At 74.3% G+C, this 57671-nt stretch carries 47 protein-coding genes (2 of these 47 running past the window's edge); 27 read left to right on the top strand and 20 right to left on the bottom strand.

Features of this window, described 5'->3' with window-relative positions:
- Window positions 1-329, top strand: the 3' portion of a protein-coding gene (locus AC3CHW_RS04900) for a hypothetical protein (protein ID WP_488469673.1). Its footprint begins 55 nt before the window's first position; the window shows 329 of its 384 coding nt (coding positions 56-384); the start codon falls outside the window, past its left edge; its stop codon occupies window positions 327-329.
- Window positions 330-333: 4 nt separating this feature from the next.
- Window positions 334-999, top strand: coding sequence for a contact-dependent growth inhibition system immunity protein (locus AC3CHW_RS04895; RefSeq protein WP_488469672.1), 666 nt, complete (start codon window positions 334-336; stop codon window positions 997-999).
- Here the strand turns inward: AC3CHW_RS04895 and AC3CHW_RS04890 are convergent.
- The 3 genes from AC3CHW_RS04890 to AC3CHW_RS04880 form a co-directional block, all read right to left on the bottom strand.
- On the bottom strand, window positions 996-1724 hold the full coding sequence (locus AC3CHW_RS04890; protein ID WP_488469671.1) for a gamma-glutamyl-gamma-aminobutyrate hydrolase family protein: 729 nt from the start codon (window positions 1722-1724) through the stop codon (window positions 996-998). The two genes, AC3CHW_RS04895 and AC3CHW_RS04890, sit on opposite strands and share 4 nt — an antisense overlap.
- 13 nt (window positions 1725-1737) lie before the next feature.
- On the bottom strand, window positions 1738-3291 hold the full coding sequence (gene eat, locus AC3CHW_RS04885) for an ethanolamine permease (protein ID WP_398610969.1): 1554 nt from the start codon (window positions 3289-3291) through the stop codon (window positions 1738-1740).
- Between the two features lie 236 nt (window positions 3292-3527).
- Window positions 3528-4292, bottom strand: a complete 765-nt coding sequence (locus AC3CHW_RS04880; protein ID WP_488469670.1) for a FadR/GntR family transcriptional regulator — start codon at window positions 4290-4292, stop codon at window positions 3528-3530.
- Window positions 4293-4382: 90 nt separating this feature from the next.
- Between AC3CHW_RS04880 and AC3CHW_RS04875 the strand changes: the two genes are divergently transcribed.
- The 4 genes from AC3CHW_RS04875 to AC3CHW_RS04860 all read left to right on the top strand — a co-directional run bounded on the left by AC3CHW_RS04875 (window position 4383) and on the right by AC3CHW_RS04860 (window position 9143).
- Window positions 4383-5750, top strand: coding sequence for a glutamine synthetase family protein (locus AC3CHW_RS04875; protein WP_488469669.1), 1368 nt, complete (start codon window positions 4383-4385; stop codon window positions 5748-5750).
- Window positions 5751-5761: 11 nt separating this feature from the next.
- The gene (locus AC3CHW_RS04870) at window positions 5762-7144 is read left to right on the top strand and encodes an aldehyde dehydrogenase family protein (protein WP_488469668.1); all 1383 of its coding nucleotides are present in this window, start codon (window positions 5762-5764) and stop codon (window positions 7142-7144) included.
- Between the two features lies 1 nt (window position 7145).
- Window positions 7146-7967: a 3-oxoacyl-ACP reductase gene (locus AC3CHW_RS04865; protein ID WP_398610973.1), complete on the top strand. Its 822-nt coding sequence runs from the start codon at window positions 7146-7148 to the stop codon at window positions 7965-7967.
- A gap of 123 nt (window positions 7968-8090) precedes the next feature.
- The gene (locus tag AC3CHW_RS04860; RefSeq protein WP_488469667.1) at window positions 8091-9143 is read left to right on the top strand and encodes a DUF2510 domain-containing protein; all 1053 of its coding nucleotides are present in this window, start codon (window positions 8091-8093) and stop codon (window positions 9141-9143) included.
- A gap of 40 nt (window positions 9144-9183) precedes the next feature.
- Here AC3CHW_RS04860 and AC3CHW_RS04855 read toward each other — a convergent pair whose 3' ends face one another.
- The gene (locus AC3CHW_RS04855) at window positions 9184-10377 is read right to left on the bottom strand and encodes an alanine racemase (protein WP_488469666.1); all 1194 of its coding nucleotides are present in this window, start codon (window positions 10375-10377) and stop codon (window positions 9184-9186) included.
- Between the two features lie 873 nt (window positions 10378-11250).
- Between AC3CHW_RS04855 and AC3CHW_RS04850 the strand changes: the two genes are divergently transcribed.
- The 4 genes from AC3CHW_RS04850 to AC3CHW_RS04835 all read left to right on the top strand — a co-directional run bounded on the left by AC3CHW_RS04850 (window position 11251) and on the right by AC3CHW_RS04835 (window position 15549).
- Entirely contained in the window at window positions 11251-12522 is a 1272-nt protein-coding gene (locus tag AC3CHW_RS04850) for a hypothetical protein (protein ID WP_488469665.1), read from the top strand.
- 107 nt (window positions 12523-12629) lie between these two features.
- Window positions 12630-13799 carry a type VII secretion-associated serine protease mycosin gene (gene mycP, locus AC3CHW_RS04845; protein WP_488470964.1) on the top strand — a complete coding sequence of 390 codons (1170 nt, stop codon included), beginning with the start codon at window positions 12630-12632 and terminating at the stop codon, window positions 13797-13799.
- Between the two features lie 100 nt (window positions 13800-13899).
- On the top strand, window positions 13900-14652 hold the full coding sequence (locus AC3CHW_RS04840; protein WP_398610977.1) for an SseB family protein: 753 nt from the start codon (window positions 13900-13902) through the stop codon (window positions 14650-14652).
- Window positions 14653-14823: 171 nt separating this feature from the next.
- Window positions 14824-15549, top strand: a complete 726-nt coding sequence (locus AC3CHW_RS04835) for an MIP family channel protein (protein WP_398610978.1) — start codon at window positions 14824-14826, stop codon at window positions 15547-15549.
- Between the two features lie 110 nt (window positions 15550-15659).
- Here AC3CHW_RS04835 and AC3CHW_RS04830 read toward each other — a convergent pair whose 3' ends face one another.
- Window positions 15660-16043, bottom strand: coding sequence for a DUF1844 domain-containing protein (locus AC3CHW_RS04830; RefSeq protein WP_398610979.1), 384 nt, complete (start codon window positions 16041-16043; stop codon window positions 15660-15662).
- A 657-nt stretch (window positions 16044-16700) separates the two neighbouring features.
- On the opposite strand from AC3CHW_RS04830, the gene infC reads away from it, so the two are divergent.
- The 10 genes from infC (at window position 16701) to AC3CHW_RS04780 (ending at window position 28101) form a co-directional block, all read left to right on the top strand.
- The gene (gene infC / locus AC3CHW_RS04825; protein ID WP_232544703.1) at window positions 16701-17324 is read left to right on the top strand and encodes a translation initiation factor IF-3; all 624 of its coding nucleotides are present in this window, start codon (window positions 16701-16703) and stop codon (window positions 17322-17324) included.
- 125 nt (window positions 17325-17449) lie between these two features.
- Window positions 17450-17644, top strand: coding sequence for a 50S ribosomal protein L35 (gene rpmI / locus AC3CHW_RS04820; RefSeq protein WP_176164893.1), 195 nt, complete (start codon window positions 17450-17452; stop codon window positions 17642-17644).
- A gap of 98 nt (window positions 17645-17742) precedes the next feature.
- A complete protein-coding gene (rplT, locus tag AC3CHW_RS04815) occupies window positions 17743-18126 on the top strand; it encodes a 50S ribosomal protein L20 (RefSeq protein ID WP_030381833.1) in 384 nt (127 codons plus the stop codon).
- A gap of 154 nt (window positions 18127-18280) precedes the next feature.
- Window positions 18281-19126: a TrmH family RNA methyltransferase gene (locus AC3CHW_RS04810; RefSeq protein ID WP_488469664.1), complete on the top strand. Its 846-nt coding sequence runs from the start codon at window positions 18281-18283 to the stop codon at window positions 19124-19126.
- Between the two features lie 74 nt (window positions 19127-19200).
- Window positions 19201-20379, top strand: a complete 1179-nt coding sequence (locus tag AC3CHW_RS04805; protein ID WP_488469663.1) for a sensor histidine kinase — start codon at window positions 19201-19203, stop codon at window positions 20377-20379.
- 183 nt (window positions 20380-20562) lie between these two features.
- Window positions 20563-21714 (top strand): phenylalanine--tRNA ligase subunit alpha, encoded by a 1152-nt coding sequence (pheS, locus tag AC3CHW_RS04800; protein WP_398610981.1) that lies wholly within the window; start codon window positions 20563-20565, stop codon window positions 21712-21714.
- Complete coding sequence (gene pheT, locus AC3CHW_RS04795; RefSeq protein WP_488469662.1) at window positions 21714-24251, top strand: phenylalanine--tRNA ligase subunit beta; 2538 nt, start codon at window positions 21714-21716, stop codon at window positions 24249-24251. Before pheS ends, pheT begins: the two co-directional genes overlap by 1 nt.
- Before the next feature lie 388 nt (window positions 24252-24639).
- Entirely contained in the window at window positions 24640-25950 is a 1311-nt protein-coding gene (locus tag AC3CHW_RS04790) for a PP2C family protein-serine/threonine phosphatase (RefSeq protein ID WP_488469661.1), read from the top strand.
- Between the two features lie 221 nt (window positions 25951-26171).
- On the top strand, window positions 26172-27509 hold the full coding sequence (locus tag AC3CHW_RS04785) for an NsdA family TPR-like regulatory protein (protein ID WP_187086435.1): 1338 nt from the start codon (window positions 26172-26174) through the stop codon (window positions 27507-27509).
- Between the two features lie 61 nt (window positions 27510-27570).
- Entirely contained in the window at window positions 27571-28101 is a 531-nt protein-coding gene (locus AC3CHW_RS04780) for an NUDIX domain-containing protein (RefSeq protein WP_398610984.1), read from the top strand.
- A gap of 163 nt (window positions 28102-28264) precedes the next feature.
- Here AC3CHW_RS04780 and AC3CHW_RS04775 read toward each other — a convergent pair whose 3' ends face one another.
- On the bottom strand, window positions 28265-28522 hold the full coding sequence (locus AC3CHW_RS04775; RefSeq protein WP_176164901.1) for a hypothetical protein: 258 nt from the start codon (window positions 28520-28522) through the stop codon (window positions 28265-28267).
- A gap of 516 nt (window positions 28523-29038) precedes the next feature.
- Entirely contained in the window at window positions 29039-32116 is a 3078-nt protein-coding gene (locus tag AC3CHW_RS04770) for an AfsR/SARP family transcriptional regulator (RefSeq protein WP_488469660.1), read from the bottom strand.
- A 483-nt stretch (window positions 32117-32599) separates the two neighbouring features.
- On the opposite strand from AC3CHW_RS04770, the gene AC3CHW_RS04765 reads away from it, so the two are divergent.
- The gene (locus AC3CHW_RS04765) at window positions 32600-33430 is read left to right on the top strand and encodes a 4'-phosphopantetheinyl transferase family protein (RefSeq protein ID WP_488469659.1); all 831 of its coding nucleotides are present in this window, start codon (window positions 32600-32602) and stop codon (window positions 33428-33430) included.
- Window positions 33431-33472: 42 nt separating this feature from the next.
- Here AC3CHW_RS04765 and AC3CHW_RS04760 read toward each other — a convergent pair whose 3' ends face one another.
- Window positions 33473-34471, bottom strand: coding sequence for an AfsA-related hotdog domain-containing protein (locus tag AC3CHW_RS04760; RefSeq protein WP_488469658.1), 999 nt, complete (start codon window positions 34469-34471; stop codon window positions 33473-33475).
- Window positions 34472-34618: 147 nt separating this feature from the next.
- Window positions 34619-35650 carry a LuxR C-terminal-related transcriptional regulator gene (locus AC3CHW_RS04755; protein WP_488469657.1) on the bottom strand — a complete coding sequence of 344 codons (1032 nt, stop codon included), beginning with the start codon at window positions 35648-35650 and terminating at the stop codon, window positions 34619-34621.
- A gap of 3078 nt (window positions 35651-38728) precedes the next feature.
- On the opposite strand from AC3CHW_RS04755, the gene AC3CHW_RS04750 reads away from it, so the two are divergent.
- On the top strand, window positions 38729-41518 hold the full coding sequence (locus AC3CHW_RS04750) for a helix-turn-helix transcriptional regulator (protein ID WP_488469656.1): 2790 nt from the start codon (window positions 38729-38731) through the stop codon (window positions 41516-41518).
- A 161-nt stretch (window positions 41519-41679) separates the two neighbouring features.
- Here the strand turns inward: AC3CHW_RS04750 and AC3CHW_RS04745 are convergent, their stop codons facing one another.
- Window positions 41680-42540: a 3-hydroxybutyryl-CoA dehydrogenase gene (locus AC3CHW_RS04745; protein ID WP_176164907.1), complete on the bottom strand. Its 861-nt coding sequence runs from the start codon at window positions 42538-42540 to the stop codon at window positions 41680-41682.
- Between the two features lie 182 nt (window positions 42541-42722).
- Between AC3CHW_RS04745 and AC3CHW_RS04740 the strand changes: the two genes are divergently transcribed.
- The gene (locus AC3CHW_RS04740) at window positions 42723-44033 is read left to right on the top strand and encodes a glycoside hydrolase family 10-like protein (protein ID WP_488469655.1); all 1311 of its coding nucleotides are present in this window, start codon (window positions 42723-42725) and stop codon (window positions 44031-44033) included.
- Window positions 44034-44126: 93 nt separating this feature from the next.
- On the opposite strand, the gene AC3CHW_RS04735 is transcribed toward AC3CHW_RS04740, so the two are convergent.
- The gene (locus AC3CHW_RS04735) at window positions 44127-44324 is read right to left on the bottom strand and encodes a DUF1918 domain-containing protein (protein ID WP_232544375.1); all 198 of its coding nucleotides are present in this window, start codon (window positions 44322-44324) and stop codon (window positions 44127-44129) included.
- Window positions 44325-44705: 381 nt separating this feature from the next.
- Here AC3CHW_RS04735 and AC3CHW_RS04730 point away from each other — a divergent pair, with 381 nt between their 5' ends.
- Window positions 44706-45896 carry an IS110 family RNA-guided transposase gene (locus tag AC3CHW_RS04730; protein ID WP_488469654.1) on the top strand — a complete coding sequence of 397 codons (1191 nt, stop codon included), beginning with the start codon at window positions 44706-44708 and terminating at the stop codon, window positions 45894-45896.
- 5 nt (window positions 45897-45901) lie between these two features.
- Here the strand turns inward: AC3CHW_RS04730 and AC3CHW_RS04725 are convergent, their stop codons facing one another.
- Together AC3CHW_RS04725 and AC3CHW_RS04720 are read right to left on the bottom strand one after the other, a co-directional pair.
- Complete coding sequence (locus AC3CHW_RS04725; protein ID WP_488469653.1) at window positions 45902-46798, bottom strand: IS982 family transposase; 897 nt, start codon at window positions 46796-46798, stop codon at window positions 45902-45904.
- Window positions 46799-46853: 55 nt separating this feature from the next.
- Window positions 46854-47786, bottom strand: a complete 933-nt coding sequence (locus AC3CHW_RS04720; protein WP_488470963.1) for a DMT family transporter — start codon at window positions 47784-47786, stop codon at window positions 46854-46856.
- A gap of 232 nt (window positions 47787-48018) precedes the next feature.
- Between AC3CHW_RS04720 and AC3CHW_RS04715 the strand changes: the two genes are divergently transcribed.
- Complete coding sequence (locus AC3CHW_RS04715) at window positions 48019-49467, top strand: aminotransferase-like domain-containing protein (RefSeq protein ID WP_488469652.1); 1449 nt, start codon at window positions 48019-48021, stop codon at window positions 49465-49467.
- Here the strand turns inward: AC3CHW_RS04715 and AC3CHW_RS04710 are convergent.
- From AC3CHW_RS04710 to AC3CHW_RS04680, 7 genes are all read right to left on the bottom strand, one after another.
- A complete protein-coding gene (locus AC3CHW_RS04710) occupies window positions 49353-49652 on the bottom strand; it encodes a hypothetical protein (protein ID WP_488469651.1) in 300 nt (99 codons plus the stop codon). The genes AC3CHW_RS04715 and AC3CHW_RS04710 overlap by 115 nt on opposite strands.
- Window positions 49653-49753: 101 nt before the next feature.
- On the bottom strand, window positions 49754-50563 hold the full coding sequence (locus AC3CHW_RS04705) for an alpha/beta fold hydrolase (protein ID WP_488469650.1): 810 nt from the start codon (window positions 50561-50563) through the stop codon (window positions 49754-49756).
- 270 nt (window positions 50564-50833) lie between these two features.
- Complete coding sequence (locus tag AC3CHW_RS04700; RefSeq protein WP_488469649.1) at window positions 50834-53053, bottom strand: NADP-dependent isocitrate dehydrogenase; 2220 nt, start codon at window positions 53051-53053, stop codon at window positions 50834-50836.
- Between the two features lie 183 nt (window positions 53054-53236).
- Window positions 53237-53875: a LysE family translocator gene (locus AC3CHW_RS04695; protein WP_488469648.1), complete on the bottom strand. Its 639-nt coding sequence runs from the start codon at window positions 53873-53875 to the stop codon at window positions 53237-53239.
- A gap of 216 nt (window positions 53876-54091) precedes the next feature.
- Complete coding sequence (locus AC3CHW_RS04690; RefSeq protein ID WP_176164913.1) at window positions 54092-54538, bottom strand: PPOX class F420-dependent oxidoreductase; 447 nt, start codon at window positions 54536-54538, stop codon at window positions 54092-54094.
- A gap of 120 nt (window positions 54539-54658) precedes the next feature.
- Entirely contained in the window at window positions 54659-55180 is a 522-nt protein-coding gene (locus AC3CHW_RS04685) for an AAA family ATPase (RefSeq protein WP_398610996.1), read from the bottom strand.
- A 106-nt stretch (window positions 55181-55286) separates the two neighbouring features.
- Window positions 55287-55640: a hypothetical protein gene (locus AC3CHW_RS04680; RefSeq protein WP_488469647.1), complete on the bottom strand. Its 354-nt coding sequence runs from the start codon at window positions 55638-55640 to the stop codon at window positions 55287-55289.
- 226 nt (window positions 55641-55866) lie between these two features.
- Here AC3CHW_RS04680 and AC3CHW_RS04675 point away from each other — a divergent pair, with 226 nt between their 5' ends.
- Window positions 55867-56472: a hypothetical protein gene (locus AC3CHW_RS04675; RefSeq protein WP_488469646.1), complete on the top strand. Its 606-nt coding sequence runs from the start codon at window positions 55867-55869 to the stop codon at window positions 56470-56472.
- 319 nt (window positions 56473-56791) lie between these two features.
- Window positions 56792-57671, top strand: the 5' portion of a protein-coding gene (locus AC3CHW_RS04670) for a recombinase family protein (RefSeq protein WP_488469645.1). 845 nt of this gene lie beyond the right edge of the window; only the first 880 of its 1725 coding nucleotides appear in the window; it begins with the start codon at window positions 56792-56794; its stop codon lies beyond the right edge, outside the window.

Genomic DNA, 57671 nt, shown 5'->3' with positions numbered 1-57671 from the left:
TCGGACTGGTCGAGGGCCGAGTGCGGCGCGATCAGGCGCACGCCTGGGCTGCGCAATGGGTGAAAGCGGAAGAGGCCGATGTCCGTGCCCCACTCGTGCGGTCCGCTCTGCCGCGCCCGCACGGGTCCGACATGATCTACGTGAACGCGCAAGGGCATGTTGTGCGCTACGGAGGTCAGGGGGAGCCCGTTTACTCCATCACCGAAATCGCTTCCGCGCGGGAACAACGGCGCCAGGACCGCGCGGCGTTCGACAGCGATCCGGCAGACGTTCCTGATCGCAGGCGGGAGGCGGCGCGAGCCTGTCGGCGCCGCCAGGCTGAGGTCTGACGCGATGGGCTTTCCCTCCGCGCCAGGCCACCGGTTTCACGAGACGCAGAACCTGCTGCGCGCCTATGGCCAGACAGGAAACTCGTTCACCGACACACCGGACACGCCGGGGCCCGCGTTGCGGGGCTTTCTGCGCGTCGTCACGCGCTTCCCCGCGCGAGGCACGCGCCTTCTGCGGGAACTCGACGACCTGCTGACGGTCGGACTGTTCTCGCCCGAGATCGCCGACGAGGTTGATCTGATGCCGCGCGTACGTCCCACAGAGGGCAGAAGTGTCGAGGAGTCCCTGAGTCTGGTGCGAGATCACGTGCGGGCGGCGCTGCGAAACCCCGAGCGATGGGCTGGATCGGGGCCGGAGGAGCGCTGGGAATGGGGCGAGTTCTTCCCCGCGGTATTTCAGTTGCTCGGCGCCTACTTCCACCAGGATTTCTCGTACGAGTACGTGTCACATCGCGAGGCCATTGAGGACTACCTGGCCGGGAGCACCCGGGAGGAACTCGGGCGGGCCTTCACCGAGCTGTCCGAGGTGCTCGCCGTGGCGGGGTCTGACGAGGAGCTCGACCAGGCGGCCCGGGCCCTGGGCATGGAGGTGAGTCCGCCGGAGGGCGAGACGCTGCGGCAGTGGCTCAACGGTGTGGCCTCGCTCATTCACCGCCACGCACAGGGCTAGGCCGCCGGCACGGGCGCGGTCCCACCCGCCGCCTCCACCAACGCCCGCATCAACCGGTCGTCGTCGCCCGCCTCCGGGTGCCACTGCACCGCCAGTGCGAAGGGGCGCGGCTCGGTGAACTCCAGGGCCTCCACGGTGCCGTCGGCCGTGTGGGCCGAGGGGGTGAGGTCCGGGGCGACGCGGTCCACCGCCTGGTGGTGGTAGGTCGGCACGCTCACGGGGGTGGGCAGCAGGCGGGCGGTGAGGGTGCCCGGGACGGGGGTGACCTCGTGTCGGGCGAACTGTCCGGGTGGGCCGGCGTGGTGCGGGTGGCCCACCACGTCCGGCAGGTGTTGGTGCAGGGTGCCGCCCTGGAGGACGTTGAGCAGTTGCAGGCCCCGGCAGATGCCCAGCAGCGGCAGGCCGCGGTCGAGGGCCGCCGCGATCAGGGCCAGTTCCCAGGCGTCGCGGGCCAGCGCGGGCGGGCCCGTCCTGGGATGCGGCTCGGCCCCGTAGCGGGCGGGGCGCACGTCGGGGCCGCCGGCGATGACCAGGCCGTCGAGCCGGGCGACCGCCTCGTCGGCCGCGCCCGGCGCCCCGTCCGGTGGCAGCAGCGCGGCCAGGCCGCCCGCGCGCTGCACGAGTTGGTGGTACCCGGCCGGCAGCAGCGCGGCGGGCAGGCGCCACACGCCCCACCGCGCGTCGTCCTCCAGGTAGGTGCTGATGCCGATGAGCGGCTTGGCCACCTCGTCCTCCCGGTCAGTCGCGGGCCAGCGCCGCCTCGGCCTCCGCGAGGGCCGCGAACTCCTCCTCGGGTGCCGACGCCACCAGCCGGTGCCTGCTATAGCACGCGAAGTAGACCAGCGCCACGCCGTACACGCCAAGGGCGATCAGCGCCGCCCGCGGGTCGACCAGGAACGTCGCCACCAGCGCCGAGCAGGCCAGGACCAGCGCGACCGAGGAGGTCAGCACGCCGCCCGGGGTGCGGTACGGGCGGCGCAGCCGGGGTTCGCGCCAGCGCAGCACGACGTGGGACAGGGCCATCAGGGCGTACGAGATGGTGGCGCCGAAGACCGCCACGTTCAGCATCCGAGCCCCGTCCCCGCTCGCCGCCGCCAGCGCGAAGCCCAGCGCCCCGGGGACCACGAGGCCGAGGTAGGGGGCCTTGCGGCGGTTGGTCAGGGACAGGACGCGGGGCAGGTAGCCGGCCCGGGACAGGGCGAAGAGCTGGCGCGATCCGGCGTAGATCAGCGAGAAGAAGGAGGCGACCAGGCCGGCGAGCCCCGCGTAGTTGACGATCCGGCTCGCCGTGGTGGGCTCGCCGTGCGGTTGGAGCGCCTGTACCAGCGGGTCGCCGACGTCGGCGATGACGGCCGCGCCGCGCGCACCGGTCGCCGTCACGAAGGTGACGAGCGCGAGCACCAGCAGGATGCCCAGCGACCAGGCCATCGCCCGTGGCAGGGTGCGCGCCGGGTCGCGGGTCTCCTCGGCCGCCAGCGGCACCCCCTCGACGCCGAGGAAGAACCACATGCCGAACGGGAACGCCGCCCAGATGCCCAGGATGCCGAACGGCAGCCAGGAGCCCGCGCCGAAGGCGTCCTGGTCGACGGGGATGTCGTTGAGCGAGCCCGCGGAGAACTCCGTGGCCGCCGCGCACGCGAAGACGACCAGCGCGGCCACGGCGACGGCGGTCACCGCCAGGATGAACCGCAGCGCCTCGCCCACCCCCCACAGGTGGATGCCGACGAACAGGACGAAGCAGGCCAGGTAGACGGGCCAGCCCGACTCCAGGCCGAAGAGGCCGAGCGACTCGACGTACTCGCCGATGAACAGCGCGATGGCGGCGGGGGCCAGCACGTACTCGATGAGGATCGCGGTGCCGGTGAGGAACCCGCCCCAGGTGCCGAGCGCGCGGCGGGCGAAGCCGTAACCGCCGCCCGCGGTGGGGAGCACGGACGCCAACTCGGCCAGCGAGAACACCAGGCAGGTGTACATCAGGCCCATCAGGACGGCGGCGATGGCCAGGCCGCCGAAGCCCCCTTCGGCCAGGCCCGCGTTCCAGCCGGAGAAGTCGCCCGAGACGACGTACGCGACGCCGAGCCCGGTCAGCAGCAGCGGGCCGGCGCTGCCCCGGCGCAGGGAGCGCCGCTCCAGGTACGCCGCGGCGCGCGGGTCCGCGTCCGCGCCCTCGCCCGCCTCCGCCGCGCGGGCAGCGGGCACGGCCGGCGGGAGCGTGGGGCCGTGAGCCCGCCGCGGTCTCTCCGGCTCGTCGCCGCCCGCGGGTGAGGTGGTCAGCTCAGGTTCGTCGGCCATGGGCCGCTCCCGCCTGCCGGAGGAAAGGTGTGACTGCATACCTTTGCGGTCCCGCTCGCGGATGCGCAAGACCCACGCACGGGCTGTGGGCGGGCGCCGGCCGCCCGCCCGCCGAACCCGCGCGCCCCGGCGTACGCGCCGCCCGCCCGCGCCCGCCGCGCCGCCGCCCGATCCCGCGGCCTCCCACAACGGCCGTGCCCCGTACGGCTGTTGAGCGCGGGAAGCCGGCGCGGTGGCTAGGACAGGAATCCGCGCAGCAGCGCCGCCGTGCCCGCGCAGTGCTCGCGCATGATCTCGCGGGCGCCGTCCGCGTCGCCGTCGAGCACCGCATCGGCGAGCGCGGCGTGTTGGGCCTGCGAGTGCTCCACGTTCCGCACCAGCAGCGGAATGCAGTCGAGCAGGTCGTTGAGGCGGGCCCGTACCGCCGCGTACTCGGCGGCGAGCGAGGGGGAGCCGGAGAGGCCCGCGAGGGCGAGGTGGAAGAGCGTGTCCGCCCTGCGGTAGTCCTGCGGGGCCGCGTCGCGCGTGCCGTCCAACGCGGCCCGCACCCGCCGCCGCTGCTCCGGGCCCAGGTCGTGGGCCGCGCACAGACCCGCCGAGCCGACGTCCAGCACCTCGCGGAAGCGCAGCGTGTCCTCCACGTCCACGTCCGCCCCCCGGCGCCGCAACTCCGCCCGCGGGCCGCCCGTCGCCGGCCTGGCCAGCACGAACGTTCCCCCGTACCGGCCGCGTCTGCTCTCCACCAGTCCCTGGTCCTGGAGGACCTTCAACACCTCGCGCAGGGTCACCCGGCTGATCCGCAGGCGCTCGGCCAACTCCCGCTCGGATGGCAGCCGTTCGCCCTCCGGGACCAGGCCGAGCCGCACGACCTGGAGTATCTGTTCCAGCGCCTCCTCGAAGCCGTTGCCGGCGCGCACCGGCCGCAGCACCGGTGCCAGCTGGGTCAGTCGCGCGGGCCCGTGCGGCAGCGCGCTCTCCTGTGCGTTCGTCCCGGTGTCCATCGACCCGCCCTCCCGGCCACGGCTACTTCCCAACCAATGGTCTACGGGCCTACCTTATGACCTTCGGACGCACCGACAGGAGGCACGCCCGTGGCAGTTCGCACGCCCCCGCTCTCGGTCGAGGAGTTGCGCAGGCTCGTGGCAGCCGGCGAGATCGACACCGTGGTCCTCGCCTTCACCGACATGCAGGGCCGGCTCCAAGGCAAGCGGTTCGCGGCCCGGTTCTTCCTCGACCAGGTGCTGGAACACGGCACGGAGGGTTGCACGTACCTGCTCGCCGTCGACGTCGACATGAACACCGTGGACGGCTACGCCATGTCCTCCTGGGACCGTGGCTACGGCGACTTCGCCATGCGGGGCGACCCGGGCACGCTGCGCCGCATCCCCTGGCAGCCGGGCACCGCCATGCTCATCGCCGACCTCGGCTGGCACGACGGCGCCCCGGTGCCCGCCTCGCCCCGCCAGGTGCTGCGCCAGCAGCTCGACCGGCTCGCCGAGCGCGGCTGGAGCGCCTACGTGGGCACCGAGCTGGAGTTCATGATCTTCCAGGACAGCTACGAGGAGGCGTGGGACGCCGCGTACCGTGGCCTGACCCCGGCCAACCAGTACAACGCCGACTACTCCGTGCTCGGCACCGCCCGGGTGGAGCCGCTGCTGCGGCGCATCCGCCTGGAGATGGACGCCGCCGGCATGACCGTGGAGTCCGCGAAGGGCGAGTGCAACCTCGGCCAGCACGAGATCGCCTTCCGCTACGACGAGGCGCTCACCACCTGCGACCAGCACGCCATCTACAAGACCGGCGCCAAGGAGATCGCGGCCCAGGAGGGCAGCGCGCTCACGTTCATGGCCAAGTACGACGAGCGCGAGGGCAACTCCTGCCACATCCACCTCTCGCTGCGGGACGCGGACGGCCGCCCCGTGCTCGCCGACGACAGCGCCCCGTACGGCATGTCCGCCACCATGCGGCACTTCCTGGCCGGCCAACTCGCGGCCATGCGCGAACTGACCCTCCTCTACGCCCCCAACATCAACTCCTACAAGCGCTTCCGGCCCGGCTCCTTCGCGCCCACCGCCGTCGCCTGGGGGCCCGACAACCGCTCCTGCGCGCTGCGCGTCATCGGCCGCGGCCCGGGGCACCGGCTGGAGAACCGGCTCCCCGGCGGCGACGTCAACCCCTACCTCGCCGTCGCCGGCATGATCGCCGCCGGGCTGCACGGCGTCGACCAGGAGCTGGAACTGCCCGAGCCCGTCACGGGCAACGCCTACGCGAGCGACGCCGAGCGCGTGCCCGCGACCCTGCGCGAGGCCACCGACCTGTGGCGCGGCAGCGCCCTCGCGCGCACCGCCTTCGGCGCCGAGGTGGTCGAGCACTACCTGCACATGGCGCACGTCGAACAGGAGGCGTACGACACCGCCGTCACCGACTGGGAGCGCTTCCGCTCCTTCGAACGCATGTGAGGAGACCACCGTTGGCAGACGCGGAGTTCCCGACCGAGCACCAGGTCATCAACCCGACGACCGAAGAGGTCATCGCCACCGTCGCCGCCACCACCCCGCACCAGGTCACGGCCGCCGTGGCGCGGGCCGTGGCCGCCCAGCGCACCTGGGCCGCGCTGGCCCCCGGCGAGCGCGCCCGGGCGCTGCGCGCCTTCGCTCAGACCGTCGACCAGCACATCGAGGAACTCGCCGACATCGAGGTACGCGAGGCCGGCCACCCCGTCGGGAACGCGCGCTGGGAGGCCGGCAACGCCCGCGACCTGCTCGACTACGCGGCCGGGGGAGTGGAGCGGCTGCTGGGCCAGCAGATCCCCGTCCCCGGCGGCCTCGACGTCACCTTCGCCGAACCGCTCGGCGTGGTCGCCGTCATCGCGCCGTGGAACTTCCCGCTGCCGATCGCCGCCTGGGGCCTGGCCCCCGCGCTCGCCGCCGGCAACGCCGTCCTCCTCAAGCCCGCCGAGGCCACCCCGCTCAGCGCGCTGCGGCTGGCCGAACTCGGCCGCGAGGCCGGGCTGCCACCCGACCTGTTCCAGGTGCTGCCCGGCGCGGGACCGGTGGTGGGCACCGCGCTCGTGGACCACCCCGACGTCGCCAAGGTCGTCTTCACCGGCTCCTCCGCCGTCGGCCGACAGCTCATGGCCCGCTGCGCGCCGCGGGTGAAGCGACTCACGCTGGAACTCGGCGGCAAGAGCCCCAACATCGTCTTCGCCGACGCCGACATCGAACGCGCCGCCCGCGCCGCCCCCGCCTCCTTCCTCGACAACAGCGGCCAGGACTGCTGCGCCCGCAGCCGCGTCCTGGTCCAGCGCTCCGTCTACGACCGCTTCCTGGAACTCCTCGAACCGGCCGTCCAGGACTTCCGGGTGGGCGACCCGGCCGACCCCGCGACGGAGATGGGCCCGCTGATCTCCGCGGCCCACCGGGAGCGCGTGCGCTCCTTCGTCACCGAGGACGCCCCCGCCGCCATCCGCGGCCGGGTCCCGGACGGCAAGGGCTTCTGGTACCCGGCCACCGTCCTGGAGGCGGCGCCCGACAGCCGGGTGGCCACCGAGGAGGTCTTCGGGCCGGTCGCGGTGGTGCTCCCGTTCGAGGACGAGGCCGACGCGGTACGGCTGGCCAACGCCACCGACTACGGCCTCGCCGGCTCCGTGTGGACCCGCGACGTGGGCCGCGCCGTCCGGGTGGCCCGCTCCGTCGCGGCAGGCAACCTCTCCGTCAACTCCCACAGCAGCGTGCGCTACTGGACCCCGTTCGGCGGCTTCAAGCACTCGGGGCTCGGCCGCGAACTCGGCCCCGACGCGCTCGCGGCCTTCACCGAGACCAAGAACGTCTTCATCAGCACCGAGGAGAACTGACGTGACCGACACCCCGGCCCCGGCCGCGCGCCCCTCGGCCGCCACGAGCGCTCCCGTCTGCCGCCGCCTGGTGGACCGTACGGCCGTGATCACCGGCGCGGGCAGCGGCATCGGCCTGGCCACCGCCCGCCGGCTGGCCTCCGAGGGCGCGCGCGTGGTCTGCGCCGACATCGACGAACGGGCCGGCGAGGCCGCGGCCGACGAGGTCGGCGGCCTGTTCGTGCGCGTGGACGTCACCGACCAGGACCAGGTGGAGGCCGCGTTCCGGGCCGCGCACGACGCCTTCGGCTCGGTGGACATCGCCTTCAACAACGCCGGCATCTCACCGCCCGACGACGACTCCATCCTCACCACCGACCTGGCCGCCTGGCAGCGCGTCCAACAGACCAACCTCACCTCGGTCTACCTGTGCTGCAAGGCGGCCCTGCCCTACATGCGGGCCCAGGGCAGGGGCTCGATCATCAACACCGCCTCCTTCGTGGCCGTGGTGGGCGCGGCCACCTCGCAGATCAGCTACACCGCCTCCAAGGGCGGCGTCCTCGCGATGTCGCGCGAGCTGGGCGTGCAGTTCGCCCGCGAGGGCATCCGGGTCAACGCGCTGTGCCCGGGCCCGGTGAACACCCCGCTGCTCAAGGAGTTGTTCGCCAAGGACCCCGAGCGCGCGGCCCGCCGCCTGGTGCACGTGCCCGTCGGCCGGTTCGCCGAGCCGGAGGAGATCGCCGCCGCGGTGGCCTTCCTCGCCAGCGACGACGCGTCGTTCGTCAACGCCGCCGAGTTCCTGGTGGACGGCGGCATCGCCGGGGCGTACGTGACCCCGCTCTGACCGAGCCGACCCGAGCCGACCGGGCCCCGGTCGCGACGCGCCAGCCTCCCGCGCCGCGCGCGGAGTTGGCCCGCCGCGCCGCTGTCCCGCGCCCCGGGCTGGCCATAGGGTGCGGGGGTGAGCATGACGACACCTCCCGGCTGGTACCCCGACCCCGACCACCAGGGCCACGGGCCCGCCCCCGAGCGCTGGTGGGACGGGGCCGGGTGGACCGAGGGGCGCCGCACCGCGCCCTCGGTGCACGACGCGCAGACCATGCTGTCGGCGCCGAGCGCGTACGCCTCCGCGCCCCCGTCCCCGGGCACGGCCCCGTACGGCCCGCCGCAGGGCCCGGCGCCCTACGGCCCCCCGCCGGGCTACCCGGGCGGGCCGCCGCCTGTGGGCCCGCCCGCCGGCCGTGGCCGGCGCGGTGCGGTGATCGCGGGCGTGGCCGCCGTCGTGGTCGCCGCCGTCGTCGCGGGCGTCATCGCCCTGCAAGGTGGCGACGACGGCGGCGACAAGGGCGACGAGGCCGGGCCGAGCCCCTCGCTCGGCGCGCCCGCGCCGAGCGAGGGTACGGGCGGCTCGGGCGACGACGGCGACGGCGCCTCCGGATCGCCGAAGGCACCGGGGGGCGACAGCCGGGTGGCCGTCGACCCGGCGAACGGCATCGCCGTGCCGATCCTCGACCAGTGGACCGCGTCCCCGCCGCACGCCGACGGCCTCGGCATCACCACCTCGCCCTACCCGTGCCCGGGCGACGGGGCCTCGCGCTGCGTGCGCGGCGGCGTGTTCACCTTCGGCGCCGCCGGCAAGGGCTACCGGTCCCAGACGCCCGAGGGCATCGCCCGGGAGGACATCGCGCGCAACGCCGAGGAGTCGTACGGCGCCGGCCAGAACGACGGCAAACCGGCCGCGTACGGCGGGCTCGACGGGCACCAGGAGCTCAAGGCGGAGGAGGTCACGGTCGCCGGCCAACGCGGGTACCTGGTGCGGTGGAAGGCGGACACCAAGAAGGGCGACGACGGCTACGTGCAGACCGTCGTCTTCCCCGAGCCCGGCCAGCCGGCGGCCGAGGCGGACCTGGTCGTCGTGCGGCTCGGCTTCGACGTCAGCTCCGCGGCCCCGCCGCTGTCGAGCATGGACGAGATCATCCGTGGCATCGAGCCGGCGACGGGCGACGGCGAGGGCGTGTGAGCCGGGTGGCGGCCCGCGCCGCGCGGGCCGCGCCCACCCCCTACAGGAACGTTTTACCTTCGCCGCGGTAGGTGGGCACCACGTCCACCACCCGCTCGCCGTCGATCAACTGCACCGCGTCGAAGCGCTCGCACAACTCCCCGGCCTTCGCGTGCCGGAACCACACCTTGTCCCCGATCAACAGGTCGTCGGCGGCCGGACCGAGCAACGGCGTCTGCACCTCGCCGGCGCCCTCCAGCGGGTGGTACCGCAGCCCGCGCGGCAGGTACGGCGACGGCAGCCGGTCCGCCCCCACCGCGCCCGAGGCCGGATAGCCGCCGCCGAGTACCGTCACCACGCCGACGCCTGGCCTGCGCACGACCGGCAGCGCGAACAGCGCGGCCGGGTGGCCGCGGAAGGACGTGTAGTGGTCGAAGAGCCGCGGCACGTACAGGCCCGAGCCCGCCGCCAGTTCCGTCACCGCGTCCTCCGCCGCGGTGTGCTGCACGCTGCCCGTGCCGCCCCCGTTCACGAACTCCAGATCCGCGACGCGCCGCACGGCCCGCACCGCCGCCGCCCGCCGCGCGGCCAACTCGCGCCGCGCGGCGCCCTGCAACAGCCGAATCGCCCGGGAACGCACCGGATGCCCGGGCACCGCGTCCCCGACGCCGGCGATGTGCCCCTCGTACGCCATGAGTCCGACCAGTCGAAAACCCGGCCGGTCCACGACCGTACGGGCGAGCGCGACCAGTTGGTCCGGATCGTGCAGCGGCGAGCGCAGCGCCCCCACCCGCAGCGCGCGGCCGAGCCGCAGCGAGGTGTCCAACTCCAGGCAGACCCGCACCTGTTCGGTGCCGCCCCGCGCGGCGTCGATCGCGTCGAGCTGGGCCGGGTCGTCGACGGTCACGGTCACGGCGGCGGCCAGCTCCGGATCGCTGGTGAGCGCGGCGTAGCCGGCCCGGTCCGCCGACGGGTAGGCCAACAGCACGTCCTGGAAACCGGACCTGGCCAGCCACAACGACTCGGCCAGCGTGAAGCTGAGCACGCCCGCGAACCCGTCCTGCCGCAGCGCGCGCTCCAACAGCGCGCGACAGCGCACCGACTTGCTCGCGACACGGATCGGCTTGCCCCTCGCCCGCTGCGCCAGGCTGCGCGCGTTGGCGTCGAACGCCTTGAGGTCGACCACCGCGAGCGGGGCGTCAAGGTGGGCCGTCGCCCGGTCGAGACGGGCCCGGTCGGTGCTCGGATACGACATGGAGGCAGCTTGCCAGAGGTCATTACCGCTGGGTAGTCGAGCGCCCGGTGCGAACGGTGCCCGACGCCCCGTAGAGTGTCGCGCACGCCGTGACCGGCAGGTCAGCGGCGTGCTGTCCACATACGAACCGGCCTGTCCCGAAAGGCGATCGGGTGGTTCGACCACAACGGTGTCGAAGGGTGCGAGGGGGTGCAGGTGGGCGCCGACGCGGAGCACGCACGCGCCTCCCGCCCCGCACCACCCGCCCCGCCACGACCCCAGGCCGCGCCGCGCCCCCCGGACCGCTCCGGCCCGGTGCCCGCGCCCCCGCCGCCCCGCTCGGGCGGCCGTACGAACCCCGGCGCGGCCCCGACGGCGATCAGCGGCCCGCTGGTGGCGCCCCCGCGACCGCCGCTGCCCCCCGGCCGCCCGCCCGCACCGCGCCCACCGCAGACGCGGCCCGCCGGCGGCCCGCCCCCCGCGCCACCGTCCGCCACCCCGACGTCACCGCCCGGGCCGCCCGCCCCCCGCGCGCAACCCCCGACGACCGGCCCCGGCCCCACCCCGCCGGCCCACCCGCCGCGCACGCCCGCGGGCCCCGCCGCCCCGACGGCCGCCCCGGCGCCCGGGCCGGAGGCCCCGCCGCCCGCGCCGGCCGCGCGCGTCGAGTCCCCCGCCGCGCCGCCGGCCCCGCCGCACCCGGCCGACCGCCTGGAATCACCGCTGCTCCCCGCGCCCGTACCCACGCCGTCCGCGCCATCCAGCGCGCCGCCGCCCGCCCCCGCGCCCGGCCGGTCTCCCGCACCCACCGCGTCCGCCGCGCCCCGACCGCCGTCGGCGCCGACCACACCCGTGGCCCCGGCCCCGCCCCGCCCCGCGACGGCGGCCCGTGCGATGCCCGACCCCGGCGGGCCCGAAGCGCCCCGCGCCCCGGAGGCCGCCGGCGAGCCTGATCGCACCCCGGGCCCCCCGGCCACCACGCCGGCCGCAGCCGACCGGCCCTGGCCGGCAACCGGGGCGGCGGCAGCCCCGGCCGCAGCGACCACGCGCCCACCGGGCCGGGCCGACGCCGCCACGGGCCCACCGACACCCGCCCCACCCACCGCGGGCCCGCTCTTCCCGACCCAGCCGTCCACCCCGCCCACCGGGCAGCAGCCGCCGCGTCCGACCGGCCGACCGGACGTCGGCGTTCCGCCGCGCCCGCCCGAGCCGCCGCGACAGCCCGGACCGTACGGCGCCGCGAACCACCCGCCGGCCACGGCGCCCGGGCGGTCCGGCGGCGCACGCGACGCGGGGCCGGCCGGTGCCGCCGGCGCCGGGACGGCCGCCGCGGCCGATCCCGTCGCCGGCCTCGCGGCCGACCTGCTGGCCCACGGGTCCACCGCCACGACCACGCCCCGCACCGTCCGGCCCCGGCGCGGGCTCGCCCGTCTGGTGACCGCCGCGCTGTGCGCGGTGCTCGGCGTCGGGCTGCTCGCCGGCGCGGTGTTGGGGAGCCTGCTGCGCGAGGGCGGCGGCCCGGCGCGCTCGACCGACGCCTTCCAGCACGCCCGTACGCTGTGGCGCGGCGTGCCCGTCGACACGCTGTTCCCGCGCACGCTGACCGGTCGGGGCGCGGGCCCCGGCGGCGCCGACCGCACCTGGACGCGGATCGCGGTCGCCCCCGACGACGGCTGCGCCGGCGCCTTCGACCCGCTGCTGGCCACCGCGCTGTCCCCGGTGGGCTGCACGCGCCTGCTCCGTGCCACGTACGCGGACGCCACCAGCACCAGCGTCACCACGGTCGGCCTGGTCGTCACGCGCGCCGACGCGGCCGGCATGCGGACCCTGCGGAACCGGTTCGCCACCGAGCGGCTCGGCCAGCGCGCCGACCTGCTGCCCAAGCCGTACCCGGCCGACGGCACCGCGGCCGAGGGCTTCGGCGACGCCCAGCGGGCCAGTTGGCGCATCAGCGTGCCGGCGGACCTCCCGGTGATCGTGTACGCGGTGAGTGGCTTCGCCGACGGCCGCGACGTCCAGCGGCCCGAGCCCGCGGACCGGGCCACCGCGCGCGGGGCGACCACCGACCCGGCCGAGGCGGGCCTCGGGCACGACGCGAAGGGCCTCGCGGCCGGCGTGGAGCGAGCCTTCCGCACGACCCTGAACGCCGCGATGGAGGCCAAGTGACGTTTCGCCCACGCCGGGCCCGCGCCCTCCAGGGGCGCCCCCGCACCGCCCCCCGCCGCCACCACGGGCGGCCCGCCCGACGTCGGGCCCGCTCGCGCCCGCTCGCCGTGCTCGGCGCGCTGGCCTGCCTCACGCTGCTGTCGCCGGCGCCCGTGGCCGAGGCCGACGGCATCCAGTCCCAGGAGTGGGCGCTGGACGCCATCCACGCCCCGGACGCCTGGCAGACGACCAAGGGCGAGGGCGTCACGGTCGCCGTGCTGGACACCGGCGTGGACGGCGACCACCCCGACCTGCGCGGCCAGGTACTCCAGGGCAAGGACATGATCGGCTTCGGTGCCCGGCGCGGCGACCCGTCCTGGGCCCGGCACGGCACCGCGATGGCCGGCATCATCGCCGGCCGTGGCCACGGCACGGGCGGGGACGACGGAGTGGTCGGCGTCGCGCCCGGTGTCAGGATCCTCCCGGTGCGGGTGATCCTCGAAGAGGGCGACCCGGCCCGCAAGCGCGCCCGCAGCGCGCGCGGCGCGGCCCTCGCCGACGGCATCCGCTGGGCCGCCGACCACGGCGCCGACATCATCAACCTCTCGCTCGGTGACGACAGCGAGTCCGCCCACCCGGAGCGCCGCGAGGACGCGGCGGTGCAGTACGCGCTGCGCAAGGGCGCCGTCGTGGTCGCATCGGCCGGCAACGGCGGCGGCGAGGGCGACCGGGCCTCGTACCCGGCCGCCTACCCGGGCGTGATCGCCGTGACCGCCGTGGACCGGTACGGCAGCCGCGCGGCCTTCTCCACCCGCCGCTGGTACGCCACGCTCTGCGCGCCCGGCGTGGACGTCGTCATCGCCGACCCCAACCGCCGCTACTACCAGGGCTGGGGCACCAGCGCCGCGTCGGCCTTCGTCTCCGGCGCCGCCGCGCTGGTCAGGGCCGCGCACCCGGACCTCAGCCCGGTGCAGGTCAAGCGGCTGCTCACGGAGACCGCCCAGGACAGGCCCGAGGGGGGCCGCAACGACGAGCTCGGCGCGGGCATGGTGGACGCCGCCGCCGCGATCAGGGGCGGCAACCGACTGGAGGCCAGGGCCCAGCTCCCGGCGCCCGCCGCCTACCCCGACCGGTACTTCGGCCACGGGCCGCTCCCCGAGCGCGCGGACGGCGCGGACGGCGGACCCAGCCAGCTCGCCCTCACCGCCGGCTTCGCGGGCGCCGCGCTGGTGCTCACGGCGGTGGTCCTGTGGCGCGACCGCCGCCCGCGCGACCCCGGCCGCCCCGGCCCCGGCTGACCGCCCCACGGTCCCGCCTCGGCGCCTCGTCCCGACGCCCGCCCGCGACCAGCGGCGCACCACCGCACGGCCGCGTACCGGGCCCGGGTAGCCTCGACGCGTGGCGCTCAAGAACATCCCAGACCCCGGTTTCTCCGACGACGACGGCTCCGCCGACGAGCGGCTCGCCGCCGCTCTCGCCGCCTGGGCTGACGACCGGGCCGCCGAGCCGCGCGTGCTGAGCGCGCTGGCCGGGGCGCGACTGCTGGTGCCGGTGGTCGCCGTGCTCGGGGAGGTCGAGGAGGCGCCGACCGCGGACGGCGGGGTGCTGCGCCGCGAGAAGACCAGCGACATGGCCGTACCCACGCTGCGGGCGCCCGACGGCCGGCGCGCGCTGCCGGCCTTCACCTCCACCGAGGCGCTGGCCCGCTGGCGCCCCGACGCCAGGCCGGTGGCGGTGCCCCTGCACCAGGCGCTACAGGCCGCCGCGCACGAGAAGGCCGACACCATCGTGCTCGACCTCGCGGGCCCGGTGACCTTCCCGCTGGCCGGCCCCGCGCTGCTGGCCCTGGCCGAGGGGCGGACCAGCACCGACCCGCTGGCCGACCCGGCCGTGGCGCGGGCCCTGCGCACCGTGCTGGCCGCCGAGGCCGGCGTGCTGCGCGCGCACCTCGCCCCGTCGGCCGAGCCCGACGCGGACGGCACCCTGGCGCTGACGCTGGCCGCCGACGCGCCGGCCCGCGAGGTCGCCCAGCGCGTCGCCGAGTCGCTCGCCGGTGACGAGGTGCTGCGCGCCCGGCTGGTACGGGGCCTGCGACTGGCCCTGCTGCCGGCGCACGCCGAGGTCCCGGGCGAACCTCTCTACGTCGCCTAGCCGAACCGCCGCGCCGGACCGTCCCCCCGAGCCGCCGCCCCCAAGAGCCGTACGACCCGCCCCGGTCGCGTCGGGTGACCGGCCACGCCGCGCCGCCAACGGGCGAAATGTCCTAGAACGCCCCACAATGCAACAGGAGCGATTCACGATCATCCACCCAAGGAGAGCGGCATGGACACGAGGCTGGAGACGCGGACCGTCATCTCGGAGTTCGCCGGGACGCTGCTGCTGGTGTTCTTCGCGGTGGGCTCCGCGGTCCTCGCCGCCGACTACATCGGCACCGTGGGCATCGCGCTCACCTTCGGCTTCACCCTGCTCGCGCTCGCCTACGCGCTCGGGCCGATCTCCGGCTGCCACGTCAACCCGGCGGTGACGCTGGGCATGCTGGTGGCCGGCCGCATCTCGCCCCGCACCGCGATCGAGTACTGGATCGCCCAGTTGCTGGGTGGCATCGCGGGGGCGGCCATCCTGTTCCTGCTGGCCAAGCAGGTGCCGGGGCTGAAGACCAGCGGCGCGTTCGGCAGTAACGGCTACGGCGACCGCTCGGCCGTGCACATCAACACCGGCGGCGCCTTCCTGGCCGAGGTGATGCTGACCTTCCTGCTGGTCTTCGTGGTGCTCGCGGTGACCCACAAGGTGGCCGTCGTCGGGTTCGACGGGCTGCCGATCGGCCTGGCGCTGGCCGTGGTCCACCTGGTGGGCATCCCGCTCACGGGGACCTCGGTGAACCCGGCCCGTAGCTTCGGCCCCGCCATCTTCGCGGGCACCGACGCGCTGGCACAGTTCTGGCTCTTCCTGATCGCCCCGCTGGTGGGCGCCGCGCTGGCCGCCGTCTGCCACCAGTTCACCCACCCGCGCTCGGGCGACCTGCTCGACCGTGAGCGCGCCGAGACCTGACGCATCGCGCGCCGGCCGGCCTCCCCGGGGTGACCCGCGCGCGGCCCGCCACCAACGCGCACGGCGCCGTACCGCCACGGGCGTACGGCGCCGCGGCGCGGCCGGGAGGCTCAGCCCCCGAAGACCGGCCCGGTGAACTTCTCGCCCGGCCCCTGGCCCGGCTCGTCCGGAATGACCGACGCCTCGCGGAAGGCCAACTGGAGCGACTTGAGGCCGTCGCGCAGCGGTGCCGCGTGGTACGAGCCGACCTCGGTCGCGCTCGCGGTGACCAGGCCCGCCAACGCGGTGATCAACTTGCGCGCCTCGTCCAGGTCCTTGTGTTCGGGCGCGTCCTCGGCGAGCCCGAGGTTGACCGCGGCGGCGCTCATCAGGTGCACCGCGACCGTCGTGATCACCTCGACGGCGGGCACGTCCGCGATGTCACGGGTCATCGCGTCGAAGTTCGGGTTCGCGCCCTGGTCCTGGTTCGGCTGCTGGGCGTCGGCGTCGCTCATGGTTCTCTCGTCTGTCGGAATCGGTGGTACGTCCGACGCCGTAGGCGTCGACCGGGCGTCGGGCGGGTTCGTACGGCAGGGCGCCGGCGCGCACGCGGGGGATCGCGTACGCGGTCCGTCCCGCGGCGCGCGCCACGGCGGCCGTACGCGCCATGGCCCGGCCAAGTGGTCCGTACGCATCGTACGAGAGGAGTCGGGGCGCCCCTCGCGCCCGCCGCGTGGGGCGGGCGCCGCCGTGGCGCGGTGGGGGGTGTGGGGCGCGGTGGGGCGCGCCCGCGCGGGCCGCGCGCGTGCGGGGCCGCTGGCCGGAGGCCCTCTTGACGGCGTCCGGAGGCGCCCTGGCGGGACTGGTGTAACATTGCACGTGACCGGCTGGGCATCAGTGTGCCCGGCCCACAAGTGGAGGCTCCGACTCTCCCACCTTGCTGGCCCCCGAGGCTGGCGGGTCCCGGTCTGGCAGGGCCCGTCGTTCCGTACGGACGACGTGGAGCTGCCTGATGCGCCCCGCGGTGATCCGCAGCGGTGCTCCCGGATTGTGAGGAGCCCCCCTGTGTCCCGTTCGGGGCGTTTTATGCGTCTCGGCACGGTGGTCACACCGAAAACTGACGTTACGCGGCTGTCCGCCAGGCGGCCGTGTGGTGCAACTGAGGAGGCCCCATCAGCGCCGAGCCCCGCATCAACGACCGGATTCGCGTCCCCGAGGTGCGACTCGTCGGTCCCAGCGGCGAGCAAGTTGGCATCGTTCCGCTTGCCAAGGCCCTGGAGCTTGCGCAGGAGTACGACCTGGACCTGGTCGAGGTCGCGGCGAACGCACGTCCGCCGGTCTGCAAGCTCATGGACTACGGAAAGTTCAAGTACGAGTCGGCCATGAAGGCCCGTGAGGCGCGCAAGAACCAGGCGCACACGGTCATCAAGGAGATGAAGCTCCGGCCGAAGATCGACCCGCACGACTACGACACCAAAAAGGGTCACGTCGTCCGGTTCCTCAAGCAGGGCGACAAGGTCAAGATCACGATCATGTTCCGTGGTCGTGAGCAGTCCCGGCCGGAGCTCGGCTACCGACTGCTCCAGCGGCTCGCGGAGGACGTCCAGGACCTCGGCTTCGTCGAGTCGAACCCGAAGCAGGACGGCCGGAACATGATCATGGTTCTCGGTCCGCACAAGAAGAAGACCGAGGCCATGGCCGAAGCCCGCGAGGCCCAGGCAGCCCGCAAGGCGGAGCGCCAGGGCGTCACCGCGGACGCGCCCGAGCAGTCCGCCGAGGAGCCGGCCGAGGCCTGATCGTGGCGGCCTGAGCCCGAGGCCGCCGCCCCGGGGCCACGCCCCGGAACCCACACTGAACGAGCTGACGCGCCCGCACGCCCGCAACGGCCGCGGGGGCGCCCCGACGAGGAGAGAACGGCGACATGCCGAAGAACAAGACCCACAGTGGTGCCAGCAAGCGCTTCAAGATCACCGGTTCCGGCAAGGTGGTCCGCCAGCGCGCCGGTCGCCGCCACCTTCTCGAGCACAAGTCGTCCACGCTGACGCGCCGCCTCGCGGGAACCGTGGAGCTGGCCCCGGCCGACGCCAAGAAGGTCAAGAAGCTTCTCGGCAAGTGATGTCGGCCCCGCTGCGGCGGGGCTGGCAGAACGGTTCGGGACCCATTCGTTTCCGGGCCGCGTGAGGTAACCGCGGCCCCGTACAAGGAGTTAATCAAGTGGCACGCGTCAAGCGGGCAGTCAACGCCCACAAGAAGCGCCGGGCGATCCTGGAGCAGGCCAGCGGCTACCGGGGCCAGCGCTCGCGCCTGTACCGGAAGGCGAAGGAGCAGGTCACCCACTCCCTCGTCTACAACTACAACGACCGCAAGAAGCGCAAGGGCGACTTCCGGCAGCTCTGGATCCAGCGCATCAACGCCGCCGCCCGTGCCAACGGCATGACGTACAACCGCTTCATCCAGGGTCTGAAGGCCGCCAACGTCGAGGTGGACCGCAAGATCCTGGCCGAGCTCGCGGTCAACGACGCCAACGCGTTCGCGGCGCTCGTCGAGGTGGCCCAGAAGGCGCTGCCCAGCGACGTCAACGCCCCGAAGGCCGCCTGAGCGGTTTTTCAGGCCCGGGCCTAAGCGCCCGCCCCACATCGGACCCGCAGGCGGCGACCGCCTGCGGGTCCGATGTCTTCGCCCCTCCCGTGCCGGCCCAGCGCCAGCGCGGGCCCTTCGCTGGAACCCCCGCACCGGAAGCGAGTACCACCACATGGCGGCCCCCGAGCTGACCTCTCCGCGATCGCCCCGCGTCTTGGCCGCCCGCCGACTGGCCCGCCGCAACGCCCGGGCCAAGGAGCGCAGGTTCCTCGCCGAGGGACCGCAGGCGGTGCGCGAGGCGGTCGTCCGGCACCGCGCCGACGCGGAGGTGGGCCGGGAGGGAACGCTGGTCGAGGTGTTCGCCACCGTCGAGGCCGCCGAGCGGCACGCCGACATCGTCGAGGCCGCCCGTGCCGCGTCCGTGCCGGTGCACACCGCCAGCGACGACGTCGTCGCCGAGATCTCGCAGACGGTCACCCCGCAGGGCCTGGTCGGGGTCTGCCGGTTCCTCGACTCGCCGCTGTCCGACGTGCTGGCCGCCCGCCCCCGGCTGATCGCCGTGCTCGCCCACGTACGCGACCCCGGCAACGCCGGCACGGTGCTGCGCTGCGCGGACGCCGCGGGCGCCGACGCCGTCATCCTCACCGACGCCTCCGTCGACCTGTACAACCCCAAGTCCGTCCGCGCGTCGGTTGGTTCGCTCTTCCACCTGCCCGTCACCGTCGGCGTGCCCATCGAGCGGGTGGTGAGCGGGCTGCACGAGGCGGGCGTACGGGTGCTCGCCGCGGACGGGGCGGGCCAGCGGGACCTGGACGCGGAGCTGGACGCCGGGCGCATGAGCGGCCCCACCGCCTGGGTCTTCGGCAACGAGGCGTGGGGGCTGCCGGAGGAGACCCGCGCGCTGGCCGACGAGGTCGTGCGGGTGCCCATCCACGGCAAGGCCGAGAGCCTGAACCTGGCGACCGCCGCCGCCGTGTGCCTGTACGCCTCCGCGCGCGCCCAGCGCGCCCGCTCGTAGCGACGGAGGGGCTCCGCTGCGTCACCTCGACCTAGTAGGGTTGCGGCCCTGGGGCCCGAGAGGGGGTGCGGGGATTGGACGTCAGGGTTTCCGGCGCGACAGCGGCCACCTCGCATGCGCCAGGACAGTGCCCGCCCGGCGAGATCGACGCGTGGACGGGTGAGGCGTCCGCCGTCGGACTGCACCCCGACGACCTGCCGGACGGCCTCGTGGTCGCCGACGAGCGCGGCCGGGTGACCTGCTTCAACGCCGCGGCGGCCCGTATCACGGCCACGCCCGCCGCCGAGGCCATCGGCCACCAGCTCGACCAGGTGCTGCCCCTGGAGGACCTGGAGGGGCGCCGCTGGTGGGCGCTGACCGACCCGTACGGCGGGTTGGCCACCCGGATCGGCCAGCCGGAGCGCAACCTGCTGCTGCCCGGCGGGCGCGAGGTCCTGGTCGCCGCGCGGTACGTGCGGGTGCGCCCCACCGGTCCGCTGCGCCGCCTCGTGGTCACCCTGCGCGGCACCGAGGCCAGGCGCCGTACCGAGCGCAGCCACGCCGAGCTGATCGCCACCGTCGCGCACGAGCTGCGCTCGCCGCTGACCTCCGTGAAGGGGTTCACGGCCACGCTGCTGGCGAAGTGGGAGAGGTTCACCGACGACCAGAAGCGGCTGATGCTGGAGACGGTGGACGCCGACGCCAACCGGGTCACCCGGTTGATAGCCGAACTGCTGGACATCTCCCGCATCGACTCCGGGCGGCTCGAGGTGCGCCGCCAGTGCGTGGACATGGCCGCCGCCGTGCGCCGTCACGTGCAGGCGCACACCACGGCCGGCCAGCGCCCCGACCTGTTCCTCATCAAGGTCGTGGAGCCGCTGCCGGACCTGTGGGCCGATCCGGACAAGGTCGACCAGGTGCTGGGCAACCTGCTGGAAAACGCGGTGCGGCACGGCGAGGGAACCGTCACCATCGAGGTGACCCCCACCGTCGTCACCGCCCAGCCAGAAGGGTCAGCCGTGGACTCCGCAGCCCAGCCGAGCACCGCCGTCACCATCAGCGACGAGGGCTCCGGCATCCCCGAGGAGTCCATGGGGCGCGTTTTCACCCGCTTCTGGCGCGGCAGCAAGCGCGGCGGTACCGGGCTCGGGCTCTACATCGTCAAGGGCATCGTCGAGGCGCACGGCGGGACCATCACGGTCGGCCGCTCCAGGGCCGGCGGCGCCGAGTTCCGATTTACCCTGCCCGTGGGGGCCCCGGCCCATCTGGCCTGACCACCGTCGGGCGGTGGCCCGGCGACCCCTACGGGCTCGGACGAGTACACACGCCCCGTAGACTCGACCTTTGGCACCTTTGGCACCACCATCGTCGGCTGAGCCACACGTGCTCGGCATCCGGACGAGATCGAGGCGCCGAGGCGGGGCGAAGCCAGCAGCCAATCGGAAGCACGGGAAGAGATGTCGGCACCCAACAAGTCCTTTGACCCGGTAGAGGTCGAGGCACTGAAACCGGAAGAGATCGCCCGGATGCGGGACGAGGCACTGGCCGCGTTCGCCGCGGCCGGGGACCTCGCGGCCCTGCACGAGGCGAAGATCGCGCACACCGGCGACCGCTCGCCGCTGGCCCTGGCCAACCGCGAGATCGGCGCGCTGCCGCCGCAGGCCAAGGCGGACGCGGGCAAGCGCGTCGGCGGGGCCCGTGGCGAGGTGTCGCGGGCGCTCAAGGCGCGGCAGGAGGAGTTGGAGGCGGAGCGCGACGCGCGCGTGCTGGTCGAGGAGGCGGTGGACGTCACGCTGCCCACCGACCGGTTCACGCCCGGCGCCCGGCACCCGCTGACGACCCTCTCCGAGCGCATCGAGGACGTCTTCGTCGCGATGGGCTACGAGGTGGCCGAGGGGCCCGAGGTCGAGGCGGAGTGGTTCAACTTCGACGCGCTCAACTTCACGCCCGACCACCCGGCGCGCGCCATGCAGGACACCTTCTTCGTGCGCGCCACCGACGGCGGGGGAGCGGCCGGGCAGGACGCCGAGCAGGACGCGGAGTCCGGCATCGTGCTGCGGACCCACACCTCGCCGGTCCAGGTGCGCTCGATGCTCGACCGCGAGCCGCCCATCTACGTGGTGTGCCCGGGCCGCGTCTACCGCACGGACGAACTCGACGCCACCCACACCCCCGTCTTCCACCAGGTGGAGCTGCTGGCCATCGACGAGGGTCTGACGATGGCCGACCTCAAGGGCACCCTGGACCACATGGTCGGCGCCCTGTTCGGCGCCGGCGTGCGCACTCGGTTGCGGCCGAACTACTTCCCGTTCACCGAGCCGTCCGCCGAGATGGACATGCAGTGCTACGTGTGCCACGGCGAGTCGGTCGGCAACCCGGACCGGCCCTGCCGCACCTGCTCCTCGGAGGGCTGGATCGAGCTGGGCGGCTGCGGCATGGTCAACCCGCGCGTGCTGGTCGCCTGCGGCATCGACCCGGAGAAGTACAGCGGCTTCGCCTTCGGGTTCGGCATCGAGCGGATGCTGATGTTCCGCCACAACGTCGAGGACATGCGAGACATGGTCGAGGGTGACGTGCGCTTCACCCGGCCGTTCGGGATGGAGATCTGATGCGAATCCCGCTTTCCTGGCTGCGGGAGTACGTGGACCTGCCAGCCGGTGAGACCGGCCGTGACGTGCAGGCCAAGCTCGTCGCCGCCGGTCTCGAGGTGGAGACCGTCGAGCAGCTCGGCGCCGGGCTCACCGGCCCGCTCGTCGTCGGCAGGGTGCTCGCCGTCGAGGTGCTCGAAGGCTTCAAGAAGCCCATCCGCTACTGCCAGGTCGACGTCGGCCAGGCCAACGGGACGGGCGAGCCGCAGAACATCATCTGCGGTGCCAGCAACTTCGCGGTCGGCGACAAGGTCGTCGTCGTGCTGCCCGGTGCCGAACTGCCCGGCGGCTTCAAGATCTCCGCGCGCAAGACATACGGCCACGTCTCCGAGGGCATGATCTGCTCCGCCAGCGAGCTGGGCATGTCCGACGACCACGACGGCATCATCGTGCTGCCGCCCGAGCACGAGGTGGGCACCGACGCCATCGAACTGCTCGAGCTGCGGGACGAGGTGCTCGACATCGCGGTCACGCCCGACCGCGGCTACTGCCTGTCGCTGCGCGGCGTCGCCCGCGAGACCGCCACCGCCTACGGGCTGCCGCTGCGCGACCCGGCCCTGCTGGACGTGCCGGCGCCCAACGGCTACGGCTACCCGGTGAGCGTGAGCGACCCGGCGGGCTGCGACCGGTTCACCGCGCGCACCGTCGTCGGCCTCTCGCCCGAGGCGCGTTCGCCGATCTGGCTCCAGCGCCGGCTGCAGAAGGCCGGCATGCGGCCCATCTCGCTGACCGTGGACGTCGCCAACTACGTGATGCTCGAACTCGGCCAGCCGCTCCACACCTACGACCGGTCCCGGGTCAGCGGCACCATCGGCGTCCGGCGGGCCACGCCGGGCGAGAAGCTCACCACGCTGGAGGGCGTCAAGCGGGTCCTGGACGCCGAGGACCTGGTGATCACCGACGACAACGGGCCGATCGGCCTCGCCGGGGTCATGGGCGGCGCCAACACCGAGATCGCCGACATCGCCCAGGACCCGACCTCCGGCGAGAGCGTCGGCACCACCGACGTGGTGATCGAGGCCGCGCACTTCGACGCCGTCTCCATCGCCCGCACCGCCCGCCGTCACAAGATCTCGTCGGAGGCGTCCCGGCGCTTCGAGCGGGGCGTTGACCCGGAGGCGACCTCCGCCGCCGCGCAGCGCGCCGTCGACCTGCTCGTACTGCTCGCCGGCGGCACGGCCGAGGCCGGCGTCACCGAGGTCACCGCGCCCAGCGGACCGCGCACCATCACGATGTCCGCCGACCACCCGGACCGGGTCGCCGGCGTCGCCTACGGGCGCGAGACCGTCGTCCGGCGCCTCCAGGAGGTCGGCTGCGACGTCTACGGGCAGGACGAGCTGGTGGTCACCGTCCCGAGCTGGCGGCCGGACCTGAGCGCCCCCAACGACCTCGCCGAGGAGGTCATCCGCCTGGAGGGGTACGCCAACCTGCCCGCCACGCTGCCCCAGCCGCCCGCTGGGCGTGGCCTGACCGAGCGTCAGCGGCTGCACCGCCGGGTCGGCCGGGCGCTGGCCGGGGCCGGCTACACCGAGGCGCCCAACTACCCGTTCACCAGCGAGGAGATCCTCGACCAGCTCGGGTTGGACTCCGACGACCCGCGGCGCGCGACCGTACGCCTGGCCAACCCGCTCTCGGACACCGAGCCGGTGCTGCGCACCACGCTGCTGCCGGGGCTGCTGGGCGCGCTGCGCCGCAACGACGGCCGTGGCGAGCACGACCTCGCGCTGTTCGAGACCGGCCTGGTCTTCCGCGCGGCGGCGACCCCCGACGAGGTGGCCGTGGCCGCCGTGCGGCTGCCGGTGGACCGTCGGCCCAGCGACGCGGAGATCGCCGCGCTGAACACGGCCCTGCCGCGGCAGCCGCGCCGCGCCGCGGTCGTGCTGGCCGGCACGCGTGAGCGCGCGGGCTGGTGGGGCAAGGGCCGCCCGGCGGACTGGAGCGACGCCATCGAGGCCGGGCGCGCGGTCGCCCGACAGGCGGGCGTCGAGCTGATCGTCCGCCAGGACCAGCAGGCCCCCTGGCACCCCGGCCGCTGCGCCGCGCTGCTGGCCGTCGTGGACGGCCAGGAGGTGCTGGTCGGCAACGCGGGCGAACTGCACCCCCGGGTGATCAAGACGCTCGGCCTGCCGGAGCGCACCAGCGCGATGGAGATCGAGCTCGACCGCCTGGAGCGGGCGACGCCGGGGCCCGTACAGGCGCCGCACGTGTCCACCTTCCCGGTGGCCACCCGTGACGTCGCCCTGATCGTCGACGCCTCGGTGCCGGCCGCCGACGTGGAGGCGGCGCTGCGGGAGGGCGCCGGCGCACTGCTCGAATCGGTGCGGCTGTTCGACCAATTCACCGGCGAGCAGCTCGGCGCGGGCAAGAAGTCGCTGGCCTACGCGCTGCGGCTGCGGGCGAGCGACCGCACGCTGACCGCGGACGAGGCGTCGGCGGCCCGGGACGCGGCGGTCGCCACCGCCGTCGAGCGCACCGGGGCGGTGCTGCGCGGAGCCTGATCCGCGACCGGGCGCCGACGGCGCCCCGGAACCACACCAGGGGCGTGCCCCGCGCATCACGCGCGGGGCACGCCCTTCGTGCGCCACAGGGGCGCCCGGCCGGCGGGCCGACAGCTCAGGGGCGCACGGGGTGGCGAGCGCGCCGTGGCCGCGACCGTATCGCGCGACCCGGCGACCGCGCGGGAGGCGGAGACGTTCGACTCTCGGGCGCGTGTGCACCAGGGCGACGCGGTGTTCGAGGTGTCCTCACCCGAAGGAGTGAGAAGGACACCTTAAGTAGTCAACGCCGTGTGGATGGTCGCCACAATCGTCCCGGTCGCGCAGTCCCCGCCACTCGAAGGTCAGGGGCCGCCCGACCGCCTCAATGGGCAGCTAAGGGGGCCGGTGGATGATCGGAACCAAGGCGGTGGGCGCGACGCGATCGGCGCCGGCGGGAGGCCCGCGGCTGCTCGTGACCGTACTGCCGGGCCTGTGGGTGCTCGCGGTGCTGATCCTGGAGTTGACCGTTCCACCCGGGCTGCGCCTCGAACCGCTGCTGGCCGCCGCCCCCGCGCTGGCCCTCGCCCTGGGCGGCGAGTGCAAGCGGGTGCTCCTCGGCGGCGCCTGCGCACTCCTCGCCCTGGTGCCGATGGCGAGGTTCGGGCCGCGAGATCCGTCGAGCGCGCCCCTGGGCACCTGCTGCTCGATCCTCATCGTGCTCGTCGCCTGCGGGCTGGCCAACCGGCGCAGACAGCGCCTGGTGCGCGAGTTGCACCGCACCCGGGGCGTGGCCGTCGCCGCCCAGCAGACCCTGCTGCGCCCGCTGCCGCACCGGCTTGACCACCTCGCCCTGGCGGGCGGACAGTTGTCCGCCAGCCGGGACGCGGTGGTCGGCGGCGACCTGTACGAGGCGGTGGCCACTCCGTACGGGGTGCGGATCGTCATCGGCGACGTACGCGGGCACGGGCTGGCCGCGCTCGACACCGTCGCCGCCGTACTCGGCAGCTTCCGGGAGGCCGCCCACGACGAGGTGGAACTCGCCGGCGTCCTACGGCGCCTGGAGCGCACCCTGCGGCGGCACCTGCGCGAGCGCACGACGGCGTCCGCGGCGTCCACGGCGTCCACGGCGACCGGGCGCCCCGGTGCCGGGCACCCGGTCGCCGAGGAGTTCGTGACCGTGCTCCTGCTCGAAGTGCGGCCCTCGGGCGAGGTGATGGCGCTCAACTGCGGCCACCCGTGGCCGTTCCTGCTGGTGGGCCAGGGCCTTGGCGGCCCGGTCGGCCCCCGGCGGCCGGGGCCGCACGGGACCGGACGGCGCGTGCTGCCGCACCGGCCGTCGCTGCCCCGGGTGCGGCAACTGGCGCCGGGCGAGAGCATGCCGCCGCTCGGCCTGTTCCCGCTGCCCGACCTGCCGGCGCCCACCCGCTGCGTGCTGCTGCTCCCCGGGGAGGCGCTGGTGCTCTACACCGACGGAGCCGAGGACGCCCGCAACGCCGCGGGCGACTTCTTCCCGCTGGCCTGGGCGCTGACGGAGGCCGCGCGCGGCGGGCCGGTGCACCCGCAGGCCGTCGTCGACCGGGTACGCGGCGCGCTGCTGCGGCACACCGGCGGGCGGCTCGGCGACGACGCGGCGCTCCTCGTCCTGCGCAACGACCGCAGCCGGGTGCCCGCCCAACTGTCCGTGCCGGTGCCGCTCACCAGTGACGCGCGGCTCTCCTAGCGGCGGCCGGGGAGCGCGTGGCGGGCGAGGGGCCGGGCGCGCTCCGGTGCCGCCGGGGCGGCCCGGCACCCACGGCTCCGCGGTCGCCCGGGCGGCGCCGCAGGTCAGGGCCGGGTGACCGGGGCGCGAGCGGCGGCGGCCCGTGACCGTACGCGAAGTTCACACCCCGTGTGCGCGCGACCCCGTTACGCTGAAGTGACCGGAGGCATCGGGAGGGCGGCATGGAGCCCAACACACTGCTCGACGCCGTGCTGGACGAGGCAGGCATCTCGCACGCGGCACTGGCGGCACACGTCAACGAGGCGGGCCGGGCGCGCGGCATGGAGCTGCGCTACGAACACACCGCCGTGGCCCGCTGGTTGAAGGGGCAGCGCCCCCGGGGGCAGGTGCCCGACCTGATCTGCGAGGTGCTCGGCGAGCGGCTGCACCGCGCGCTGACCCTCGACGCCATCGGCCTCGGCACCCCCGGCAGCGCGCGCGGGGCCGGCACGCCGCTGTCCGGCTTCGTGGAGCGCGCCACCGCGCTGTGGCGCTCGGACGAACAGCAGCGCCCCCACATCGTGCGGGCCCCCGCCGTCACCGGCACCCCCGCGGTCATCCCCGTATGGGAGTGGGAGAACCCGCCGGAGGACGCGGACGTCTCGCGGGAGGGCATGACCCGGGTCAGCATGCGCGACATCACCATGCTCCGCTCGGCCCGCGCCCACTACGAGCAGATGTACCGCAAGGCGGGCGGCGTGGCGACCCGCGCCCGCGTCGTCGGCTTCCTGATCTCCGAGGCCGCGCCGCTGCTGCGGGGCAGCTACCCGGACGCGACGGGACGGCAACTCCACCGCGCCACCGGTGGACTCGTCGCCGTCGCGGGCATCTGCGCGTACGACTCCGACGCGCACGGGCTCGCCCAGCGCTACTTCCACCAGGCCCTGCGGCTCGCCAAGGCCAGCGGCGACCGCGGCCTCGGCGCCTACGTCATCGCGCTGTTGGTCAACCAGTCGCTGCACATGCGCGAACACCGGCAGGCGGTCGCCTTCGCCGAATCGGCGCTGCGCGCCGCCGGCCCCCGTATCACCCCCGCCCTCGCGGCCGACCTGTACGCCATGCAGGCCAAGGCGTACGCCCGGCTCGGCGATGGCGCGGGGGCGCTGTCCTGCATCCGGCGCGCGGAGAGCGCCGCCGAGCGCATCCGTCCCGGACAGGAGCCCGACGAGACCGGCTACGTACAGCCGGGCTTGGTGAACGTGCAGGTCGCCGAGGCGCTGTTGAACCTCGGTGACCTGGACGCGGCCCGCGAACACGCCACGGCCGCCGTGGACACTCCCGCGCACGACCGGGGCCGGGTACACCGGCTGGCGATGCTCACGCATATCGAGTTGCGCCAGGGGGACGCGGATCGGGCGGGGGCGACCGCGGTGGAAATGGCACAGCGGGCGCGCGGAATGGAATCGCAGCGCTTACGGGACCGGCTCCGCGCGGTGCGCGAGCATCTCGTCGAGAGCGGATGCGCCGCGACCTCCGAGGCCGCCGAACTGATCGACGGGGCACTGCGCGTTCCGCTGTGAGGCACACGGGGCTGCTCCCGCCGAGTCGCTGCCCTCGACCCCCGGCGGAAGGTGGCAGACCGTGCGATGGAAGAACCTCAGCGAGCAGACGGTGTACGAGAACCGTTGGTTCCGCGTGAACCTGGCGGACGTCGAACTCCCCGATGGGCACCACCTCGACCACTATCTGATCCGACTGCGGCCCGTGGCCGTGGCCACGGTGGTCAACGAGGCGAACGAGGTGCTGCTGCTGTGGCGGCACCGGTTCATCACGGACACCTGGGGCTGGGAGCTGCCCGCCGGCGTGGTCGAGGACGGCGAGGCCGTCGCCGAGGCCGCGGCCCGCGAAATGGAGGAGGAGACCGGCTGGCGGCCCGGCCCGCTGCGCCACCTGCTCTCCGTCGAGCCCTCCAACGGCCTGTCGGACGCCCGGCACCACATCTACTGGGCCGAGGACGCCGACTACGTGGGCCCGCCCGAGGACGCCTTCGAGTCCGATCGTCGCGAGTGGGTCCCGCTCAAGCTCGTCCCGGACATCGTGGCCAGGGGCGAGGTGCCGGCCGCCAACATGGCGGCGGCGCTCCTGCTGCTGCACCACATACGCCTGGGATGAGTCGCCCTGCTCTTGCTTGTCCTGGCTTGACCTGACCTGACCTGACCTGGCCTGACCCGGGGCGGGGCCGTCGCGCGTTCGTCGCGGCGGTCCCGCCCCGGGCCGGCCGGGTCGACGCGAGGCGCCGACGCCGGGCGGGCCGATGCCCGGCGTCGGCGCCCGGTCAGCGGCCGGCGGCCTGCCAGACCGCGACGGCCAGCGCCCCCACCCCCGTGAGCGCCGCCAGGGAGGGCAGCGGCCAGCGGCCGTGCTCCAACACCCGTACGCGCTCCGTCACTTTCGTCACGTCCCGGTCGTGTTGCGCGCTGCGCTGAGCCAGCAGGGCGAGTTGCCCGTCGATGCGGGCGACTCCGACGTCGAGGTTGCGACGGATTTCCGCGAGCTCCGCGGCTACCACGGCTTGCTCGGGCTCGGTGGTCACGCCTGATCCCCTTCCACATGTGTGTCCGTGCGGTTACCAACGCACCGAGCGAACCACGGTTGCGGGCCGTGCGGGAGCGTGTGCAGGCGGTGTGCGCGGGTTGGCAGCGCACACCCCGTGCGAATGACGTTCCGTGACCGGTCGGGCCGGCCCGTTCGATGGCGACCAGGGACGCACCGGGGCCGCGCCGTCGGCCACGCCCGGTGACCGCTGCGTACGGTGACCGGAGGGCGCGCGTGCCGGCCACCCCGGGGCGGGCCGCGCACGGGGCCGTACGGGCGCCGCCGAGCCCGCGTGGCGGCGGGCCTGACAACGCTGCCGCGGACGCGGGGCCGGGCCCGCGGCCGACTCCGCTTGTCGGCCGCCCCGACCTGCGGGGGCGACGAGCGGCGCGGGGCCCGGGGGCGAGCGGGCCCCGCGCGCCGAACCGTCCGCGCCGCCAGCGCGGGCCCGGGCCGCACGGGCCGGACGCGAGGGCCCGCTGCGCGCCCCGGCGGCCCGGCGCACGGCGTCCGCTCAGAACGGGGCCGGCGTTCGCAACCGCCACACGCCCGGGCGCACCTCCACGCCGCTGGGGCGCGCCCGACGCGCCGTCGGAGCGTCCGTGCGCCCCCGTGGCCGTCCGGCGCGCAGGGCGCGCAGCGCGCGGCGGGCGTAGTCCTCCAGGCGCCGATCGCGGAGTGCCTCGGCCAACTCCAGACACTCGTCCAACGAGCGCCGCGCCGCGCCCGGGTCGCCGGTCTCCAGGGCGACCAGGGCCAGCGCGCGCAGCGCCTCGTACCGGCCGCGGGTGTCCATCGGCGTGTTCGCCACCGCGAGGGCCGAGGTGAGCAGCCGGGTCGCGTCGGCCACCTGCCCGGTGTCCAGGCTGAGTTCGGCCAGCGCGACCAGGGTGCGGCCGTACTCGCGGGAGTCGGCGACCTCCCATGCCGCGAGTCGGGCCTGCCGGTAGTGCTCGCGCGCCAGCGCGAGGCGGCGCCGCTGCCAGTGCAGGTCGCCCAGGGAGCGCAACAGTCGGGCGGTGGCGCGGCGGTCGCCGCAGCGGCGGGCCGCGTCCAGCGCGAGGGCGTGCGTGGCCTGCCAGTCGTCCCAGGCGGCCAGCGCCTCCAGGCCGGCGCTCAGACTGTCGGCCAACCGGATCGTGGGCCGCCACAGCCGGGCCGCGTGCGCCGCGGTGACGACCGCCACCAGCCGGCCCCGCTCGGCCGCGAACCAGTCCAGCGGGTGGGGGCCCACGGCCTCGACGTACCAGGAGCGGCCGTCGGCGACCGGTTCGGCCGGGGGCCACGAGCGCGGGTCGCCGAGCCCGGCGCGGGACGCTCCGGTCGCGCTCGGCGGGGTGGCCGCACCCGTCGGGCCGGCCGGCGCGCGGGTGACGGGCAGGTGGGCCGGGTACGTGGGGGCGCGGCGCGGGCCGGCCGGCCACGGGACGTCGGCCGCCGGGCCGGTGGAGGCGGCGGCGCTTTGGCGCGGACCGGTCGCGAGGCCGCACCCACTCAACGCGAGCCCACAGCCCATGGTCTCCGCGCGCTCCGCGCGTTCCGCCGGGCCGCCCGCCCCGGAACCGCCGCCGACCCCGCGCCAGGCCCCGTGGCCGGGGTGGGCCGCGGACTCCGGCCCCGTCGCCCATGTCGCGGGCGCGGCTCCGGGCCACGGAGCGCCGGTGTCACCGTCGGGCGGCGCGCCGCCACGGTGGTACACGCCCTCGTCGTCCCGCCGCCCGGGGGCGAAGAGGGCGTCGGCGTACGAGGCCGCGTCCGCGTACGCCGCGCACATCCGACGCGTCGCCTCCCGCACCGTCGCGGGGGACTCGGCGGCCAGCGACTCGACGGCGAGCAGCCGCCACAGCGCGTGCAGTCGGTACCGGTCGGGCCCGGCGCCGTCGGCCCTGGCGACCTCCACCAGCCGCGCGTCGACCAGCGCCTCCAACAGCCGCTGGGCCTCGCGCGCGGCGACGCCGAGCACGGCCGCCGCGAGCCACGGCCCGAACGCGCCCGGCGGTACGAGGCCGAGCAGCCGAAACGCCCGCCGCTCGGGGGCCGGCGCCTCGCGGTAGGCGGCGCGGAGCGACGCGCGGACATCGACGTCGCCCGCGGTCAGCCCGGACAGCCGGGTGCCCTCGTCGGCCAGCCGGTCGGCGAGCGTGGCGACCGTCCAGTGCGGCCGAGCGACCAACTGCGCGGCGGCGACCCGCAGGGCGAGCGGCAGCCCGCCGCACCACTCCACGACGCGGGCCACCGCCTCCGGCTCGTCCACCGGGCGGGCCAGGATCGCGGCGGCCTCGAACATGGCGACCGCCTCGGCGCGGTCGGGCGCGGACAGCACGATGGGGCGCATGCCGCGCAACCCGGCGAGCAGGCGCCGGCTGGTCAGCAGCGTCACGCTGCCCGGGCCGGTCGGCAGCAGCGGGCGCACCTGCGCCTCGCTGGCCGCGTTGTCCACGACCAGCAGCGTGCGCCGGCCGGCGAACAGGCGCTGCACCAGGTCGGTCAGCTCCTGCGGATCGGTGGGCAGCGGCCCCGGCACCCCCGCCCGCCGCACCAGCCGCCCCATCGCCTCGGCGGCCGAGAGCGGGCCCCGGCCCGGCGGGCACAGGTCGAGGAAGACCGGCCCGTCCGCGAAGGCGTCCGCGGCGCGGTGCGCCGCCTCCACGGCCAGCGCGGTCTTGCCGACACCGGCCGGGCCGGCGATGGCGACGCAGCCACCGGCCGGCGCGCACCGCACCAGCCGCTCCACCTCGGCGAGCGCCGCGGCGCGCCCGGTGAACGCCGGGTCGGCCGCCGGCAGGCAGGCCGCGAGCCGCCCGGGCCGCGGCGCGCTCGGCGGCGGCGCCAGGGCGCGGTCGGGGGCCATCAACTCCTGGTCGGCGGCGAGGACGCGGTGGTGCAGCCGCTGCAACGGCGGCCCGGGCTCCGTACCGAGTTCGTCGATCAGGGCCTCGCGCAGCCGCGCGTACACCCGCAGCGCCTCGCTCTGCCGCTCGGTACGGAACAGCGCGAGCATCAGGTGGGCGTGCAACTCCTCGCGCAGCGGGTGCTCGGCCACCAGGGACCGCAGCTCGCCGACGAGTTCGTGGTGGCGGCCCAACTGGAGGTCGGCGCGGACGCGTTGCTCAAGGGCGGAGACGCGCACCTCGGCCGCCCAGGCGGCGGCCCCGCCGAGCAGCGCGCCGTGCGGGGTGTCCGCGAGCAGCGGCCCGCGCCACAGCGCCAGCGCCCGCCGGTGCAGGTCGGCGGCTGCCGCGTGGTCCCCGCGCTCCAGTGCCGCGCGCCCCCGGTCGTGCAACTCCTCGAAGTCGGCGAGGTCGAGCTGCCCGGGCCGCGGGTGCAGCACGTAGCCGGGGCTGCGGGTCACGAGCGCGTCGCGTCCGCCGTCCGGATCGGCCGCCTGTAGGGTCTTGCGGAGGTGGGAGACGTAGACCTGGATGGTGGCGGTGGGGGTGCGCGGCGGACTGCCGCCCCACAGTTCATCGGCCAGGGTGTCGACGGACACCACCCGGTCGGCCCGCACCAGCAGACTGGCCAGCACGACGCGCGGCTTCGCGGCCCGCGGTGTCAGCACCCGCTCCTCGGGCGGCTCGCCCGTCACTTCCATCGGGCCCAGTATCCGGAACCTCATCCCGCCCCGTGTTTCCGCCCGCCCGGCCGACCGGTTCAGCGGGCCAGCCAGTGACATGGTCAGTCCGGGCAGCGTCCCCGTACCCGGACCGCTTCACCATAGGTGCCGGGCCCGGCCCCGCGTGAGGTGGGCCGCCCCCTAAGCGGCCCTTAAGTCGCCGGACCTAAGTGCTTCTTAAGCCGGTGCGCCGACCATCGGAGCCCATCGGCGCGGCCGGGTGCCCGCCGCCGTCCGTCGTGCCCCGTCAGCGGGAGGGATCGCGTTGCCCAAGCCGTCGCGCGCCCCCGGGCGTCGCCGCGCGGACCGGCGAAGAGCCCGTCCCTGACCTCGCGTTGTTCCCGGCCACCGCGAACGGCGGCGTTGCCCCGGGAACGATTCCGGCCCGGCGGTCATCCTTGTCGGCGTATCCGTACGCTGTGGCGACCCGCTCGTCTGCCATCTCACCCTTGGAGGACTGCCATGACGGCCGCCGAGAGCCCGAGACCGGGACCGCCGCTTGGCCCGCCCATAGAGGTCGTCGGCCAGGACACCGGATGGGACCGGGCGCGCGCCGAACTCCTGACCCGTGGCGCGGTGTTGCTGCACGCCCGACAGGCCGACTGGTACCCGGGGGCGGCCTCCGAGGCCGAGCTGCGCACCCTGCTCGGGGACGACTGGTCCTGCTACCTCGCGCTGGCCCACCCGGACCTGCGGATGGAGTACGCGGCCTCGCGCATGCTGCTGCGGTACGCGGCGCGGACGGTCGTACACGGCGGCGCGAGCAGCAGCGAACTCGGCTACGGGCCCACCGGCCGCCCCTACCTCCGTGGTTGCGACAAGGTCGACATCAGCCTCAGCCACGCGGACGGCGTGATGGTCGTGGGGCTGACCACGCGCGGGTTGATCGGCGTGGACGTCGAGCGCACCGACCGGCAGGTGTACGGCAAGGGCTTCGGCCGGCACATCTGCACCCCCTACGAACTGGTGTCGCTGGCCAACCTGCCGGAGTACGAGCGCAACAGCAGCCTGATCCGGCTGTGGACGCTGAAGGAGGCGTACAGCAAGGCCATGGGACAGGCGATGAAGTTCCGGTTCACGGAGGTCGGCTTCGCCCCGGACGGCGGGCCGGTGCGGGTGCGGCGCCCGGACGGCAGCCTCGGCGGCAACCACGAGTGGGCCTTCAGCTCCGTCGTGCTGGACAGCGGGCACCGGGTGAGCGCCGCGGTCTTCGACGCCGCGGCGGCGAAGGAGCTGAGTCACGCCGAGTTCGGCACCCCGCGCAGTACGGCCGACGGCGACTGTTTCGCCTAGCCCGCCCGGCCGGCGGCCGATGCGCCCGCTGGTCGGGCGCGGTCAGAAGTCCTGCAGGACCGTCGACGTGGCCTCCGCGACGCGCCGCCCGTACTGGGTCAGGGTCACCGTGACCGGCACCGATGGCCGCTGCTGCGCGTCCCGGCCGAGCGGCCCGGGAACGGCCGTGCAGGTGAGGGGAAGGCCGGGCTCGGCGCGCGCCCGGAAGAGGACCCGCGAGGTGGCCATGGTCGCGCGCGACGGCGTCAGCCCGTACGTCCGGCCGGCCGCCAGCAGCGCCGTCTGCCGCATCGCCTCAAGGAGCAGCATGCCCGACAGGTGGTCCCCGCCCTCGGCGGCGAACACCCGGTGGTAGGTGCTGGCCAGGAGTTGGGTGACGAAGCGGCCGTACGGCGCGGCCTCGGCCGGCTCGCTCACCACCACGTTGGCCGGGCTGCCGCGGCCCACCTCCGGCGCCGCGGCGGGACGCTGGGGGGCTCCGTACGCGTCGCCGCCCTCGCGCTCCTCGGGGGAGGGGACCGCCGGCCGGGGCGGGGGAGCGTACTGGAGTGGCGGGTCGGGCGGCAGGAAGGCGAGGCTGGCGGTGCCGGTGGCGCACTCGACGTCGTCCAGGCTCAGTTCGCTGCGCAGCTCGACCCCGCGCGGCACGCCGCGCACCACCTCGGTCGGGCGGGCCCGGACGCGCACCGTCAGGTCGGCCTGCTCGGGGCGGGCCCGCCAGGCGGCGAGGTGGGTGATGCGCAGGTGCAGCCGGGCGAAGACCGCGTGCTGTTCGGCGGGCAGGCCGAAGAACTGGTGCCCGATGAACTCGCCCACCTGGCGGGCCATCTCCGCGGTGCCCTGGATGTCGTGGAAGTGGCCCGGGCCGTCGTTGAAGAGCGGGTGCCCGAGCGGCGTCCGGGAGACGAGGACGAAGTGTTCCTCGCCGGTGCACGGGGCGTCCAGGAGGTAGTGCTCCGACGACCGTGGCCGGTGGATGAGGTGGCTGGTCGCGCCCTCGGCGGCGAGCTCGCCCGGAGAGGCGGCGGCGTCGCTACGCATGACACCCCCGGGGGCCCGAGGCCGGACCGCTCGCGTACGGGCGGGCCCGCGACCGCCGGCCACGGTGCCGGGCCAGCGCCGACGCCACGGGCGCCGCCCCGATCCGGGCCCGCCGCCCCCGGTCCGTACGGCCCGCGCCCCGCGTGGTCACACCGTGTCCTGCGGGTACGAGAGCAGCTTGGACAGCGCGGCGTTGGCGCCGGCCTGGAAGCGGCTGGTGGCCTCCAACTCCTCCATGATCTCGGCGATGTGACGTCGGCAGGTCCGCACCGACATGCCGAGCCGCCTGGCCACCATCTCGTCCTTGTAGCCCTCCGCCATCAGCCGCACGATGGACCGCTTGAGGTCGTCGGTCACCGGGTCGGACTCGACGCTGCCCAGGTGGAAGGGGGTCGCCCCGCGCCACAGGTGCTCGAAGACCGAGCAGAGGAAGGCCACGAGCGTCGGCTCGCGCACGATGGCCGCGCCCGGTTCGCGCCCCACGGGCCTGTGCTCGGGCAGGAAGACGACCTCGCGGTCGTAAATGATCATTCGGTCGATGACTTCCTCGCTGGTACGCAGCTCGCCGCCGTGCTCGATCAACTCCCGGACGAACGCCCGGGTCGCCAGGTCGGAGCGCGCGGTGTGCTGGTAGACGGTGCGCATGCGCACCCCGCGGTCGAGTATCCCGAGCGAGACCTTGCGGGCCGCGGTGAGGATGTGGGCCGGCCGGGCGCCGCCCGGCTGCACGGTGAGCACCTCGCTGCGACAGCGTTCGCTCAGCTCGTCGAGGAGCGACTGCACGGTGGCGACGTCCGAGACGACGTCGAACGCCTCCATGCGATTGCGTTCGCGACGGCCGTCGTAGTAGGCGGGGGTGAGCGACAGCATCTGGGCCCGCACCTCGGTGACGGCGTGCTGGAGGTCGCGGATCTGGTTCTCGGCCGACCCCACCAGCTCCACGGCCGCCGCGTCGGGGCTCACCGGGACGAGCAGTTCGGCGTCGCCCGGGGTGGGGTGCAGCAGACACAGCAGGCTCAGCACCCGCTCGATGCGGGTGGCCTCATCGGTCGATATGCGTAGCTGTTGGGCGATCTCGTGCCGGTTGAAGCGGCCCAACTGCACGGCCAACCGGTATGCCGTCGCGCTCACGTCGTCCAGCTCCGCGAATGGCGGGTCGGAACCGATGGTTGCCGACATCCCCGAGCTTCCCCCCTCTTCCCTGCTCTTGCTGCCTTGCAACTTTAAGACATCGGGTTTTTCTTGGAAATGCTTCGAAGCCTTGGGAGCGGCGTTGCCGCCGCTCGACACGCGTGTACTGCCCATCACGGTACGTGCCGTACACGCCAGAGCAACGTCAAAGCTTCCTCCCGGAGGGAAAAGGAAACTGTCCCGCGCTAATCTTGTGACCGTCAAGGTCTGTCGGTGGTTGGCGCCTTGCGCCGCACGGTGTATGGCTGGCCTTGGCTCTTGCCCCGGTTCCGAGCGGAGGAATGAACGTGAGTGGCACCACTTCGACCTACCCAACGACCTCGATGATCTTGCAGGCGATCCGCCGCGACCCCATCTGGGCCGGCTGAGCCGGAGTTTAAGCACGTCAGAGCGGCGTCTCTGACGAGAGAAGGCGACCGCGCGGCGGTCGGATGGCGGGTCCTCGCCTCGGTTGGCGAGGGCCCGCCTGGCGTGTGTCGGTGTTACTCGACAGTTGCTCCCTAAGGCTTCACGCAAGGTGACCCGGGGGCCGCGGGGGCGATCGTTACGGGGTGTAACGCCGGGGGGTTTGGTGGAGGTGTGGCGGAGAACTGATAGAGCCGCGGAAAGCGGAAGTCCTCTCCTGGCGATCTCCTTACCCATGTGAAAGGCAATTCCTTTGTGTTGTGTCGATTATTTGTGCACTGTATAGGGAGTAATTGGCCGCGCGCATCTCGCTCCGGGTGGGCCCGGAGTGGTCCGCCGATGGAAAGCGGGCGGGAAAAGGCGTAGATGATCTCTTGAGTCCGGCTAAAGCGGAATTCTCCCCTCAGTGGACGCGGTCGGCCGCATTCCCGGCCGTACGGCTGATTGCGGGGGCGGGACTTGGTCATTCCTTGGTGCGGACTTGGCGGGCGCTTGGGGGAGGTATTTGCTGCCCGCTGCCACGGCCGGCGCGCTGTGCGCGGCGCCGCGTGGCGGGCCGCGTGCCGGCGGCGGGGGCGGCTGGCGTGGTGGTGGGCGGGAGCGGCGCACCGCGCCCCGGGGAGCGCGCGGCGCGTGGTGCGGGGTCGGGCGCCGGGGGTGCGTACCGCGGCGGAACGCCCGGGCGCTGGGCGGGAAAAGCGCGGGTGGCCCGTGGGCAACGCGCGCCAGAGCGAACGCCGGCGGGGGCGTGCGCCGCCTCGCCCGCTGGTCGTCGCCGGCGGGTGAAGCCGCTGGTGGCACGGGGCGCGCGCCCGATGTCGGCTGGCTCCGGGGGGTGTTGGGCGCCGCACGGCCGGGGGCGGGGCGCGCGTAAGGCCGCGGCGCTGGCGCGGCGCACCCCGTTGGTGGCGCCCGGGCGCGTCGGGAACAAGTGGCCCGTCCTGTCAGGAAGTTGCCAACCGCAAATGGGGGGCGCACTACCGCATTCCGTGGCCATGGACTGGTCGCGGACAAGATCTGGCCGATGTCCCGTGGCCGCTCGACGGGATTCCCGGTAGCCGCGGTGGGGGGTGCGCGCGGAGATTCAGGGGGTGACTTCGCTGGACGTCATGTATTCAGGTCGTCATTTGATCGAGACCTGATCGAAATTTGGGGTCGCCGACCCGGATTCCCCCATATCCCCTGCCGCGCGGCCCGCTCCCGTGGCAGGTCGCTGCTCAGGGGGAATCGTTGGAGTGGGGCTGGGGGTGGGGTCGCGCGAGTGATGCGCATACGGCTGGTGCGCGCCCATCAACTGTCCGTGGAATATGCCCCTCCGCTGCGGAGCGTCGCGGTCAGCGGCGCCGTCGTGGTCACTCACGGGCACGGCCCGACCGGGTTCGCGGCGCCCGGACGACCCGCGGCGCCCGACCGGGCGCCTGGCCCCGGCCCGACCCCACCGGCGCCGGAGCCGGACCGCCAGGCCCGCTCGGCCCAGCCGGCGGGAACCCACCCACTGACTCGGCAAACCCGCGCTGACCAGGGACGACGGCGGCCCAGCCGCTCGACGCCCCAGCCCCATACCGCAGGGTGCGGCGCGCGGTGGGGGCGGGAGAATCCCGTACGCACCCTCCCCGCACCCCCATGCATCGATCTGCCTGCCCCCTGCCCGAATGCTGGACGCCATGAAGCGCCGCTCGCCCCCTGGCCCGTGCCCCGCCGCCGTCCCCGCGCCGCCGCCCGCACCGGCCGGCCGGCGCGGGCTAGGGGGCGCACGCCGTGGAGATGAGGGGTAGGGCGGTCTTGGCCGGTCCTTACGCCCGTGCGATCGTGAGGAACGATCGCGCCCCGCCTCCGATGGCCTGGCGCGAGGACGGCGGACGATCGGCCCACGCGCCGCTCGCGAACGCGGCGGCCCGGGCCCCGGCGCCGCCCCATCGGTCGAGGGTGTGAAGGGAGGAGCGCGATGCGCGAACCACGACGGCGGGACCACACCGCACGGTGCCGCGACGCCCGCCCCCGAACCCGTAGCGGCTCCGGCCTCCCTGTTCGCCGCGACACCCGCCCGCACGCCCGCCGCGGCGGCGCGCCCCCCGAGTCGCCCCGCGCGCTCGCTGTCGCCCCGGCCACCGCGCGCCCGGCGCGGCCGGCGGGCCGCGAGACGCTCCCGGCCAAGGGCCTGACGGCCGACCACGGCCGGGCCCCCGGCCCCCGCCATCGCTCGCTCCGAGCCCCGCTCGCCCCGGCCGCCCTCCGCCGCGCGGCCCCGGCCACCCTCCGCCGCCCGGCCGTCGGACACCTCGCCGCCGCGCCCGGGCGCGCCGTCCGAGCGACCCGGGGTGGCCTTCTCATACGCGCGGCGCGGCCACCCCTCGTGGCCCGCGCCGTCCAGCCCCGCGCCGCGGCGGGCCCGCCGCCGTTCGCCGTACGACGGGCCGCCGCCCGCCTGCCGCGGCCCGCTTCACGGGCGCGGATGACCACCATCCGCAACCGCTGAGCGCCGCCGCGCTCCGGAGTGCCACGCGCGTCAGCGGTGGCCTCGCACGTAGTTGTTGCCTTGCAACTTATGGACACCGGGGGGCGCCTGCGCGCTCCGTAGACTGAACCCGTTCGCGGGAACGATTCCCACGCGGCGTGCGGGCGCACCTCCCGGCAGACCTGGTAGCAGGCGCGTCAAAAGCTATGAATTCACGGGGACTTGGGGTAACCATGGCTTTGATCGATCGGAGTATGGAACTCAACACGCTGGATAGCGCGATCGCTGGATGCCTGTCCGGAAACTCCAGAATCGTGTTCGTCGAAGGGCCGGCGGGCTGCGGCAAGAGCGAGTTCATCGAGAGCATCGCCGAGCGGGCCGAGGGGCTGGGCGCCACGCTGCTGCGCGCGGTCGGCTCGCCCCGGGAGCGCTCGGTCCCCCTCGGCGCCCTGCGCCAACTCATCGCCAGCGCGCCCGCCGACACCCTGCCGCAGATGGCCCCCGCCGAGCCGGCCACCCTGGTCCGGGTCGAGGCCATGCAGGAGTTCTGCGCCGCGCTGCACCGACTCAGCGCCACCACCCCCGTCGTCGTCTGCGTGGACGACCTCCAACACGTCGACGACCCCACCCTCCAGTACCTCCTGTACGCCGCGCGGCGCACCCGCTCCGCGCGGATTCTCCTCGTCCTCGCCGAATCCCTCCACGAGCACGCCAGCGACCCCGTCTTCAGCACCGAGCTGCTGCGCCTGCCGCACTTCGAGCGCGTCCGGCTGGAGCGGCTCGACCGCTCCGGCGTGGCCGAACTCGCCGCCACCTACCAGGGGTTGCCGCAGGACGAGGACTTCGGTGACGCCCTCTACGCGATCAGCGGCGGCAACCCGCTGCTGCTGCGCGCGCTGGTCGAGGAGTACCGGGCCGCCCCCGCCGAGCGCCGCGCCGCACTGCCGAGCCCCGAGGCCGGCGGCCCGTTCACCCAGGCCGTCCTGACCTGCCTGCACCGGGGCGGGCGGGAGACCGTGCGGCTGGCCGAGGCGCTGGCCGTGCTGCGCGACGTGGGTTCGGTGGAGTGCGTCCGGCGGCTGCTCGGCGTCGGCGCGGCGGCGGCGTCGCAGACCGTGCACGCGCTCAACGCCGCGGGCATCGCCGACGGTTGCGGGTTCAGGCACCCGTGCGTGCCGGCCGCCATCGTGCACGCCATGGAGCCGGAGGCGCGCGCCGCGCTGCACCGGGACGCGGCGCGGCTGCTGCACAGCATCGGCGCCCCCAGCCCCGCCGTGGCCGGCCACCTGCTGGCGGCCGGGGAAGCCGACGAACGCTGGGGGGTCGCGGCCCTGCGGGACGCGGCCGAGCAGGCCCTGGCCGACGACGACGTGGCGCAGGCCGTGGCCTGTCTGACCCTCGCCCACCAGGCGTGCGACGACGACCAGCGCACCAGCGCCATCAAGATCAGGCTCGCGGCGGTCACCTGGCGGGTCGACCCGTGCGCCGCCGAGGAGCACACCGCCGAACCGCTGGCGGCGCTGCGCGCCGGGCGGCTGATCGAGTCCCACATGCCCGCGCTGGCCCGACTCCTGGTCACCCAGGGCCGGGTGGACGCGGCTGCCGAGGTGTTGGAGCGGCTGGCGCAGGCGCGTGGCGACGGGAGTCCGCAGGCGGCGGAGGTGATTCGCGGGAACCTGCTGGGCGCGCAGTTCGGCCACGCGGCGCCGGCCGGCTCGCGGGCCATGGTCGCGGTGTCCAAGGACGCCGACGGCGCGGCGACGGTCACCCTCACCGACAGCGCGGCCAGCCGCCCCGCGGCCGGCATGTGGGCGGTGCCCACCGCGGCCGAGGGTGAGCCGGCGGCAGCCGCTGCCGAGCGGTTCCTGCAGACCGCCGTGCTGACCGACACCACCATCGAGCCCATCGGACAGGCCCTGCGCACCCTGATCCACGGCGACCGGCCGGACCGGGCGCTGCCCTGGTGCCAGTCCTTCGTCGAGGAGGCCGACCGCCGGGGCGCCCCCGGCTGGAAGGCCGCCTTCGCCCAGGCGCAGGCCGTCATCATGATCAGGCAGGGCAATCTGCGGGTCGCCGAGGAGTACGCCACGATGGCGCTGGACTGCCTGCCGGAGAAGAACGGCAGCGTCTTCGCCTGCGCGCCCCGCAGCGTCCTCATCTACACGGCCACCGCCCAGGGCCGGCACGGCGCCGCCGCCCGACAGCTCAACCACCCGGTGCCCGACGGCCTGTTCCGTACCGTGTACGCGTTGGGCTACCTGCGCTCCCGGGGCTTCTACCACCTGGCCACCAACTGCTTCCACGCCGCGCTCAGCGACTTCCTCGAGGTCGGCCGGCTCGCCCGGCGGTGGGGCCTGGACCGGGCGGTCGTGGTGCCCTGGCGCACCGACGCGGCCGAGGCGCTGATCCAGCTCGGCGACCGGCAGCAGGCGGAGCAGTTGGTCACCGAACAGCTCGCGATGGGCGACGCGCGCAACGCCCGGGTGCGGGGCGTCGCCCTGCGGGTGCGGGCGGCGCTCGTCGAGGTGGGCCAGCGGCCCCGGCTGCTGGCCGAGTCCGTGGACGAACTCCGCAAGTACGGCGACCGGTTCGAGCTCTCCCGGGCACTGTCCGACCTGGGGCAGGCGTTCCAGGCCGTGGGCGAGCCCGCGCGGGCCAGCATGGTCACCCGCCGCGCCTGGCACCTGGCCAAGGAGTGCGGCATCGAGTCCGTGCGCGAGCGCCCGGTCCCGGGCCACCACGCCCGGTCGGTACCCGCCCAGGAGGACCCGCTGTGGTCGGCGGACCCGGACGTGGACGCCAAACTCAGCGACTCCGAGAAGCGGGTGGCGGTGCTCGCCGCGTACGGCTACACCAACCGGGAGATCGCGCTGAAGCTCTACGTCACCGTGAGCACGGTCGAGCAGCACCTGACCCGCGTCTACCGCAAGCTCAACATCACCCGCCGCCAGGAGCTGCCCATGAACCTCCAGCTCAGCATGGCCGAGATCGCCTGACGCCGAGCGCCCCCGGCCGCCGCGCCGCCGATACTCCCCAGGGACTCCCCGGCGCGGCCACGAGACGCGGCGAGGGGCCGCCCCGGGTGGGGCGGCCCCTCGGCACGTGTGGCGTGCCCGGCCGATTCGCCCGTCGCGGTCGGCGGGCGAACCGGCGCGGGTCAGGAGTAGGTGTAGAAGCCCGAGCCGGTCTTGCGGCCGAGCCGGCCCGCGTCGACCATGCGCTGGAGCAGCGGGGGAGCGGCGTACAGCGCCTCCTTGTACTCCTCGTACATCGAGTCGGCCACCGAGGCGACGGTGTCCAGGCCGATCAGGTCGCTGAGCTTGAGCGGGCCCATCGGGTGGGCGCAGCCCATCTCCATGCCGTCGTCGATGTCCTCGCGGCTGGCGATGCCCGACTCGAACATCCGGATCGCGGACAGCAGGTACGGGATGAGCAGCGCGTTGACCACGAAGCCCGAGCGGTCCTGGGCCCGGATGGCGTGCTTGCCCAGGACGCCCTGCACGACGGCCTCGGCGCGCTTGATGGTCTCCTCGCCGGTGGTCAGCGCGGGGATGACCTCCACCAGTCGCTGCACCGGGGCCGGGTTGAAGAAGTGGATGCCGATGACCTGGTCGGGGCGCGAGGTGGCGACGGCCAGCTTGACCAGGGGGATGGAGGAGGTGTTGGAGGCGAGGATGGCGTCCGGGCGGGTGACGACCTGGTCGAGTACCCGGAAGATCTCCGTCTTGACCTGCTCGTTCTCCACGACGGCCTCGATGACGAGGTCGCGGTCGGCGAACTCCCCGAGGTCGGTGGTGAAGCTGAGCCGGGCGAGTGCCGCGTCCCGCTCGTCGGGCGTGAGCTTGCCGCGTTCGGCGGCCTTGCTCAGCGAGTTGGTCAGCCGCGTACGGCCGAACTCCAGGGCCTCGCCCGTGGTCTCGGCGACCATGACGTCCAGGCCGGAACGAGCACACACCTCCGCGATGCCCGCGCCCATCTGGCCGCAGCCCACCACTCCGACGCGTTCGATGTCGGTCACATCGTGCCTTTCGCTGATCTTCTTCGGCCGGCGGCGGACATCCGCCCCTGGCTTGTGGCACGGAGGGCTTCGCTGACCGCCTAGGCCCTGACGTTACTCCGCGCGCACCTGCGCACGGGGGGCCGGGGCGGGCATGCTGACCACAGAGTGATGTGACGCACGCGACAGTGAAGGGATGGCAGATGGGGCGCTTGGGGAAGATGGGCCGCCGCGGCTTCGCCGTCGGGGCCACGGGCGCGGTGTCCGGGCTGCTGACCGGCGGGCCCGTGCTGGCCGCCCGCCGCGGCGCGGGTGACGGCGGTGTGACCGGCGCCCGGGGGCCGGGGGCGGCCTCCGCCGAGCCCGCGGCGCGCGGCGCCAGCGGGCGCCGGGAACTGCGCGCGACGTGGTTGGCCACGGTGGTCAACCGGGACTGGCCGTCCAAGCCCGGGCTGCCGGTGGGGCAGCAGCGGGCCGAGCTGACCGACCTGCTCGACGCCGCCGTGGAGCGGCGGCTGAACGCGGTGATCTTCCAGGTCAGGCCCACCGCCGACGCGCTGTGGCCCTCGCCCCACGAGCCGTGGAGCGAGTACCTGACCGGCACCCAGGGCCGGGACCCGGGCTGGGACCCGCTGGGGTTCGCGGTGCGCGAGGCGCACCGGCGCGGCCTCGAACTGCACGCCTGGTTCAACCCGTACCGCGTCGCCAACCACACGGACCCGGGCCGGCTGGTCGCCACGCACCCGGCCCGGGTGCACCCGGAGTGGGTGGTTCCGTACGGCGGGAAGCTCTACTACAACCCGGGCCTGCCGGAGGTGCGGCGCTTCGTGCAGGACGCCATGTTCGACGCGGTGGCCCGTTACGACGTGGACGGGGTGCACTGGGACGACTACTTCTACCCGTACCCGGTGGCCGGCCAGGTCTTCGACGACGACGCGGCGTACGCGAAGCACGGGGCCGGCTTCCCGGACCGGGCCGCGTGGCGTCGGAACAACATCGACCTGCTGGTGCGCGAGACGTCCGAGCGGGTGCGCGGCCTGCGCCGCCGGGTGCGCTTCGGGGTCAGCCCGTTCGCCGTCTGGCGCAACCAGGCCACCGACCCGCTGGGCTCGGACACCCGGGCCGGCGTGCAGACCTACGACGACCTGTACGCCGACACCCGGCGCTGGGTCGTGGAGGGCTGGCTCGACTACATCGTCCCGCAGGTCTACTGGCACATCGGCTTCGCCGCGGCCGACTACGCGACGCTGGTGCCGTGGTGGGCGCGCACGGTGCGCGGGACGGGGGTGCGGCTGTACGTGGGCGAGGCCCTGTACAAGGCGGGCGACCCGGCCCAGCCCGCGCCCTGGCAGGACGTGGCCGAACTCTCCCGGCACCTCACCCTCGCGCGCCGGCACCCGCAGGTGGCGGGGCACGCCTTCTTCTCCGCCAAGGAGGTGGCGGGCGACCCGTCCGGCGCCATGGCCCGCGTGGTCGCCGACCACTACCGGAGCCGGGTGCGGCCCCCGCACTGAGCTGGACACCGAGCGAGACGGCCCCCGCCGCCGGCCGCGCCGGGTCCGGGCCCGCACACCGCGCGCGGGCCCGGCGCGTGCCGGCGGACCGGGTCAGGCGTGGGGGTCGCTCTCGTGCCGGACGACGGTGTCGGGGCCCGGCGACATCAGGGTTTCGTGGCCGTCCTCGAACCGCACGCGGAAGGGGGGCGTGCCGTCCGGGCCGAGGACTTCGACGACTTCCGCGACGCGGTCGTGCTGTCCCACGATCCTGCCGTGGACCAACAACCGGTCACCTACGCTCGCTTGCATCTGCGCTGGCCTCCTGTCCGGGTACTCCGGAGGGACGAATGGTCCGTGTTCGTCAGTGTATGGCCGCGCGCCGAAGAGCGTGTCGCCCGCCGCGCCCGGGGGCCCGGGGCGGGCCGGGCCGCTAGACGAGTAAGTCCGAAGTGATCGGGTCAGTGGTCCTTGCCTTGGTCATCGGTTTGGTCCAGCCATTCGTAGGGTTGGGGCATCCGAGGGGTGCGAGGTGTGGCTTTCAGTGGTCTGCCGACCGTGGCTTCCTATGACTGGCCGCCTCGCGCCCCGCGACGACTCGGCCGCTGATTGGGATTTGCGAACAGATCGCTGTGTAAGGACCTGCCGGCGAGGTCGTCTGCGGACACGACAGGCACGAGCGTCGGAGGGGCAATGGGCCGCATATGGGCCGGGGTCGACATCGGCAAGACGCACCACCACTGCGTGGTGATTGATACGGACGGCAGACACCTGCTGTCCCGGCGGGTGGCCAACGACGAACCCGAGCTCCTCGTCCTGATCGCCGACGTCCTGGACCTCGGCCACGAGACGACCTGGGCCGTGGACGTCACTCACGGTGGTGCCGTCCTGCTGCTGGGGCTCCTGGCCAACCATGGCCAGCCCGTGTTCTACCTGCCAGGACTGGCCGTCAACCGTGCAACAGCCGGCTACCGAGGCCAGGGCAAGACCGACGCCCGGGACGCGGCGATCATCGCCGACCAGGCCCGGATGCGCCGTGATCTGGAACCGGTCCGGCCCGATACGGAAGCCATCGCGGAGCTGAAGATCCTCACCGCCCGGCGGGCCGACCTGGCCGCCGACCGCACCCGCACCGTCAATCGGCTGCGCGAGCAACTCCTGGGCATCTTCCCTGCCTTGGAACGCGCGCTCGACATGACCAACCGTGGACCGCTGGTCCTGCTGACCGGATACCAGACCCCGGCCGCCCTGCGCCGCATCGGCGCCAAGCGGCTGGAGAGCTGGCTGCGCAACCGCAAGGTCCGAAGCGCGGCAGACCTCGCGGCTGCCGCCGTCGAGGCCGCCGAACGCCAGCACACCGCCCTGCCCGGCGAGATGATGGCCGCCCAGATGGTGCACGGCCTGGCAAAGGAGGTGATGGCCCGCAACGAGAAGATCGACGAGATCGACAAACTCATCGAGGGACGGTTTCGCAGCCACGACCAAGCCGAAGTGATCGCCAGTCTGCCCGGGATCGGTCCCCTGCTCGGCGCCGAGTTCCTGGCCGCTACGAGCGGAGACATGACCCGCTTCGGCACCCCCGACCGCCTCGCGGGCTTCGCCGGCCTGGCCCCAGCACCCCGTGATTCCGGACGCATCAGCGGCAATCTGCACCGCCCGGCCCGCTACCACCGCGGACTGCAACGGGTCTTCTACACGTCCGCGCTGATCAGCATCCGCTGCTGCGAGGAGTCCCGCCGCTTCTACGATCGCAAACGTGCTGAGGGCAAACGGCACGTCCAGGCCGTGCTCGCCCTGGCCCGCCGACGCGTCAACGTCTTGTGGGCCCTGCTGCGCGACGGACGGTGTTACCAACTCACACCCCCCGTGACCGAGGCGGCTTGACAACTTCATTGGGAGTCGTAGGCGATCAGTGATCGGGTGGTCGGTGTTCCTGTCTGCCGGTTGTGCCAGATGGCCGCGGTCAGGGTGAGGATGCGTTGTCCGATGCGGGCCAGGACTCCGGCTGGGGTCCTGGCCCCGTGGCGTTCGAGATCGAGCTGGCCCTTGAGGGTGTCGTTGACCGACTCGATCAGCTGCCGGATCGGCTTGAGGAGGCGCTCGCCCGGCCGGGGCTTGAGGTTGCGGTAACTGGGCCGCAGCAGGGTCAGACGGTGCTCGGCGAGGAAGGTGTCCAGGTGCTTGGAGACGTAGCCCTTGTCCCCGATGATCGTCTGCCCTGGGTGGGCGGCCAGCAGGTCCTGGTCGCCCGTGAGCATGTCGGTGAGTACTTCGCGTTCGTCGATCTTGGCTTTGGCCAGGGCCCAGGCGATCGGCAGGCCGCCGGGTGTGCAGATCAGGTGCAGACGCAGGCCCCAGAAGAAGCGTGAGTGCGAGGGGCAGTAGCCGTAGCCGGCCCAGCCGGCCAGCTCGGAGCGTTTGACGGTGGGCCTGGACCGGGCGCACTCCACCGGGGTCGAATCCACGATCCACACGTCGTCGTGCCACAGGTCGGTGTCCCGCGCCAGGGTTCGGATGAACCGACTGATCAGCGAGTTCGCGCTACGCAGGCGCTTGTTATAGCCCGACTGCTCGGGCAGGTAGGGGAACTCGGCGGACAGATGGGCGCGGGCGAATCGCAGCCACCGGGTCTCAGAGACGAAGCCCAGAACGGCCTGCATGACGGCCAGCGTCAACAGCTCGGCATCGGTCAGCCTCGGCGGACGGCCCCACCGCCGCGCTCCTGCCAGAGAGTCATCGATCTTCACGTACAGTGCTGTCGCGAGGGTTTCGAGATCTGTCGTCACAAACGGATCAACGAGACCCTCGCTTCATGCACGCGAAGACTTCGGACTTACTCGTCTAGCTCCGCGCCCGCTGGGTGACGCCGATGCAGACCAGCACGCCGACCGCGGCCAGCGGGGCGGCCAGCGTGAGGTGCTCGCCCAACAGGAGTACGGACCACACCAGGGTCAGCAGCGGCTGCGCGAGCTGGAGCTGGCTGGCCTTGGCCACGCCGATGGCGGCCATGCCCCGGTACCAGACGTACATGCCCACGAACTGGGAACCCATCGACACCCATACCATCCCGGCCACGACCTGCGCGGTCAGGTTCACCGGCTCCATGGCCAGGGCGATGGCGGTGGCCGGCAGCGTCAGCGGCAGGCAGCACACCAGGGCCCAGCCGATCACCTGCCAGCCCGGCAGCTCGCGGGTGAGCGTGGCGCCCTCGGTGTAGCCGGCGGCGCACACCAGCAGCGCGGCGAAGAGGAAGAGGTCGGCGCTGGTGGGCTCGCCGCCGCTCTGCTGGAGCGCGAAGGTGATCACCACGGCGGCCCCGACCACCGCCGCGACCCAGAACACCCGCGAGGGCCTGGCCCCGGTGCGTACGGCGCCGAACGCGGCGGTCGTCAGCGGGAGCAGGCCCACGACCACGGCGGCGTGCGCGGTGGAGGAGGTCTCCAGGGCCAGGGTGGTGAACAACGGGAAGCCGATCACGATGCCGCCCACGACGACCGCGAGCCCCGGCCAGTGGCGGCGGGCCGGGAACGGGGCCCGCACCGCGAGCAGGCAGCCGCCGGCGACCAACGCGGCCAGTACGGACCTGATCGCCATCGTGGACCAGGGTCCGAGCCCCTTGAGCGCCCAGGCGGTGGCGGGGAAGGTCAGCGAGAAGGTGGCCACGCCGAGGACGGCGAGCAGCGTCCCGAGCCGGGCCCCGGTCGGCCCGGGCCCGGCCGTCGCCCTGGCCGGCTCGGCGCCCGCCGGCGTCGTGTCCACCGATGCCGTGTCCACCGGTGCCGTATCCACCGGTGTCGTGTCCGCCGACGCCGTGCCGGTCGGCTCGGTGGCCGCTTCCAGGTTCGGATCGGGGTACGGGGTGACGGCTGGGGCGAGGGGCGCGTCAGCGGGGTCGGCCGGGGCGGTGAGCCCGGCGTCCGGTCCGTCGTGGCGGGGGCCGGTGACGCCGGGCGTTGCTATGGGTACTGCTATCGCATCGGCGTGGGTAGCGCTATCTTTGCCTGTCATGTTTGAGCGTAGCAGCGTGGTGGAACTGGCCGAAGTCCTGCGGGAGGAGCTGGATCGCTACTCTCCCGGTGAGAAGCTGCCGTCCAGTCGGGCCCTCATCGAGCAGCACCGGGTCAGTCCGGTGACCGTCTCGCGCGCGCTGGCCCTGCTGGCCGCGGAGGGGCTGGTGGTGACGCGGCCGGGGGCCGGCGCGTTCCGGGCGGGACCGGCGGACCGGGGCCGGGGTCAGCCGCGCGCCGGGGACACCTCCTGGCAGGAGGTGGCGCTCAGCGCGGAGGCCGCCGCCGACGCCGTGCCCCGCTCGGTGGACGCCTCGGGCATCCTGGCCACGCTGGCCGCCCCGCCCACCGACGTGATCGAACTCAGCGGCGGCTACCTGCACTCCTCGCTGCAGCCGGAACGCGCCCTGGCGGCGGCGCTCGGCCGGGCCGGGCGCCGCCCGGGCGTCTGGGACCGGCCGCCGATCGACGGGCTGCCCAAGCTGCGCGCCTGGTTCGCCCGCGAGATCAGCGGGCCCACCGGCGGCGTCACGGCGGCCGACGTGTTGATCACCTCCGGCGGCCAGAGTTCCCTGACCACCGCGCTGCGCGCGCTCGCGCCGCCCGGGGCGCCGGTGCTGGTCGAGTCGCCCACCTACCCGGGCCTGCTGGCCGTCGCCCGTGCCTCCGGGGTCCGCCCGGTGCCGGTCCCGGTCGACGCCCACGGGGTACGCACCGACCTGCTCGCCGACGCGTTCCGGGCCAGCGGCGCGCGGGTCTTCGCCTGCCAGCCCCTGATGCAGAACCCGACCGGCACCGTGCTCAGCGAGGAGCGGCGGGCCGAGGTGATCCGGGTCGCGCGGGCGGCCGGGGCGTTCGTGATCGAGGACGACTTCGCCCGCCGGCTGGCCCACGAGGACGCCCCGGCGCTGCCCCCCACGCTGGCCGCCGACGACCCGGACGGCACCGTCGTGCACGCCTGTTCGCTCACCAAGGCCACCTCGCCCAGCCTGCGGGTCGGCGCGCTGGCGGCCCGTGGCCCGGTGCGCGACCGGCTGCGCGCCATCCAGGTCGTCGACAGCTTCTTCGTGCCCTGGCCGCTCCAGGAGGCGACGCTCGAACTCGTCGGCTCGCCCGCCTGGCCGCGCCACCTGCGCGCGGTCGCCGCCGAACTGCGCCGCCGCCGGGAGGCCCTGGTCGCCGCGCTCGGCGCGGAGCTGCCCGGGCTGCCTCCCGCCCGCGTCCCGCCCGGCGGCTTCCACCTGTGGCTGTCCCTGCCGCCCGGCACCGACGAGGCCGCCGTGGTGCGGGCGGCCCTGCACGCCGGGGTGGCCGTGGCCCCCGGCCGGCCCTCCTACGCGGCGGAGCCGCCCGGGCCCAGGCTGCGCCTGTCCTTCGCGGGCGTGGCGAGCCTGGCCGAACTGGCCGAGGGCGTACGGCGGTTGCGGATCGCGCTGGAGGGCGGGTAGCCGTCGGGCACGGGGCCCGTGGGGGAGGAGGGACAGCGGCAGACCAGCTCGTTGCCCTCGGGGTCGGTGGTGGTGGCGCCCGGTTCGTAGCAGGCGTTGCCCTCGTCCGGGGTCGGTTCCTCGCAGGCGGACGTCGCGACGATCAGCAGGGTGGTCAGGCAGGCGAACAGGACGCGTAGCAGCATGGCGCGACGGTAGGACGGTCCGGCCGGGAGGGGTCTCGGCGCGACCGACCTCGCGCCGGGCGACACTGGGCGGGCCGGTGCCGCCCGGTGCCGTCCGCCGATCACACGGCGGCCGGGGCGGCGAGGAAGGCGCTGACCACGGCGCGGAACGCCGCCGGGTCGTCCACCCACGGCCAGTGGCCGCAACCGGGGAGCAGGGCGAGACGCGCGGTGGGGCAGCAGGCGACGAGCAGCCGCGCCGGGGCCGTGCCGGCGATCCCGTCCCGGCCGCCGGCGACGGCCAGCAGGGGCGCCCGCAGCGCGCCCAGTCGCGCCACCCGCGTCGGCTCGTCGGCCATGTCGGCGTAGAACCGGGTCCTGAGCCACGGCGGCGGCACCCGGTAGGCGGCGCCGGCGGCGTGGTGGGCCCGCGCGGCGGCCGACCACGCGCCGTACGCCCCGGGCGCGGCGCCGGCCGCCATCGCCGCCGCGGTGTCGGCCCGCTCGCCCAACTCGGCTCGCAGGGCGCTGAGTTCGGCCTCGTCCGGCTCCCTGGCCAACCGGCCCGCGGGGGTCACGAGCACGAGCCGGCCCACCCGCGCCGGGTGCCGTAGCGCGAACTCCTGGGCGATCAGCGTCCCCGCCGAGTGCGCGATGACGTCCACCCGGTCCAGGCCGAGGGTGTCGGCGAACGCCAGCACGTCGCGGGCCTGCGCGGCGAAGCCGCAGTGGGGCCCGTCGGGCGGGATCGCGGAGCGACCGCCGGCGCGGCCGTCGAGCCGCAGCAGGGTCCGCCCCCGCGCCAGGCCGCCGAGGTCGCCGAGGCCGCGCCCGTCGCCGCCCGGTCCGCCGGGCAGGCACACCAGGGGCGGACCGCTGCCCAGGACGGAGTAGTGCAGGGTGACGCCGTCGTACGAGGCGAAGTTCGGCATATGCCAGAGTCTCGCGGCGCGGGCCCGGTCGCGGGGCGTCCTTCGCCGTCCGTGAACGCGGGCGTGGGCGCCCGCCGGGACGCAGTCGCCCCGCGACGCAGCCGCCCCGGCGGGCGCGAGGCCGGCCGGGGCGGAGGGGCGAGCGCGGCGTATGGCCGCGGAGCGCAGGCGGGGCGGGGTGGGGCGGGCGGCGTACGAGCTGGAGCAGCCCCCCGCCGCGCGGGCCCGGGGCGTGCGACCGGTTCGGCCGCGCCCGGGCCCGCGATGGCGTCAGCCGAGCGTCGCGAGCGCCTGGTTGAGGGTCTGCGACGGGCGCATGATGGCCGCGGCCTTGGCCGGGTCGGGCTGGTAGTAGCCGCCGATGTCGGCCGGGGAGCCCTGCACCGCGATCAGCTCGTCCACGATCGTCCGCTCCTGCTCGGCCAGCGTCTTGGCGAGCGCGGTGAAGGACTTCGCCAGCTCCGCGTCGTCGGTCTGCCGCGCCAGCTCCTGGGCCCAGTAGAGCGCCAGGTAGAAGTGGCTGCCACGGTTGTCGATGCCACCGAGGCGACGGCTGGGCGACTTGTCCTCGTTGAGGAAGGTCGCCGTCGCGCGGTCCAGGGTGTCGGCGAGCACCTGGGCGCGGGCGTTGCCGGTGGTCTGCGCGAGGTGCTCGAAGCTGACCGCGAGCGCGAGGAACTCGCCCAGGCTGTCCCAGCGCAGGTAGTTCTCCTTGACGAGCTGCTGCACGTGCTTGGGCGCGGAGCCGCCGGCGCCGGTCTCGAACAGGCCGCCGCCGTTCATCAGCGGGACCACGGACAGCATCTTGGCGCTGGTGCCGAGTTCGAGGATCGGGAACAGGTCGGTCAGGTAGTCACGCAGCACGTTGCCGGTGACCGAGATCGTGTTCTCGCCCCGCCGGATGCGCTCCAGCGAGAACGCGGTCGCCTCGACCGGCGACATGATCTCGATCCGCAGGCCGTCGGTGTCGTGGTCGGCCAGGTACGTCCTGACCTTGGCGATCAGGTTGGCGTCGTGCGCGCGGCCCTCGTCCAGCCAGAACACCGCCGGGTCACCGGTCGCGCGGGCGCGGGTGACGGCGAGCTTGACCCAGTCGCGGATCGGGGCGTCCTTGGTCTGGCACATGCGGAAGATGTCCCCGGCGCTGGCGACCTGCTCGAGGACGACGTTGCCGTTGCCGTCGATGGCCCGCACGGTGCCGGTGGCGGGGATCTCGAAGGTCTTGTCGTGGCTGCCGTACTCCTCGGCCTTCTGCGCCATCAGGCCGACGTTGGGCACCGAGCCCATCGTCGCCGGGTCGAAGGCGCCGTGGGCGCGGCAGTCGTCGATGACGACCTGGTAGACGCCGGCGTAGCTGCTGTCCGGGATGACCGCGAGGGTGTCGGCCTCCTGGCCGTCCGGGCCCCACATGTGGCCGGAGGTGCGGATCATCGCGGGCATCGAGGCGTCCACGATGACGTCGCTGGGCACGTGCAGGTTGGTGATGCCTCGGTCCGAGTCGACCATCGCCAGCTCGGGACCCTCGGCCAGCTCGGCCTCGAAGGACGCCTTGATCGCCGCGCCCTCGGGCAGCGACTCCAGGCCCTTGAGGATGCCGCCGAGACCGTCGTTGGGGGTCAGGCCGGCCCCGGCGAGCGTCTGGCCGTGCTCGGCGAACGTCTTCGGGAAGAAGGTGCGCACCACGTGACCGAAGATGATCGGGTCGGAGACCTTCATCATGGTGGCCTTCAGGTGTACGGAGAACAGCACGCCCTCCGCCTTCGCGCGGGCCACCTGGGCGCCCAGGAACTCGCGCAGCGCCGCGACGCGCAGCACGGCCGCGTCCACGACCTCGCCGGCGAGCACGGGCACCGACTCGCGCAGCACGGTGGTGCTGCCGTCGTCCCCGGACAGCTCGATGCGCAGCGCGCCGTCCTCGGCGATGACCACCGACTTCTCCGTGGAGCGGAAGTCGTCACCGTCCATGTGCGCGACGTTGGTCTTGGAGTCGGCGCTCCAGGCACCCATGCGGTGCGGGTGCGCCTTGGCGTAGTTCTTGACCGACGCGGGGGCGCGGCGGTCGGAGTTGCCCTCGCGCAGGACGGGGTTGACGGCGCTGCCCTTGACCTTGTCGTACCGGGCGCGGATGTCGCGCTCCTCGTCGGTCTTCGGGTCGTCCGGGTAGTCCGGCAGCGCGTAGCCCTGCTCCTGCAGCTCCGCGATCGCGGCCTTGAGCTGCGGGATCGAGGCCGAGATGTTCGGCAGCTTGATGATGTTCGCACCCGGCGTCTTGGCCAGCTCGCCCAGCTCGGCCAGGGCGTCGTCGATGCGCTGGCTCTCCTGGAGACGCTCCGGGAAGCTTGCGATGATCCGCCCCGCCAGGGAGATGTCACGGCTCTCGACGTTCACTCCGGCCGTGGAGGCGTACGCCTCGATCACCGGCAGGAAGGAGTACGTCGCCAAGGCCGGGGCCTCGTCGGTGTGCGTGTAGATGATGGTCGAGTCAGTCACCGGGTGCTCCGCTCCACGTCTGCAACATTGCTCGACATCAAGATATCTCGTGATCGACCCTCCCTCGACAGGACCCCGCCCCGCCGCGCACCGGCGCGGGCGGATTGGCCGGTTCCGCCCCGACCCGGGCCGCCGCCGCGCCCGCCACCGCCCGTCACCGGTCGCCGCGGGCCGCCGTCGGGCTCAGTGGCTGACGGCCAGGCGCAGGCCGAGGGCGGTGATGACCGTGCCGGTGACGCGGTCGAGGAGCCGCTGCGCCCGCCGCGTGCGCAGCCACTGGTGCAGCAGCCGGGCGCAGCCGATCAGCACGAGGGACCACAACAGGCCCAGCACGATGTGCACCAGGGTGAGCAGCAGCCCCATGGGCAACTGGTGGGTGCCCGGCGGGATGAACTGGGGCAGCACCGCCACGTAGAACGCGCCCACCTTCGGGTTGAGCAGATTGGTGAGCGCCCCCTGCCGCACCCCGCCGAGCAGCGAGTCCGCGCTCTCCGACGCCGCCGCGTTGGGCACCCGCGACCCGTGGTCGGCGCGGAAGGTGTCGCGGATCATCCGCAGGCCCAGCCACACCAGATAGGCGGCGCCGGCCCAGCGCAGGCACTCGTACGCGAGGTGCGAGGCGGTCAGCAGCGCGGTCACGCCGAGGGAGGTGAAGGCCCCCCACAGCAGGATGCCGCTCTGCACACCGAGAACGACGCCCCAGGCCCGGTGGGCGTGGCCGAGCATCGAGGTGCGCAGGATCAGCGCGGTGTCGAGACCGGGAGTCAGCGTCAACAGCCCCACGACCAAGGCGAAGGACCAGACTGCGGTACTTATGGCCATGGAACGGCAGCCTAGCCACCGCGCCGGCGGCGCACGCCCCGGGAGCGCGGCACGAGGCTCGCGCACGGGCGCGCGCTGCCGGGGCTGCCGCGCGGGGTGGGCGCCGCCGATGCCGCCGATGCTGTCGGACGGCGTGGGCCCGGGTGACCGGGCACGGGCCGCCGCTTCGTCGCCGCCCCGGCGCCCGGCCGGCGCCGGGCCTCCGTCGGACGGGGGTCAGGAGGCGGGAACCGGGCCGCCCGGCCGGAACGGCTCGACGCCGACGATGTGCCGCACCTTGGTCGGGCGCACGATCACCGCGACCCGCTGCTCTCCCGGCATGATCCACTCGAAGCGCTCGCTGCCCAGGTACTTGCGGGCCAGCCGGTCCATCCGCTCGTGCGCCTCCTCACCCTCGACGAAGCGGGCCACCTCGCCGCTGATCTGCACCCGGTCGAAGGGGTTGGCGGCATCCGCGTGCGAGAGGTAGACGCGCGGGTCGTGACGGAGGTTCTCCTCCTTCACCCGGCCCACCGAGGTGTTGAACGTCAGCTCCCCCTCGCCCTCCAGATCCACCCACATCGGGCTGACCTGCGGCGCTCCGTCGGGGAACACGGTGCCGACGTACCAGATGTGAGGGGCCCGCAGCCGGGCGCGGACGGCTTCGCTGAAGGTCGCAGTCATCCGGCGAGGTTACCAACCATGATCGTCGGGACGGGATGAGGGGAACCGTGCGTTCCGGCCCCGGCCGAACCCCCGGACCGTGGCGCGCGCGCCCCGACATCGCAGGTCGGCGAGCGGCCCTCACCCCTTGACGGCCTCCGCGATCCGCAGGGCGGCCTGGGCGGGGGTGAGGTGGGTGGTGTCGATGACCTCGGCCTCGGCGTGCAGCCAGGTGCGGGCCGCCTCGGCGTAGGGCTCCAGGTACCCGAAGCGGAAGGGGGAGGGACCGAGGACGGTGTCGTTCTGGATGCGGGCGCGCAGGGTCTCCTGGTCGGCGTGGAGCACGAAGTGCCGTACGGGAATGGCGTACTGGGCCAGGCCCGCGCTGATTTCGCGCCAGTACGGCTCGACCAGGACCGTCATCGGCACCACCAGGGTGCCACCGGCGTACTCCAGCACGCGGCGGGCGGTCTCCACCACGAGCGGGCGCCACGGCGGCCAGTGCTGGAAGTTGTCCGTCTCGGGCAGCCCGGGCGTGATGTCCATGAGCGTCTCGCCGACCTTCTCGGCGTCGAACACCCGGGAGTCCGGCAGCAGTTGCTGTACGAGCGCGCTGGTCGTCGTCTTGCCCGCGCCGTGGGTGCCGTTGAGCCATACGATCATGCGCCCCACGCTAGCGCCACGCGGGCGCGGGCGCGGGCACGGGCGACGGGTGGGGGAGGGCCCGGTAGGCGGGGCGCGGAGTCGCCACGCGCCGACGCGGCCGGACTCAGCGGGCTCGCCGGTGGCGCTCCCCGGGCACCAGGGTCAGCCTGCCCAGCCACTCGACGTCGTCGGGGTACTCCCACTCGGCCGCCTCGGCGAGCACGAGGGGAAGCTCCTCGCGCGGGATCGGCGCGCCGGGTTGGTAGCCGTCGGTGCCGTCGGGCGCGGTCCACGGGATGACCCGGCAGACCTCGACCACGCCGCGGTCGACGAGGGAGAGCAGCACGGGTGCCAGGTCCACCGCCGGTCCGGAGGCCAGCGGCTCGTCCAGATCCCCGCGCACCCCGGGGAGGATGTCGATCTCGGACGCGTTGAGTACGAAGGCGTACTCGACGGCGGGCAGCTCAGCCTCGCTCACCGGCCGATTCTCGCAGGTCGTGACCGTCTCGCCGGTCGGTGGGGCCGGCCCGTTCGTGGCGCGGAGCCTCCGGGGGTGGCGCCCGTGTCCGGGGCGGCTCGGGCGATCGGCCGTGACCGAGCGCATCGGCCGGCCGGTCGAGCGCGAGGCGTACCTTCGTGCGCGTCTGGCACGATGCACGTCACCGCCCCGGGGCGGTCAACGTCCGGTCGAGCGGGAGGGAACCGTGCTCTCTGACTACCAGCGACGTCTGCGGGAGCGGTTCCTGTCCGTCCCCGTCGTCGCGCCGCCTGACCCGTGGCGCCCTAATCCTGACGGGCTCATCCCCGTCGGCGGCCTGCTCGGCATCGGCTTCGCTCCCGCCCCCGACGACGGCCGCGACCTGGTCATGGTGGTCTCCGCCGGCGGCCACGGGCTCTTCGACACCGTCACCGGCGAGAAGATCGCCCGGGACCGTGACCCCGACCCCGAAGACGACACCCCGGACGCGGCGCCGGACCTCTCCTGCCCGGGGCTCGGCCCCATCGCCTCGACCCGGGTGCGCATCGCGGGGCTCTTCGGAGGCGGCCTGCACGCCACCACCGAGGACGGCTGGACCCTGGAGGTCGTCAGCCCCGAGTGGCCGCACGACCGCGTCCTGCTGTCCGTGGACGGAGGCATCCCCCACGACGGGCCGCACGGCGAACGCTGGTGGCACATCTTCGACTCCTCCTACTCCGAACTGCGCGCCGCCGGCTTCTCGCCGTCCGGACGTACCCTCGCCGTCGCCACCAGTAGCGACCTCACCCTCTGGACCCGCCCGGCGCCTGACGCCGAACGCCCGGCCGGCTGACTCGGCCGCTCACCGACCGGCTGAAGCGCCGAGTCGCTGAGAAGGTCGGAAGCGCCGTTTCGGAGCCTTCCCCCATCCGGGAACGACGGTGATCAACGACCGTGTCCCGTGGAGGACGGCCGCGGGTGGGCGAAGCCGTCCGGCGCCTCCGCCGGAACGGCTGCCCGGCCCCGCTCAGCTCTTCCGCTCGCCCAGGACGCAGAATTCGTTGCCCTCTGGATCTCCCAACACTCAGAACTAGACGTTCTGGAGTGGCGACGTGGTGGCATCGGTCCTGGTCAGAGAGCACAGCGGGAACCCCTCGGTCCCTACGGGGGCCATGAACAGTGCACCCCAGAACCCCCTCGCGGGCACGGTCTACGAAACCGAAACGCTGCGTGGTGTCCGTTGCGTACGTCTGTCCGTGCTCACCGACGAGACCACCAGCCCCGAGCGGCAGCGCGAAGCCGACGACATGGTTGCGGCAGCCCTCAACATCGACTTCGGCGAGGGAGACCAGCTCCGCGAAGCGGTGGACCTCGACGTCTCCGCTTCCAAGATCAGCCCCTTTGACCGTCCCGCCCTCGGCGGGTGGCTCTCCCGCCCTGGTGAGTTTGACGCTCTGGTGTGGTGGAGGTTCGACCGCGCTATCCGGTCCATGGCGGACATGCACGAGCTTGCGAAGTGGGCTCGCGAGCATCGCAAGGTTCTGGTCTTCGCCGAGGGCATCGGCGGGGGCCGGCTGGTCTTCGACTTCCGCAACCCCATGGACCCCATGGGCGAATTAATGATGATGATGTTCGCTTTTTCCGCTCAGGTGGAAGCGCAGAGCATCAGCGACCGTGTTACCGGTGCCATGGCTGCCATTCGCAAGATGGCGCTGCGGTGGCGTGGCTCGCGCCCCCCGTACGGCTACGTGCCCGCCCCCATGCCGGAGGAACGCGGGGGTATCGGCTGGACGCTGGTACCGGACCCGGATGCGGTGAAGGTCATTGAGCGCGTGGTGCGCGAACTGCTAGAAGGTAAGACCGTCTCTGCTGTCGCCGTAGGGCTCAACGCAGACCAGATACCGAGCCCGCGCGACCACTGGGCAGTGATGAAGGGGCGCAAGAAGGGCGGGAAGCCCGGCGGGAAGACAGCACTCACCAAAGACGCGTTCAACTGGAACGCCAACGTTCTTAGCCGGATGCTGCGTAACCCAACGCTGCTCGGCTGGAAGA

The sequence above is a fragment of the Streptomyces sp. MGP-BFMKR1 genome (assembly GCF_057766585.1).
The sequence above is the reverse complement of the archived record's forward strand: the minus strand, read 5'-3'. Positions and strand labels throughout refer to the sequence as shown.

What these genes read in the sequence shown, in the direction of transcription:
- AC3CHW_RS04895 (WP_488469672.1), top strand. Translation starts at nt 334, where the DNA reads ATGGGCTTTCCCTCCGCGCCAGGCCACCGGTTTCACGAGACGCAGAAC.
- eat (WP_398610969.1), bottom strand. Translation starts at nt 3,291, where the DNA reads ATGGCCGACGAACCTGAGCTGACCACCTCACCCGCGGGCGGCGACGAG.
- AC3CHW_RS04880 (WP_488469670.1), bottom strand. Translation starts at nt 4,292, where the DNA reads ATGGACACCGGGACGAACGCACAGGAGAGCGCGCTGCCGCACGGGCCC.
- AC3CHW_RS04860 (WP_488469667.1), top strand. Translation starts at nt 8,091, where the DNA reads ATGACGACACCTCCCGGCTGGTACCCCGACCCCGACCACCAGGGCCAC.
- AC3CHW_RS04855 (WP_488469666.1), bottom strand. Translation starts at nt 10,377, where the DNA reads ATGTCGTATCCGAGCACCGACCGGGCCCGTCTCGACCGGGCGACGGCC.
- AC3CHW_RS04850 (WP_488469665.1), top strand. Translation starts at nt 11,251, where the DNA reads ATGCCCGACCCCGGCGGGCCCGAAGCGCCCCGCGCCCCGGAGGCCGCC.
- AC3CHW_RS04835 (WP_398610978.1), top strand. Translation starts at nt 14,824, where the DNA reads ATGGACACGAGGCTGGAGACGCGGACCGTCATCTCGGAGTTCGCCGGG.
- AC3CHW_RS04830 (WP_398610979.1), bottom strand. Translation starts at nt 16,043, where the DNA reads ATGAGCGACGCCGACGCCCAGCAGCCGAACCAGGACCAGGGCGCGAAC.
- rpmI (WP_176164893.1), top strand. Translation starts at nt 17,450, where the DNA reads ATGCCGAAGAACAAGACCCACAGTGGTGCCAGCAAGCGCTTCAAGATC.
- AC3CHW_RS04810 (WP_488469664.1), top strand. Translation starts at nt 18,281, where the DNA reads ATGGCGGCCCCCGAGCTGACCTCTCCGCGATCGCCCCGCGTCTTGGCC.
- pheS (WP_398610981.1), top strand. Translation starts at nt 20,563, where the DNA reads ATGTCGGCACCCAACAAGTCCTTTGACCCGGTAGAGGTCGAGGCACTG.
- pheT (WP_488469662.1), top strand. Translation starts at nt 21,714, where the DNA reads ATGCGAATCCCGCTTTCCTGGCTGCGGGAGTACGTGGACCTGCCAGCC.
- AC3CHW_RS04790 (WP_488469661.1), top strand. Translation starts at nt 24,640, where the DNA reads ATGATCGGAACCAAGGCGGTGGGCGCGACGCGATCGGCGCCGGCGGGA.
- AC3CHW_RS04785 (WP_187086435.1), top strand. Translation starts at nt 26,172, where the DNA reads ATGGAGCCCAACACACTGCTCGACGCCGTGCTGGACGAGGCAGGCATC.
- AC3CHW_RS04770 (WP_488469660.1), bottom strand. Translation starts at nt 32,116, where the DNA reads ATGGAAGTGACGGGCGAGCCGCCCGAGGAGCGGGTGCTGACACCGCGG.
- AC3CHW_RS04765 (WP_488469659.1), top strand. Translation starts at nt 32,600, where the DNA reads ATGACGGCCGCCGAGAGCCCGAGACCGGGACCGCCGCTTGGCCCGCCC.
- AC3CHW_RS04760 (WP_488469658.1), bottom strand. Translation starts at nt 34,471, where the DNA reads ATGCGTAGCGACGCCGCCGCCTCTCCGGGCGAGCTCGCCGCCGAGGGC.
- AC3CHW_RS04755 (WP_488469657.1), bottom strand. Translation starts at nt 35,650, where the DNA reads ATGTCGGCAACCATCGGTTCCGACCCGCCATTCGCGGAGCTGGACGAC.
- AC3CHW_RS04750 (WP_488469656.1), top strand. Translation starts at nt 38,729, where the DNA reads ATGAATTCACGGGGACTTGGGGTAACCATGGCTTTGATCGATCGGAGT.
- AC3CHW_RS04740 (WP_488469655.1), top strand. Translation starts at nt 42,723, where the DNA reads ATGGGGCGCTTGGGGAAGATGGGCCGCCGCGGCTTCGCCGTCGGGGCC.
- AC3CHW_RS04735 (WP_232544375.1), bottom strand. Translation starts at nt 44,324, where the DNA reads ATGCAAGCGAGCGTAGGTGACCGGTTGTTGGTCCACGGCAGGATCGTG.
- AC3CHW_RS04730 (WP_488469654.1), top strand. Translation starts at nt 44,706, where the DNA reads ATGGGCCGCATATGGGCCGGGGTCGACATCGGCAAGACGCACCACCAC.
- AC3CHW_RS04715 (WP_488469652.1), top strand. Translation starts at nt 48,019, where the DNA reads ATGTTTGAGCGTAGCAGCGTGGTGGAACTGGCCGAAGTCCTGCGGGAG.
- AC3CHW_RS04710 (WP_488469651.1), bottom strand. Translation starts at nt 49,652, where the DNA reads ATGCTGCTACGCGTCCTGTTCGCCTGCCTGACCACCCTGCTGATCGTC.
- AC3CHW_RS04705 (WP_488469650.1), bottom strand. Translation starts at nt 50,563, where the DNA reads ATGCCGAACTTCGCCTCGTACGACGGCGTCACCCTGCACTACTCCGTC.
- AC3CHW_RS04695 (WP_488469648.1), bottom strand. Translation starts at nt 53,875, where the DNA reads ATGGCCATAAGTACCGCAGTCTGGTCCTTCGCCTTGGTCGTGGGGCTG.
- AC3CHW_RS04690 (WP_176164913.1), bottom strand. Translation starts at nt 54,538, where the DNA reads ATGACTGCGACCTTCAGCGAAGCCGTCCGCGCCCGGCTGCGGGCCCCT.
- AC3CHW_RS04685 (WP_398610996.1), bottom strand. Translation starts at nt 55,180, where the DNA reads ATGATCGTATGGCTCAACGGCACCCACGGCGCGGGCAAGACGACGACC.